Origin of the sequence: Pseudomonas sp. AD21, assembly GCF_002878485.1 — a bacterium.
In the GTDB taxonomy this organism is placed as follows: domain Bacteria; phylum Pseudomonadota; class Gammaproteobacteria; order Pseudomonadales; family Pseudomonadaceae; genus Aquipseudomonas.
The window spans coordinates 1-54,136 of record NZ_NQYG01000038.1; the positions used below are offsets into that span (position 1 = coordinate 1).

Genomic DNA, 54,136 nt, shown 5'->3' on the forward strand with positions numbered 1-54,136 from the left:
GACAGGGTAATCAAGGGAGCCAAAACGAAAAGACCTTGAAAGGGATGGCCCTTAGTGCGAATAGCGTTCTCGATTGCCCTGTAAGCGATTGGGGTCAGCTCGTCACTGATCAAGCAGGGTAGGGATGTTATGGGCTCCAAAAACAGCACGTACTGGTCCAGTGCCTCAATACGTTCGTTAGGATCGACCTGTCTTTCCACAACCTGACAATAAAGGTCCCACGGCCAATCCGTCGGAGGTTCGGCAACATGCGACCAAGCCTCTTGTTCGGTGGAGCGCATCCAATCAGCTAAGGCGCTCAGGGCTTTTACTGCGCATGCCATGACGTAGGCTGCATATGCCTCGCGTTCCGATGCTGAATGACACTTGCTGTATTGGCGAACCCAATGAGCGAGACGGTTTTTTTTGTCGGTTGAGGCGTACTGAAAAATAGCCTCCTCATGCATCGTTGTCTGGATGCACATGCTGCTCATGTCGCTGCTAATGTCGCCGGTCTGGATGCGAATGCAGCACTGATTGATCAGCTCGCACACGTCAGTGATCTGTTCATTGCAGAACTCGTAGAGTGGCTGCTCTGAGAGATATTGGATCAGGCAAGCGGTTAGCGCCGAGTGCAAGATCGGGTGGGTATCAATCATGCGAATGGCTCTCGGCGTGCAACGCGCTGTCCCGCGCCCTGCGGGTTGGAAGCGTAGCCAGCGAGCTTTGCGCCATGGGCAAGTGTAAGGGAGTGTCGGCCCGCAGCAGGCAAGGGGCCTGATGTAGCGTTACACAATCGGCGTGCGTTACATCGAGTGTACGGAATGGCGTGCTGGAGTGTAACGGGGTTGAAAGCCAATGAATCCGGATGTTTGGCCGGCACTGTTACACGAGTAACACTCGTAACATGGATTTTGGAGGTGGTATGGATAGGTGCATTCATACCGCTTTTCCAAATTGCCCCTTGATCACCTTTGCGCACGCCAACGCGTCAAGGTGATCTGCATACCACTGCATCATCTTCACCCTGTGCTCTAGGTATTGAGCCTTGTTATATACCCCGGATATTCCCTCTTCTTTGTGAGCAAGTTGCGCTTCAACATGCTCTTTTGGCCAGCCGTGTTCCCTGAGCAACGTGCTGGCTGTGTGACGAGTCCCATGACCAACCAAGCGGCCTTTGTAACCAACTGTCGCGAAGACTTTATTGATCGTGTTTTCACTAATCGTCGGATTCTTCGCGCCCACTCCGGGGAAGAGCCAGCGACTGCGACCTGTAAGGCAGTGAAGTTCTTTGAGAGCTGAAAGCGCTTGCTTAGGGAGTGGGCACACAAAGTCCCTGCGCATCTTCATCTTGGCGGCAGGTGTCGTCCATAGCGCTTTATCAAGGTCGAACTCTTTCCATTCAGCTAACCGAACCATGCCCGGTCTAGATGCGGTCCAGATACAGAGCCATGCTGCAGTCCGGGCCGTCAGCCTGCTGGGAGTGTTTTTGAGTGCTTGAAGGAATTCTGCCAACTCAGGCTCAAGCAAATGAGGATGCTGCTGAGTCTTCGGGGCTTGGGCTGCAATATCTCGTAGGCGACTTCCCGGATCGTTTTCCGTGAGGCCCAAACCGATGGCTCGCCCGAATATCTGATTGATCCAAGTGCGACACTTTTCCGCCACGTTGTGTGCGTCCCGGGCTTCGATGGATGCTTGGAGTTCCGCGCAGTCGGTACGGGTGATTTCGTCTAGAGGCTTATCTCCCAGTGCCGGGAGTATGTCTTTGTCGAGGTAGGTGCGGATCTTGTTGAGAGTGGAAGGTGCGAGACCCTTTTCCTCTTTTGCCTTCAGCCAGGCATCAGCGGCAGCTCGAAAGGTTCGGGTCTTGGCCGCATCGATAGCAGCTTTCGCGGATCGCTTCTGTTCAAGGGGATCGGCACCGCTACTCACTACTTTGCGTAGATCGGCAGCTTTGTCCCTGGCCAACGCGCCACTTACTTCCGGGTAACCCCCGAGCCCCATCCAAGCCCAATTGCCCGCCGGACGTTTGTAGCGGAGCTGCCAGGATTTACCACCATCAGGTTTAACCCTGAAATAGAGGCCGTTTCCGTCCAGCTCCCGGTATTCCTTTGATTCCGGCTCCAATCCCGCAAGTGTCGTGTCAGCGAGAGGGCGGCGCTTGATGTCTGCGCGCTTCATCCTTGTATCCCAAAGTTCGGTATTTTTCTCAGGATACAAGCAGGGATACAACGGATAAGGGGAGACAGGGGTAGACAGACAGACACAAAAAAACCGGCCAAGTGGCCGGTTTCTCTGGGTCTGAAAGTCTGGTAGAGACTTTCAGATACTGCTATATGGTGCCCCGAGGGAGACTCGAACTCCCACTCCTTTCGAAAACGGATTTTGAATCCGCCGCGTCTACCAATTCCGCCATCAGGGCTCAATGGCGGCGAAGTATAGAGAGGTGACTACCGTTGGTCAATCACGTTTCATGGTCAATTTTCGATATTTCCGCTAGACTTTCCGGCCCTGCTAGACGAACCCCATCATGCGCGTTGCTGACTTTACCTTCGAGCTTCCTGATTCGCTGATCGCCCGCCACCCTTTGGCCGAGCGTCGCGGTAGTCGCCTGCTGACCCTTGATGGGCCGAGCGGCGCCCTTGCACACCGTCAATTCACTGATTTGCTTGAGCATTTGCGCCCGGGCGATTTGATGGTGTTCAACAATACCCGGGTGATTCCGGCGCGGCTGTTCGGGCAGAAAGCCTCGGGCGGCAAGCTGGAAATCCTCATCGAACGGGTGCTCGATACGCACCGCGTGCTGGCCCATGTGCGCTCCAGCAAGTCGCCGAAGCCGGGTTCGAAGATCCTGATCGACGGCGGTGGTGAAGCCGAGATGCTCGCACGTCACGATGCGCTGTTCGAGTTGGGCTTCGATCAAGAAGTGTTGCCGCTGCTCGATCGCGTCGGGCACATGCCGTTGCCTCCTTATATAGATCGCCCGGATGAAGGTTCGGATCGCGAGCGCTATCAGACCGTTTACGCCGAGCGCTTGGGCGCGGTGGCTGCGCCGACGGCGGGGCTGCATTTCGATCAGCCGCTGATGGAAGCGATTGCCGCCAAGGGCATCGAGACCGCGTTCGTGACCCTGCACGTCGGTGCCGGCACGTTCCAGCCGGTGCGTGTCGATAAGATCGAAGACCACCACATGCACAGCGAGTGGCTGGAAGTTGGCCAGGACGTGGTCGACGCCGTTGCCGCTTGCCGTGAGCGTGGCGGGCGGGGGATTGCCGTGGGCACCACCAGCGTGCGTTCGCTGGAAAGTGCCGCGCGCGATGGCGTGCTCAAGCCGTTCAGTGGCGACACCGATATCTTTATCTACCCGGGCCGGCCGTTCCATGTGGTCGATGCCTTGGTCACCAACTTCCATTTGCCCGAATCCACGCTGTTGATGCTGGTTTCGGCGTTCGCCGGTTATCCCGAAACCATGGCCGCCTATAAAGCCGCCGTCGACAACGGATACCGCTTTTTCAGCTACGGTGATGCGATGTTCATCACCCGTAATCCCGCCCCGACTGCCCCTGAACACACAGGCCCAGAGGAAACAGAATGAGTCGCGAATGTCGCATGTCCTTTGAACTGCTTGCCACCGATGGCAAGGCCCGTCGTGGTCGTCTGACCTTCCCGCGAGGCACCGTCGAGACCCCGGCTTTCATGCCGGTGGGCACCTACGGCACGGTCAAGGGCATGTTGCCGCGTGACATCGTTGCCACTGGCGCAGAAATCATTCTGGGCAACACCTTCCACCTGTGGCTGCGCCCGGGCACCGAGGTGATCAAGGCGCACGGCGACCTGCACGATTTCATGCAGTGGAAAGGCCCGATCCTCACCGACTCCGGCGGCTTCCAGGTGTTCAGCCTGGGCGCGATGCGCAAGATCAAGGAAGAGGGCGTGACTTTCGCCTCTCCGGTCGACGGCTCGAAAGTGTTCATGGGCCCGGAAGAGTCGATGCAGGTGCAGCGCGATCTCGGCTCGGACATCGTGATGATCTTCGACGAATGCACGCCGTACCCGGCCGACGAAGACGTCGCCCGCGTATCCATGGAGCTGTCGCTGCGCTGGGCCCAGCGTTCGAAAAATGCCCACGGTGACAACACCGCGGCGCTGTTCGGCATCGTTCAGGGCGGCATGCATCAGGATCTGCGCATGCGCTCGCTCGAAGGCCTCGACAAGATCGGCTTCGACGGTCTGGCCATTGGCGGTCTGTCGGTGGGCGAACCCAAGCACGAGATGATCAAGGTGCTGGATTATCTGCCGGGCATGATGCCAGCTGACAAACCTCGTTACCTTATGGGCGTTGGCAAACCGGAAGATCTGGTTGAGGGTGTGCGCCGCGGTGTGGACATGTTCGATTGCGTGATGCCAACCCGTAATGCCCGCAATGGGCATCTGTTCATTGATACAGGCGTGCTGAAGATCCGTAACGCGTTCCATCGCCATGATGACTCGCCGCTGGATCCGACCTGCGATTGCTATACCTGCCAGAACTTCTCCCGCGCTTATCTGCATCACCTGGACAAGTGCGGCGAAATGCTGGGAAGCATGCTCAATACCATCCACAACTTGCGCCATTATCAGGTGCTGATGGCTGGTTTGCGCGAGGCTATTCAACAGGGTACATTGGCCGCCTTTGTCGATGCCTTCTACGCCAAACGCGGGCTCCCCGTTCCGCCTTTGGACTGAGTTTTCTGACCCCAAGATTCAACATTTGCAACTGGAGTGCTAAATGAGCTTTTTTATCTCTAACGCCATGGCTGACGCAGCTGCACCGGCTGCTGCAGGCCCAATGGGCGGCGGCTTCGAGTGGATTTTCCTGGTCGGCTTCCTGGTCATCTTCTACCTGATGATCTGGCGTCCACAGGCCAAGCGCGCCAAAGAGCAGAAGAACCTGCTGAGCAGCCTTGCCAAGGGCGACGAAGTGGTCACCACCGGCGGCATCGCCGGCAAGATCACCAAAGTGGCCGATGACTTCGTGGTTCTGGAAGTTTCCGACACCGTGGAAATGAAGTTCCAGAAGGGCGCCATCGCCGCCACGCTGCCAAAAGGCACGCTGAAAGCGATCTAAGGGCAACAACTTCTACTCAATCGACGGGGCGCGCAAGGCGCCCCGCGTCATAACGGGCGGCGTGATGCTGAACAAATATCCTCTGTGGAAATACATTCTGATCCTGGCGGTGCTGGCGATCGGTCTGATTTATTCCGCTCCGAATCTATACCCCGATGACCCGGCCATTCAGATCAGCGGCGCCAGCACGGCTCTGCAGGTCAATCAGGCTGATCTGGATCGCGTCAGCACGGCGCTGCGTGAGTCCGGAATCAACGTCAAGGCTTCGAGCCTGGCGGCCAACGGCAAGGGCGGCCTGATCCGTCTGACCAAGGCTGAAGACCAGCTGCCGGCCAAAGACGTTGTGCGCAAGGCATTGGGTGATGACTACGTTGTCGCGCTGAACCTGGCGCAGACCACCCCGCAATGGCTGCGCAATCTGGGCGCGCACCCGATGAAGCTGGGTCTGGACTTGTCCGGTGGTGTGCACTTCCTGCTCGAAGTGGACATGGACAAAGCCCTCGATGCACGCCTGAAAGTCTACGAAGGCGACGTCAAGAGCCTGCTGCGTAAAGAAAAACTGCGTTATCGCAGCCTGCCGCAACTGGGCGGTGCCATTCAGCTGGGCTTCAGCGATGAAGACTCCCGCGAACAGGCCCGTGCACTGATCCGCAAGAACTTCAACGATTTCGACATTGTTCCGGCCGACCTCAACGGTCTACCGGTGCTGCGTCTGGCGATGACCCCGGCCAAGCTGGCGGAAATCCGTGAATACTCCATCAAGCAGAACTTGACCACGGTACGTAACCGCGTCAACGAGCTGGGTGTTGCCGAACCGATCGTTCAGCGTCAAGGCGCCAACCGCATCGTGGTTGAGCTGCCGGGCGTGCAGGACACTGCCGAAGCCAAGCGTATTCTCGGCAAGACGGCCAACCTTGAGTTCCGTCTGGCTGCAGAGCCGGGTGCTTCGAAAGCCACTTCCGAAACTTTCGAGTTCCGTGAAGGCAAGCGTCCACCGGCGCAGATCGAGCGTGGCTTGATTATCACCGGTGACCAGGTGACTGATGCCAAGGCCGGTTTCGGCGAGCACGGCACTCCTGAAGTGAACATCCGTCTGGATGGTCACGGTGGCGAGCTGATGAGCCGTGCGACCCGTTCCAATGTTGGTCGCAGCATGGCGGTGATCTTCATTGAACAGCGTCCGGTGACCACCTACGTCAAGCAGATGGTTGACGGCGTCGAGAAAGACGTCGCGGTACAGACGTTCAAGGAAGAGAAGAAGATCATCAGCCTGGCGACCATTCAGTCGCCGCTGGGTGCGCAATTCCGTATCACCGGCCTGAACGGCCAGGGCGAATCGTCCGAGCTGGCGCTGCTGTTGCGTGCCGGTGGTCTGGCCGCTCCGATGTACTTCGCTGAAGAGCGCACAATCGGTCCAAGCCTGGGTGCTGACAACATCACCAAGGGTATCGATGCATCGCTGTGGGGGATGTTGTTCGTCTCGCTGTTCATCATCGCCATCTACCGTTTCTTCGGTGTGATCGCCACGGTCGCACTGGCGGTGAACATGGTGCTGCTGCTGGCGCTGATGTCGCTGCTGGGTGCAACGCTGACCCTGCCAGGTATCGCCGGTATCGTGTTGACCATGGGTATGGCGGTCGACGCCAACGTGCTGATCTTCTCGCGGATTCGTGAAGAGATCGCTGCCGGCATGACCGTGCAGCGTGCAATCAACGAAGGCTTCGGCCGGGCATTCACCGCGATTCTCGACGCCAACCTGACTACTCTGCTGGTCGGCGGCATCCTCTTCGCCATGGGCACCGGCCCGGTGAAGGGGTTCGCAGTGACCATGTCCCTCGGGATCTTTACCTCGATGTTCACGGCCATCATGGTGACCCGCGCAATGGTCAACCTGATCTTTGGCGGACGTGACTTCAAGAAGTTGTGGATTTAAGGGGCTGCCATGTTACGTACAATCAACTTCATGGGCGTTCGCAACTTCGCGTTCGGCGTCACAGTGTTTCTCACGTTGCTGGCTATTTTCAGCGTCGTCCACAAGGGCATGAACTGGGGTCTGGACTTCACCGGCGGTACGCTCATCGAGCTGACCTACGAGCGTCCGGCCGATGTCACCAAGGTGCGTGAAGAGCTGGTGACTTCGGGTTACCACGAAGCCATCGTGCAGAGCTTCGGTGCAACCACCGACCTGCTGGTGCGCATGCCGGGCGAAGATCCGCAGTTGGGTCATCAGGTAGCCGAGGCTTTGCAGAAAGTCGGCGGCGACAACCCGGCGACGGTCAAGCGCGTCGAGTTCGTTGGCCCGCAGGTCGGTGAAGAGCTGCGCGACCAGGGCGGCCTCGGCATGCTCCTGGCGCTCGGCGGCATCCTGATCTACCTGGCGTTCCGCTTTCAGTGGAAATTCGCGGTCGGTGCCATCGTTTCGCTGATTCACGACGTGATCGTGACCGTTGGTATCCTGTCGTTCTTCCAGATCACCTTCGACCTGACGGTGCTGGCGGCAGTACTGGCGATCATCGGTTACTCGCTGAACGACACCATCGTCGTGTTCGACCGGGTTCGTGAGAACTTCCGTGTGCTGCGCAAGGCTTCGCTGATCGAGAACATCAACATCTCGACCACCCAGACCCTGCTGCGCACCATGGCGACGTCGATCTCCACCTTGCTGGCGATCGCAGCGCTGCTGTTCTTCGGTGGCGACAACCTGTTCGGCTTCTCGATCGCCCTGTTTATCGGTGTTCTGGCGGGTACCTACTCGTCGATCTACATTGCGAACGTGGTGTTGATCTGGCTGAACCTGAGCACTGAGGATCTGATTCCTCCGGCCAACACCGAGAAGGAAATCGACGACCGTCCATAACGGTCATCGTTTCTCCGGTTGTCAGCCCGAAAAAGGCGCGAGTTGAACTCGCGCCTTTTTTTGTGCTCCAAGGCTGGGAGAAGCGCGGGCGCGTCCCGCATGTGATGGTCAGGAGGTTCATGTGAACAAGTCGTTGCTGGTTGGTGCGGTATTGGGTGCTGTCGGTGTGACTGCCGGGGGTGCTGTTGCCACCTACAGCCTGGTTAAAAGCGGCCCTGAGTATGCGCAAGTGTTGGCCGTTGAACCGGTTAAAACACAGATCAAGACTCCACGTGAAGTGTGCAAGGATGTTGCTGTAACCCGTCAGGCGCCAGTCAAGGATCAGCACCAGATCATGGGTACGGTGCTCGGTGCGGTCGGTGGTGGCCTGCTGGGTAATATGGTCGGCGGCGGTAACGGCAAGAAGATTGCTACCGTTGCTGGTGCGGTCGGTGGCGGTTATGCCGGTAACAAGGTGCAGGAAGGCATGCAGAACCGCGACACCTACACTACCACTCAGACTCGCTGTAACACCGTGAATGACATCAGTGACAAGGTTGTTGGTTACGACGTGCGTTACTCGCTCGATGGCAAGGAAGGCAAAGTGCGGATGGATCGTGATCCGGGCAACCAGATTCCGGTCGACAAGGAAGGCAAGTTGATTCTGTCGCAGAATCAGCCGGGTCAGTAAAGACCGACTGTTTTAAACGAAGCACCCTGCGGGGTGCTTTTTTGTGCCCGCCATTTAAGCAGCACAGCAAATCCCTTGTAGGAGTGAGCCTGCTCGCGATAGCGATTTATCATTCTAAATAGATGGTGGCTGATACACCGCGATCGCGAGCAGGCTCACTCCTGCATTGGTCCCGTGGTGTGGCAGGGGACGAATTTCAGGCATAAAAAAAGCACCCCGAAGGGTGCTTTTTTTGTTTCGCGGGAAGCTTAGCGCTTCAGCGAAGCCGGCAGGTGCGGCTGGATGGCCGTCAGTACTGCCTTGAAGCATTTGGTGTTGCCGGCAACGATGTGGCCTTTTTCAAGGAAGTCGTGACCGCCGGTGAAGTCGCTCACCAGCCCGCCGGCTTCTTGAATCAGCAGGGCGCCAGCAGCCATGTCCCACTCGGACAGGCCCGATTCCCAGAATGCGTCGAAACGACCGGCAGCCACGTAGGCCAGATCCAGGCTGGCGGAACCGGCGCGGCGGATGCCGGCAGTCTGGCCAACCAGGGCGCGGAACATGCCCAGGTAATTGTCGAGGTTGTCCATCTGGTCGTCACGGAACGGGAAGCCAGTGCCGAGCAGGGCGCCGTCGAGGCTGGTGCGACCGCTGACGCGCAGACGGCGACCGTTCAGTTGAGCGCCGCGACCACGGCTGGCAGTGAATTCTTCTTGGCGAACCGGATCCAGAACCACTGCGTGTTCCAGGCGACCACGGTATTTGCAGGCAATGCTGACAGCAAAGTGAGGGATGCCGCGCAGGAAGTTGGTGGTGCCGTCCAGCGGATCGATGATCCACAGGTACTCTTCGCCTTCGATGCCGTTACCGACGTGCATGCCGGTCTCTTCACCCTGGATCGAGTGATTCGGGTAAGCCTTGCGCAGAGCATCGATGATTTTCTGTTCGGCGGCGCGATCCACCTCGGATACATAATCCTTGGCGTCTTTTTCGTCGACCTTGATGGTATCCAGGCGCTCGATGGAGCGGAAGATCAGTTCACTGGCGCTGCGGGCGGCGCGCAGCGCGATATTCAGCATGGGCTGCATGGATGTGTCACCTAAGGTTGTTAAAGAAAGCCGCGCATTCTATCAGAACTTTTCTTCAGGTGAAGGTTGCTGTTCGCTTTCATAGCTTAACGGTAGGCTGTTCTGTAAGATTTGCACCCCTTTCCTGTGTCCGAGAGCGCCTCCCTTGCTGCAGAACATTCGTGTCGTCCTGGTCAATACCAGCCACCCCGGCAACATCGGCGGGGCCGCGCGCGCCATGAAAAACATGGGTCTGTCGCGGCTGGTGCTGGTCGAGCCGCGGCTGTTTCCGCATCACGAAGCCGATGCGCGTGCTTCCGGTGCCGGGGATATCCTTGAAAGCGCGCAGGTCGTCGCCACCCTGGAGGACGCTCTGGTTGGCTGCAATCTGGTGCTTGGCACCAGCGCCCGTGACCGTCGCATTCCCTGGCCTCTGCTCGATCCCCGTGAGTGCGGGAGCAAAGTGGTCGAGGAAGCGGGGCAGGGTGCGGAAATCGCTTTGGTGTTCGGTCGTGAAGACTCCGGCCTGACCAATGACGAGCTGCAGCGATGTCACTTTCACGTGCATATCCCCTCTGACCCTGAGTTCAGCTCGCTGAACCTCGGGGCGGCGGTGCAAGTGTTGAGCTATGAAGTGCGCATGGCCTGGCTGGCCGCTCAGGGGCAGCCGACCAAGATCGAGAAAGAAGAAGTGGCCTCGGTGAAAAGTGCCGAGCTGGCGACCATGGATGAGCTGGAGCGCTTCTATGAGCATCTGGAGCAGACGCTGGTCGCCATCGAGTTTCTCGATCCGGAAAAACCACGGCACCTGATGGCGCGCCTGCGCAGGTTGTATGGACGCAGCTCGGTCAGCCGGGCGGAAATGAATATTTTGCGTGGCATCCTCACGGAAACCCAGAAAGCGGCCCGTGGTGAGCTTCTTAAGCGGAAGGACTGAATGATGTTTGAGCGTTTGCGTGAAGATATCCAGAGCGTATTCCATCGAGACCCGGCGGCGCGTAACGCTTTTGAAGTTCTGACTTGCTACCCCGGCATGCATGCGATCTGGATTCACCGGCTGGCCGGGATGCTCTGGCGCAACGAGCTGAAATGGCTGGCGCGACTGGTGTCCAACTTCGGTCGCTGGTTGACCGGTATCGAGATTCACCCGGGCGCCAAGGTCGGCCGACGCTTCTTCATCGATCACGGCATGGGCATCGTCATTGGTGAAACCGCCGAAATTGGCGATGACGTGACCATCTATCAGGGCGTGACCCTTGGTGGCACCAGTTGGAACAAAGGCAAGCGTCACCCGACGTTGGGTGATGGTGTTGTGGTCGGTGCTGGCGCCAAGGTGCTGGGGCCGTTCACGGTAGGGGCTGGCGCCAAAGTCGGCTCCAACGCTGTGGTAACCAAGGAAGTACCGCCGGGCGCCACTGTGGTGGGGATTCCGGGGCGCATCATCGTCAAGTCCGATGAAGAGCAGGACGCCAAGCGCAAGGCAATGGCCGAGAAGATCGGTTTCGATGCCTATGGCGTCAGCGAAGACATGCCTGACCCGGTGGCGCGCGCCATTGGTCAGTTGCTCGATCACCTGCAAGCGGTGGACGGGCGGCTGGAGGGGATGTGCGGCGCACTGAAGGATCTGGGCAGTAATTATTGTGCGAAAGATCTGCCTGAGCTGCGTGAAGAAGACTTTGCCTGCGTCAAAGGCAAAGATCAGAGTCAGGCCAGCTGAACCGCAGCGCGGCCTTCGCGAGCGAGCTCGCTCCTACATTGGAATATATTGCCCTTGTGGGAGCGAGCTTGCTCGCGAAGAACGATAACGCGGTACCGCTGGCTGCATGCCGCCAGCCTTTGCTATGATGCGCGCGCTCTTTTGCGGGTAAACCCGACTAAAGCACTAGGTCTTATAGTTGACTTAAATGCTCGGGAATTGCATACTCCCGCCCATTCCGAACTCCGTGGTAATTGTCCATGCGACTGACTACAAAAGGCCGATACGCCGTGACCGCCATGCTTGACCTGGCGTTGCACGCGCAGCACGGGCCGGTGTCCCTGGCCGATATCTCCGAGCGCCAAGGCATCTCCCTGTCCTATCTCGAACAGCTTTTCGCCAAGCTGCGCCGCAGTAATCTGGTTTCCAGTGTTCGCGGTCCAGGTGGTGGATACCAGCTGTCGCGCGACATGCAGGGCATCCAGGTGGCTCAGGTGATCGATGCGGTCAACGAATCGGTCGATGCGACCAAATGCCAGGGCCAGGGCGATTGCCATTCCGGTGATACCTGCCTGACTCACCACTTGTGGTGCGACCTGAGCCTGCAGATTCACGAATTTCTAAGTGGTATCAGCTTGGCTGACCTTGTGACTCGCCGTGAGGTGCAAGAAGTAGCCCAGCGTCAGGACCAGCGCCGTTGCAACAGCAAGGCGCCACGCCTGGACAAGATTGAAGCGTCCGCCGTCGAATGACAGCCGAAGAGCTAGCGGAACGCCAGCCCTGATTTAGGAGATAGTCCATGAAATTGCCGATTTACCTTGATTACTCTGCGACCACCCCGGTCGATCCGCGCGTTGCGCAAAAGATGAGTGAATGCCTGCTGGTTGACGGAAACTTCGGTAACCCGGCGTCCCGTTCCCACGTGTTCGGCTGGAAAGCTGAAGAGTCCGTTGAAAACGCCCGTCGTCAGGTGGCCGACCTGGTCAACGCCGATCCGCGTGAAATCGTCTGGACCTCCGGTGCCACCGAATCCGACAACCTGGCTATCAAGGGTGCGGCACATTTCTACGGCTCCAAGGGCAAGCACCTGATCACCTCCAAGATTGAGCACAAGGCTGTCCTCGACACCATGCGCCAACTGGAGCGTGAAGGTTTCGAGGTCACTTACCTCGAGCCGACCGAAGACGGTCTGATCACCCCGGCCATGATTGAAGCTGCATTGCGCGAAGACACCATCCTCGTCTCCGTGATGCATGTGAACAACGAAATCGGCACCGTCAACGACATCGCAGCGATCGGTGAACTGCTCCGCTCCAAGGGCGTTCTGTTCCACGTCGACGCCGCTCAGTCCACTGGTAAGGTCGAGATCGACCTGCAGAAGCTGAAAGTCGACATGATGTCGTTCTCCGCCCACAAGACTTATGGCCCTAAAGGCATCGGCGCGCTGTACGTCAGCCGTAAGCCGCGTGTGCGCATCGAAGCGACCATGCACGGCGGTGGTCACGAGCGTGGCATGCGTTCCGGCACCCTGGCGACCCACCAGATCGTCGGCATGGGCGAAGCTTTCCGTGTAGCCAAGGAAGACATGGCTGCCGAAAACGTGCGCATCAAGGCCCTGAGCGACCGTTTCTTCAAGCAGGTCGAGCACCTCGAAGAGCTGTATGTTAACGGCAGCCTGACCGCCCGCGTTCCGCACAACCTGAACCTGAGCTTCAACTACGTTGAAGGTGAGTCGCTGATCATGGCACTCAAGGATCTGGCGGTATCGTCCGGTTCGGCGTGCACCTCGGCATCCCTGGAGCCTTCGTACGTACTGCGCGCCCTGGGCCGCAACGACGAACTGGCACACAGCTCGATTCGTTTCACCTTCGGCCGTTTCACTACCGAAGAAGAAATCGACTACGCCGCGCAGAAAGTCTGCGAGGCCGTTACCAAGCTGCGCGCTCTGTCGCCGCTGTGGGACATGTACAAAGACGGTGTCGACATTTCGAAAATCGAGTGGGCGGCACACTGATTTCAAGTCGCCGCGAACCAGCCCTGCGAACCTCCGGTTCCGGGGCTTAAAGAGCGACTCTCTGATGAGTGAGGATTAAGCACCATGGCTTACAGCGAAAAGGTCATCGACCACTACGAAAACCCGCGTAACGTCGGCAAGATGGACGCGGAAGATCCGGATGTCGGCACCGGCATGGTCGGCGCTCCGGCGTGCGGCGACGTGATGCGTCTGCAGATCAAGGTCAACGATCAGGGTGTTATCGAAGACGCCAAGTTCAAGACCTACGGCTGCGGTTCGGCAATCGCTTCCAGCTCCCTGGCCACCGAGTGGATGAAGGGCAAGACTCTGGACGAAGCAGAGACCATCAAGAACACTCAGCTGGCCGAAGAACTGGCCCTGCCGCCAGTGAAAATTCACTGCTCGGTACTCGCTGAAGACGCCATCAAGGCGGCCGTTCGCGACTACAAGCAGAAGAAAGGCTTGATCTAAGCATTGCGCGACGAGTAAGGAGTCAACGATGGCTATCAGCATGACAGAAGCGGCTGCTCGGCACGTGCGACGCTCCCTCGACGGGCGCGGCAAAGGTGAAGGGATTCGTCTGGGTGTTCGCACCACGGGCTGTTCCGGCCTTGCCTACGTGCTGGAGTTTGTCGACGAGGTGGTTGCAGAGGATCAGGTGTTCGAAAGTCACGGCGAGAAAGTGATCATCGACCCGAAAAGCCTGGCCTACCTGGACGGCACCGAGCTCGATTTCGTCAAGGAAGGGTTGAACGAAGGCTTCAAGTTCAACAACCCCAACGTACGCGGTGAATGTGGCTGCGGCGAAAGCTTCAACATCTGAGGCTTGTCGTGGGTATTCCTTGTCATTTCGCTTTATTCGAGCTGCAACCGAGCTTCCGTCTGGATCTCGAGCAGTTGGCCACGCGCTACCGTGAGTTGGCGCGCGGTGTTCATCCTGACCGCTTTGCCGACGCTTCCGAGCGTGAGCAACGGGCGGCACTCGAGCAGTCTGCACGGCTCAACGATGCCTACCAGACGCTCAAGAGTCCGGCCCAGCGTGCACGCTACCTGCTGACCATCAGCGGGCATGAAGTGCCGATGGAAGTCACGGTCCATGACCCCGAGTTTCTTCTGCAGCAGATGCAATGGCGCGAAGAACTCGAAGACCTCCAGGACAGCGCCGATCTCGACGGTGTCGCGGTGTTCAAGCGTCGCTTGAAAGTCGCTCAGGAACAATTGAACGAAAGCTTCGCAGCCTGTTGGGATGATGCGGCGCAACGCGAACAGGCTGAACGCCTGATGCGGCGCATGCAGTTCCTCGACAAGCTCACCTACGAAGTGCGCCAGTTAGAAGAGCGCCTCGACGATTAACCCAGTGCCGCTCCGGTCGCACGCCTGATATACAGATAAGTCCTGATCACGATGGCCCTACTGCAGATCGCCGAACCCGGCCAAAGTCCTCAACCGCACCAGCGTCGTCTGGCTGTGGGGATCGACTTGGGCACTACCAATTCGCTGGTCGCTGCGTTGCGCAGTGGTCTTTCCGAGCCGCTGGCCGACGCTGACGGGCAGGTCATCCTGCCGTCCGCCGTGCGTTATCACGCCGATCGCGTCGAGGTTGGCGAGTCGGCCAAACTGGCCGCATCTTCCGATCCCTTGAACACTGTGCTGTCGGTCAAGCGCCTGATGGGGCGTGGTCTGTCCGACGTCAAGCAATTGGGCGAGCAACTGCCGTACCGCTTTGTCGGCGGCGAATCGCACATGCCGTTCATCGACACCGTGCAAGGCCCGAAAAGCCCGGTCGAAGTCTCCGCCGATATCCTCAAGGTGTTGCGTCAGCGTGCTGAAGCGACGTTGGGCGGCGAGTTGGTCGGCGCGGTGATCACCGTTCCGGCGTATTTCGACGATGCTCAGCGCCAAGCCACCAAAGACGCGGCCAAGCTCGCCGGTCTGAACGTGCTGCGTCTGCTCAACGAGCCGACCGCAGCCGCCGTGGCGTATGGTCTGGATCAGCATGCCGAGGGTCTGGTCGCGATTTATGACCTGGGCGGCGGTACTTTCGATATTTCGATTCTGCGTCTGACCGGCGGTGTTTTCGAAGTGCTGGCAACTGGCGGCGACAGCGCGCTGGGCGGCGACGACTTTGATCACGTGATTGCTGGCTGGATCATCGAGAGCGCGGGCCTGTCTGCCGATCTCGACCCGGGCGCACAACGCAATCTGCTGCAAACCGCTTGCGCAGCCAAAGAAGCCCTGACCGATGCGGCCAGCGTCGAAGTCGCCTACGGTGACTGGAAAGCGCCGCTGACTCGCGAAGCCTTCGATGCGCTGATCGAGCCGATGGTTGCGCGCAGCCTGAAAGCCTGTCGCCGTGCGGTACGTGATTCCGGTATCGAACTGGAGGACGTGCACGCTGTGGTCATGGTGGGTGGTTCGACCCGCGTTCCACGTGTTCGCGAAGCCGTTGCCGAAGCCTTCGGTCGTCAGCCGTTGACTGAAATCGACCCGGATCAAGTGGTGGCCATCGGGGCCGCGATCCAGGCTGATACGCTGGCTGGCAACAAGCGCGATGGCGGCGAACTGCTGCTGCTCGACGTGATTCCGCTGTCCCTGGGGCTGGAAACCATGGGCGGCCTGATGGAGAAGGTGATTCCGCGCAACACCACTATCCCCGTCGCTCGCGCACAAGATTTCACTACGTATAAAGACGGCCAGTCGGCCATGGCGATCCACGTGCTGCAGGGCGAGCGCGAGCTGATCAGCGACTGCCGCTCTCTGGCGCGTTTCGAGCTGCGCGGCATTCCGGCGATGGTGGCTGGCGCTGCGAAGATTCGCGTGACCTTCCAGGTCGATGCCGACGGTCTGCTCAGCGTATCTGCCCGTGAACTGGGTTCGGGCGTTGAGGCGAGCATTCAGGTCAAGCCGTCCTACGGTCTGACCGACGGCGAAATCGCCAAGATGCTCAAGGATTCGTTCCAGCACGCCAATGACGACAAGGTCGCTCGGGTTCTGCGTGAACAGCAAGTCGATGCCCAGCGCCTGATCGAAGCGGTACAGGGCGCTCTGGAGGCGGATGGCGAGCGTTTGCTCGACGCCGAAGAGCGCATGGTCATCGACTTGCAGCTGCAGGAACTGGCCGAACTGATGAAAGGCACCGATGGTTATGCCATCGAGCAGCAGACCAAGCGTCTGTCGCAAGTGACCGACGCTTTTGCTGCCCGCCGCATGGATCTGACGGTGAAAGCCGCTCTGTCGGGGCGCAATCTGAATGAAATCGAGGATATTTGATGCCGCAGGTTATTTTTCTGCCTCACGAGAAGTTCTGCCCTGAAGGCATGGTGGTCGAGGCTGCACCCGGCACCTCGATTCTCGATCTGGCTCACGAACACCACATCGAGATGGAAAGTGCCTGTGGCGGCGTTTGCGCCTGCACCACTTGCCACTGCATCATTCGCGAGGGTTTCGACTCGCTGGAAGAGGCTGACGAGCTGGAAGAAGACTTCCTCGATCGTGCCTGGGGCCTGGAAGCGCAATCGCGTCTGGCCTGTCAGGCTATCGTTGGTGAAGAAGACATCACCGTCGAAATTCCGAAATATTCGCTTAACCATGCGGCAGAAGCGCCGCACTGACTGGTAAGACTGTCATGAGCTACGGTTGGAATGATGTTCAACGTATTGCAGAAGAATTGGCCGAGGCCAAGCCGGGTGTAGATCCGTATTCTGTCAATTTCGTCGAGTTGCAGCAGTGGATCAAAGAGCTGCCTGACTTCGACGCTAACTCTGGCCGGGTCGGCGAGAAGGTGTTGGAAGCGGTTCAGCAGCTCTGGAATGATGAATTGGACTGATCGTCCTCGCAGGTTAGGCAATACCCAAGAACCCGCGTATAATTCGCGGGTTTAATTTTTCGCAAATTACCGTTTCTGGAGTTACACCATGGCTGTTCAACGTACTTTCTCCATCATCAAGCCTGACGCAGTTGCAAAAAACGTCATCGGCGAGATCACCACTCGTTTCGAAAAAGCCGGCCTGCGCGTTGTAGCTTCGAAACTGAAGCAACTGTCCAAAGCCGAAGCTGAAGGCTTCTACGCTGAGCACAGCGCTCGTGGTTTCTTCGGCGACCTGGTTGCTTTCATGATCTCCGGTCCTGTTGTTGTTCAGGTTCTGGAAGGCGAAAACGCTATCGCTCTGAACCGTGAGCTGATGGGCGCTACCAACCCTAAAGAAGCTGCTGCCGGCACCATCCGCGCTGACTTCGCTGATTCCATCGACGCCAACGCTGTTCACGGTTCGGACTCCGAAGCCGCAGCTGCTCGTGAAATCTCGTACTTCTTCGCAGCTACTGAAGTAACCACTCGCTAAGCATTGGCTTAAGAGTGAAGGTGAATCCATGACTACATCGACTGTAAAAACCAACCTGCTGGGTCTGACTCAACAGGAAATGGAAAAATTCTTCGACTCAATCGGGGAGAAGCGTTTCCGTGCCGGTCAGGTAATGAAATGGATTCACCACTTTGGTGTCGATGATTTCGACGCCATGACGAACGTCAGCAAGGCCTTGCGCGACAAGCTCAAGGTTATTGCTGAGGTCCGTGGTCCGGAAGTGGTCAGCGAGGACATCTCCACCGACGGCACCCGTAAGTGGGTGGTGCGTGTGGCGTCCGGCAGCTGCGTCGAGACCGTGTACATTCCCCAGGGCAAACGCGGCACTCTGTGCGTTTCGTCCCAGGCAGGCTGTGCCCTGGATTGCAGTTTCTGCTCCACCGGCAAGCAAGGCTTCAATAGCAACCTCACCGCCGCCGAAGTCATCGGTCAGGTGTGGATTGCCAACAAATCTTTCGGCAGCGTCCCGGCAACCGTCGACCGTGCCATCACCAACGTGGTGATGATGGGCATGGGTGAGCCGCTGCTGAACTTCGACAACGTCGTCGCCGCCATGCACCTGATGATGGATGACCTCGGCTACGGGATCTCCAAGCGCCGCGTGACCCTGTCCACCTCGGGCGTGGTGCCGATGATCGATGAGCTGGCCAAGCACATCGACGTGTCCCTGGCGTTGTCCCTGCACGCACCGAATGACGCATTGCGTAACCAATTGGTGCCGATCAACAAGAAATATCCGCTTAAGATGCTGCTCGAGTCGTGCCAGCGCTACATGTCCGCTCTTGGCGAGAAACGTGTGCTGACCATCGAGTACACCTTGCTCAAGGACATCAACGACAAGGTTGAACACGCCGTTGAGATGATCGAGCTGCTGAAGAACATTCCGTGCAAGATCAACCTGATTCCGTTCAACCCGTTCCCGCATTCCGGGTACGAGCGGCCGAGCAACAACGCCATTCGTCGGTTCCAGGATCAGTTGCATCAGGCCGGTTTCAACGTCACTGTCCGCACCACCCGTGGTGAAGACATCGACGCTGCATGCGGTCAATTGGTAGGGCAGGTGCTGGATCGCACCCGTCGCAGCGAACGTTACATCGCCGTGCGCGAGTTGAGCGCCGACAGCGATCTGGCACAGAACGCCGCGAACACTAACTAAGAGAGGATCTCTATGTCCCTGCGCTTTGCGCTGCTGTTGCTGATGGCCAGCCTGTGTGCTGGTTGTGTCCTGTCGGGTGACTACAACCCGATGAAGACCAGCAAGGGCCGCGATGAAGCGCGGGCTGCCTACGTGCAGTTGGGGCTGGGATACTTGCAGCAGGGGATGACCGAGCGGGCCAAGGTGCCATTGAAGAAGGCGCTGGAGCTGGACGGTTCCGATCCTGATGCCAACGCCGCCCTCGGATTGGTGTTCCAGGCCGAAATGGAACCCAAACTGGCCGACGAACACTTTCGCAAAGCCTTGTCCTCCCGTCCCGCCGATGCGCGCATCCTCAACAATTACGGCAGTTTTCTCTACGAAGAACAGCGTTACAAGGAAGCCTACGAGCGTTTTGAACAGGCTGCCGCCGATACGCTGTATCCTGAACGTTCGCGGGTGTTCGAGAACCTCGGCATGACCGCGGCGAAGCTCGGACAGCGAGACCTGGCGCAGCAGCAACTGGAAAAAGCCCTGCGACTGAATCGTCAACAACCGCGTGCTTTGCTGGAAATGGCTGAGTTGTCCTTCGAAGACAGGCATTATGTGCCCGCGCGTGACTATTACGACCGTTTCAGCCTGCTAACCGAGCAAAATGCACGTAGTCTATTGCTCGGCGTTCGGCTGGCAAAAGTGTTTGAAGATCGCGACAAGGCCGCCAGTTACGGCCTGCAATTAAAACGACTCTATCCCGGTACGCCGGAATATCAGCAATACCTGTCGGAGCAATGATGAAAGCGGCGCATCCCGAAGTTGTAGCAGCGACTCGCGTTAATCCCGGTGAGACTTTGCGCCAGGCCCGCGAAAGCAATGGCTGGTCGCTGGCCGAAGTGGCCCTCAAGCTCAACCTCACCGTGACTTCCCTGAGCAATCTTGAAGCTGGCGCTTTCGACAAGCTGCCGGGGCATACTTTTGCTCGCGGTTACATTCGCGCTTATGCCAAATTGCTCGGCATGGACCAGAGCGTTCTGGTTCAGCAATTCGACCAGTCCACCGGCACCGATTCGCACGGCAGCAATGTGCACGCTCTGGGCCGTATCGAAGAGCCTGTTCGGGTTTCTCACACCATTTTGCGCATTGTCAGTCTGTTGCTGCTGATTGCGGTCATCGGCGGCGGTTTTGTCTGGTGGCAGGATCAGACTTCGCTGCGCACCAAGGAAGTGACCAGCCTGGCCCCGGAGCACGTTGAAGTCGAAGGCGCCGATGGCACCACGCAGATTCACCCGATCGACGAGCCGGAAGACCAGGCCGTTGCCGAAGGCCAAGCCGAGGGCGCGACTGCACTGGCGCTGCCACAGGCGGAAACCACCGCTGAATCGACTGGCGCCGAGCCTGCCGCTCCGGCCACTGCTCCAGCCACACCCGCGGTGACGCCAGCCGCACCGGCTCACACCCCGGCCCCGGTTGTCGCCACGCCGGCGACCCCTGCACCGAACGTTCCGGCCACTCCGGCGCCGACCGTTACCGCACCAGTCGTCCCGGCCACCCCTGCGCCAACCGCAGAAGCAGCTGCTCCAGCTGCCGGCGATGGTCAGGTGCAACTGCAGTTCACCGCCGATTGCTGGGCCCAAGTCACCGACGGTCGCGGCAAGGTGCTGTTCAGCGGTCTGAAACATAAAGGCGACAGCGTTTCGGTGTCCGGCAAGCCGCCACTTGCGGTACGCCTGGGTGTCGCCCGCGCCGCACAGGTCAGCTATAACGGCCAGCCGGTCGATATCGCTCCGTTCACCAGTGGCGAGACTGCTCGCCTGAAGTTGGGTCAATAAGTCATGCACGGCGAATCTCCAATCAAACGTCGCGTTTCGCGCAAGATCTGGGTCGGTAACGTGCCTGTTGGCGGCGATGCGCCTATCGCTGTGCAGAGCATGACCAACAGCGACACCAATGATGTGGCTGCCACCGTTGCCCAGATCAATCGTCTGGAAGCTGCCGGCGTCGACATCGTCCGCGTTTCGGTACCGGACATGGACGCCGCCGAGGCGTTCGGCAAGATCAAGCAACTGGTCAAGGTGCCGCTGGTTGCCGACATCCATTTCGACTACAAGATCGCTTTGCGCGTCGCCGAACTGGGGGTGGACTGCCTGCGCATCAACCCGGGCAACATCGGTCGTGAAGACCGTGTGCGCGCCGTGGTCGACGCTGCCCGTGATCGCGGGATCCCGATCCGCATCGGCGTCAACGCCGGCTCCCTGGAAAAGGATCTGCAGAAGAAGTACGGCGAGCCGACGCCGGCCGCGCTGGTCGAATCCGCGCTGCGTCACGTCGAACACCTCGAACGCCTGAATTTCCAGGACTTCAAGGTCAGCGTGAAAGCCTCCGACGTGTTCATGGCCGTCGAAGCCTACCGCTTGCTGGCCAAGGAAATCGTCCAGCCGCTGCACCTGGGCATCACCGAAGCCGGTGGATTGCGTTCGGGCACAGTGAAATCCGCCGTGGGCCTAGGTATGCTGCTCGCCGAAGGGATTGGCGATACTATCCGCATCTCGCTGGCGGCCGACCCGGTCGAGGAAGTGAAGGTCGGTTACGACATTCTCAAGTCTTTGCATCTGCGTTCCCGTGGCATCAACTTCATCGCCTGCCCGAGCTGCTCGCGGCAGAACTTCGATGTGGTCAAGACCATGAACGAGCTGGAAGGGCGCCTTGAAGACCTGCTGGTGCCGCTGGATGTCGCGGTGATCGGTTGTGTGGTCAACGGCCCCGGCGAAGCCAAGGAAGCCCATATCGGCTTGACCGGCGGCACGCCAAACCTGATTTACATCGACGGCAAGCCGTCGCAGAAACTGACGAATGACAATCTGGTGGATGAGCTGGAAAAGCTGATCCGCCAGAAAGCGGCCGAGAAGGTCGAAGCTGACGCAGCGGTTATCGCACGCGGCTGACCTGACTGAAGCGCCGAACGAATTTAAGGATTTAAAGTGAGCAAGTCTCTGCAAGCCATTCGTGGCATGAACGACATCCTGCCCGAACAGACCCCGCTGTGGCGTTATTTCGAGGGCACTGTCGCGCGTCTGCTGGATAACTACGGTTATAAGCAGATCCGTATGCCGATCGTCGAATTCACCGAGCTGTTCAAACGTTCGATCGGTGAAGTGACCGACATCGTCGAAAAAGAGATGTACACCTTCGAAGACCGCAACGGCGACTCCCTGACCCTGCGTCCGGAAGGCACCGCGGCGTGCGTGCGTGCTGTGCTCGAGCATGGCATCACCGGCGGTGGCCAGGTGCAGAAACTCTGGTACATCGGCCCGATGTTCCGTCACGAGCGTCCGCAGAAAGGCCGTTATCGCCAGTTCCACCAGATCGGTCTGGAAGTGTTCAACCTCGACGGTCCGGACATCGACGCCGAGCTGATCATCATGACCTGGCGCCTGTGGGGCGAACTGGGCATCCGTGATGCGGTCAAGCTCGAACTCAACAGCCTGGGCACCAGCGAGTCCCGTGGTCGCTATCGTGAAGCGTTGGTCGAGTACCTCTCGGCGCACCATGACAAGCTCGACGAAGACAGCCAGCGTCGCCTGAAAACCAACCCGCTGCGCGTGCTCGACACCAAAAATGCCGACACTCAGGCGGTATTGGTCGATGCGCCGAAGATGGCCGACTATCTCGACGACGAGTCGCGAGCACACTTCGAAGGCTTGAAATCGCGTCTGGATGCCGTTGGCATTCCTTACGTGCTCAACCCGAAGTTGGTTCGCGGCCTCGATTACTACAGCAAAACCGTTTTCGAATGGGTCACCGACAAGCTCGGTGCCCAGGGCACTGTCTGCGCCGGCGGCCGTTACGATGGTCTGGTCGAGCAGATGGGCGGCAAGCCAACCACTGGCGTGGGTTTCGCCATGGGCATCGAGCGTCTGGTGTTGATGCTCGAAACCCTGGAGCAGATCCCGGAAGAAATCTCCCGTCAGGTCGATGTCTACCTCTGCGCCTTTGGCGAGCAGGCCGAACTGGCCGGTCTGGCCCTGGCCGAGCGTGTGCGTGACCAGCTTCCAAACCTGCGCCTGCAAGTCAATGCCGGCGCTGGCAGCTTCAAAAGCCAGTTCAAGAAAGCCGACAAGAGCGGTGCACTGTACGCACTGATCCTGGGTGACGACGAAATGGCCCAGCAAGTGGTAGGTTTCAAACCCCTGCGTGGCCAGGGCGAACAACAAAGCATTGCCTGGGATGCGCTTGCCGCTCACCTGGCCACCTGCGTCGTGCAGGGTTGAAGCTGTCTAAACAGCCGATTTAGCGATTAAGGAGTATTGGGGTGTCGAGTACCGAAGACGAACAGTTGGCGGATTTGAAGGACTGGTGGACACGCAACGGCAAACCTCTGGTCACCGGCGGCCTGTTGGCGCTGGTCATCGTGTTCGGCTGGCAGGCTTTTCACAAGTATCAGAGCAACCAGTCGCAAGGCGCCTCGGTGCTCTATCAGCAACTGCTGGAAACCACGCTGACCCCGGACGGCAAGCCTGACGCTGCGCGCGTTGCGGATCTGGCCGGCAAGCTCAACAGCGAATTCGGCGGCACCGCGTACGCACAGTACGGCAGCCTGTTCGTGGCCAAAGTGGCGGTCGACAGCGGCAAGCTGGACGACGCGGCGACCGAACTCAAAGCCATTGTTGCCAAACCGGCCAACCCGGCGCTGGGCGAAATCGCCCGTCAGCGTCTGGCACAGGTGCTGGGTGCGCAGAACAAGGCCGATGAAGCCCTGAAGCTGCTCGACGGCGATGCCGACAAGGCGTTCCTGGCCACTCGTGAAGAGCTCAAGGGCGACCTGCTGGTACAGCTGGGCCGTACTGACGAAGCGAACGCGGCGTATCAAAAAGCCAAGGCGGCACTGTCGGATGAAGCGGCAGTCGGCGGCCTTCAAATCAAGCTCGACGACCTGGCCAAAGGGGATGCGTGACGTGATCCGTTGGAAGCATGCAGCATTGCTGGCTCTGGCCATTCTGGCCGCGGGTTGCAGCAGCAACAGCAAAAAAGAACTGCCACCGGCCGAGCTGACCGACTTCAAAGAAGAAGTGGTTCTGCAGAAGCAGTGGAGCCGTTCGATCGGTGACGGTCAGGGCGAAACCTATAACATGCTGGTGCCGGCGATCGACGGTGACACCATCTACGCGGCCGATGTGACCGGCGTGCTGATGGCCATGGATCGCAGCAATGGCGACGTGAAGTGGAAAAAGGATCTTGACCTGCCTGTCTCCGGCGCCGTTGGCGTGGGTTACGGTCTGGTGACGATCGGTACCCTGAAGGGTGAAATTGTTGCCTTCGACGCCATCAACGGCGAGGAGAAGTGGCGCGCCCGGGTGTCCAGCGAAGTCCTCGCGCCACCGGCCAACAACGGTGACGTGGTGGTGGTGCAGACTCAGGACGATCGTCTGATCGGTCTGGACGCGGCTACCGGCAACCGTCGCTGGACCTACGACAGCACCCCGGCGGTACTGACCTTGCGCGGTACCAGTGCTCCTGTCGTGACCAACCGCCTCGCGGTGGCTGGCCTGTCGACTGGTAAAGTAGTCGCCCTGGATATTTCCAACGGCGTGCCGGTCTGGGAACAGCGGGTCGCGATTCCAACCGGTCGTTCGGAATTGGAGCGCGTGGTCGACATCGACGGCGGTCTGCTGCTGTCCGGCGAAACCTTGTACGTCGCCAGCTATCAGGGCCGCGTCGCGGCACTCGATCTGCAAAGCGGCCGTCAACTCTGGCAGCGCGATGCGTCGAGCTATGCCGGTGTTGCCCAAGGTTTCGGCAACGTCTACGTGAGCCTGTCTTCGGGCACCGTTGAAGGCGTCGACGAGCGTTCCACCACCGCGCTGTGGAGCAACGACTCGCTGGCCCGCCGTCAGCTGTCGGCGCCGGAAGTGTTCTCCAGCTACGTAGCCGTTGGTGACCTGGAAGGTTACCTGCACCTGTTGAGTCAGGTGGACGGTCGTTTCGTGGGTCGTGAGCGTATCGACAGCGATGGCCTGCGTGCCCGTCCGCTGGTGGTGGGCAACACGATCTATGTGTATGGCAACAGCGGCAAACTGGAAGCCCTGACCATCAAGTAACAACTATGCTTGGGGTTAACACCCCCAGGCAGCCTCACTTGTGGGAGCGAGCTTGCTCGCGAAGGGCGTCAACGATGACGCGTACAGGCTGAATAAACGCGGTGCTGCTACGGTTTTTCGCGAGCAAGCCCGCTCCCACAGTGTTGCCCCGAGCACCAGCCGCTGCCTCGCAGCGGCTTTTGTATTTTCTGAAATAACGAAGTGGAGAGCCGAATGGTTCCCGTAATCGCCCTGGTGGGCCGACCGAACGTCGGCAAGTCCACCTTGTTCAACCGCCTGACCAGGACTCGCGACGCCATTGTCGGCGACTTGTCCGGTCTGACCCGTGATCGCCAGTACGGTGAGGCCAAGTGGCAAGGGCGTTCCTACATTCTGGTCGACACCGGCGGTATCTCCGGTGACGAGCATGGTATGGACGAAAAAATGGCCGAGCAGTCGCTGCTGGCCATTGAAGAAGCCGATGTCGTTCTGTTCCTGGTAGATGCCAAGGCCGGTTTTACCGCCGCCGACCAGATGATCGCCGAGCATTTGCGCAAACGTAACAAGCGTTCCTACGTGGTTGCCAACAAGGTCGACAACATCGACCCGGAAATGGCCCGCGCCGAATTCGCTCCGTTGGGTATGGGCCACGCGATTCCTATCGCCGGTGCTCACGGCCGTGGCATCACTCAGATGCTGGAAATCGCTCTGGGCGACTTCCCGAGAGATGAAGAAGAGCCGGAAGACGGCGAAGAAGAGATCGTTGCCGAAGGCGAGGAAGCCAAGCGCATTCCTGGCCCGAGCGAAAAAGACGGGATCAAGATCGCCATCATCGGCCGTCCGAACGTCGGCAAGTCGACCCTGGTCAACCGCATGCTCGGTGAAGACCGGGTTATCGTCTACGACCAGCCCGGCACTACTCGCGACAGTATCTACATCCCGTTCGAGCGTAACGACGAGAAGTACACGCTGATCGACACCGCCGGTGTGCGCAAGCGCGGCAAGATCCACGAAGAAGTCGAAAAATTCTCCGTGGTCAAAACCCTGCAGGCGATCAAAGACGCCAACGTCGTGATCTTCGTGATGGACGCCCGCGAAGGCGTGGTCGATCACGACCTCAACCTGCTGGGCTTCGCCCTAGAAGCGGGTCGTGCGCTGGTGATCGCGATCAACAAGTGGGACGGCATGACCCCGAGCGAGCGCGACTACGTGAAGGTCGAGCTGCAACGTCGTCTGTTCTTCGTCGACTTTGCCGACATCCACTTCATCTCGGCACTGCACGGTACTGGCGTGGGCAACCTCTACGCCTCGGTACAGAACTCGTTCAAGTCCGCGGTCACCCGCTGGCCGACCAGCCGTCTGACCCAGATTCTCGAAGACGCGGTCAGCGAGCACCAGCCGCCGATGGTCAACAGCCGCCGGATCAAGCTGCGTTACGCTCACCTGGGTGGTGCGAACCCGCCGATCATCGTGATTCACGGTAACCAGATCGAGAAAGTGCCGAAGTCGTATGTGCGCTATCTGGAGAACACTTACCGCCGTGTGCTGAAGCTGGTCGGTACGCCGATCCGCATCGAGTTCAAGGGCGGCGAGAACCCGTACGAAGGCAACAAGAACACGCTGACCGACCGCCAGGTCAACAAGAAGCGTCGTTTGATGTCGCACAACAAGAAAGCCAGCAAGAAGCGCCGCGACAAGAAGTAAGGTCGCTGACCGTTGATCGTTCCCATGCTCCGCGTGGGAATGTATCCCGTGACGCTCTGCGTCACAAAAGCGGCGGACGCAGAGCGTCTAAGGCTGCATTCCCACGCAGAGCGTGGGAACGATCAACATGAGAGAAGGGTGCCATCCGGCGCCCTTTTTTTATGGGCGCCGGATGGGCTATTCTCGGGCTCTCCCGCGCCGCCGTCAGAGCCGGGTGTAGAGCAGGGAACCCCTCGATGATCACCAGTAAGCTGCCGAATGTCGGCATCACTATTTTCACGCAGATGTCTCAGCTCGCGGCGCAGACCGGAGCGATCAATCTTTCCCAGGGTTTTCCGGATTTCGATGGTCCGCAGTCGCTGCGCGATGCGGTAGGTCGGCATATTGCCAGTGGGCATAACCAGTATTCACCCATGACCGGTTTGCCGGCACTGCGTCAGCAGATCGCGGCCAAGATCGCCCGCAGCTACGGCGCACAGGTGGATGCCGATACCGAAGTGACCGTGACGCCCGGCGCGACCCAGGCGATCTTCTGCGCGATCCAGGCCGTTATCCACAAGGGTGATGAAGTCATCGTTTTCGATCCGGCTTACGACAGCTACGAGCCGGCAGTGGAACTGGCGGGCGGCCGCTGCGTCCACGTGCAGCTTGGACTGAAAGATTTCTCCATCGATTTCGACAAACTCCGTGCAGCCCTGACGCCGTGCACGCGGATGATCATCCTCAATACTCCGCACAACCCGAGCGGCGCACTGATCAGTCGTGCCGAGCTCGATCAGTTGGCAGCATTGATCCGTGATCGCGATATCTATGTGATCAGCGACGAAGTCTATGAGCACCTGGTATTCGACGGCGTGCCGCACGTCAGCATGCTGGCCCACGAAGAGTTGTATCAGCGTGCCTTCGTGGTCAGCTCGTTCGGCAAGACCTATCACGTCACTGGCTGGAAAACCGGCTATGTCGTCGCACCGCCAGCGCTGACCGCCGAGCTGCGCAAGGTGCACCAGTACGTCAGTTTCTGCGGTGTCACGCCGCTGCAGCACGCATTGGCCGATTACATGGCCGAGCATCCGGAGCACGTTGAAGAGCTGCCGGGTTTCTATCAGGCCAAGCGCGACCTGTTCTGCGACTTGTTGGCGGCGTCGCGATTCACCTTCACCCGCGTGACCGGCACCTATTTCCAACTGGTCGATTACTCGCAGATTCGTCCCGACTTGAATGACGTCGACATGGCGATGTGGATGACCCGAGAACACGGTGTGGCGAGCATCCCGGTGTCGGTGTTCTACCAGAATCCACCGCAAGGCCAGCGCCTGGTGCGGCTGTGCTTTGCCAAACGCGAGGAGACGCTGCGCGAAGCGGCGGCAAAACTATGCGTGATCTGAGTGCGTTGCCCGATCTCAATCTGGCGCTGATCCAGACCAGCCTGGCCTGGCACGACCGTCAGGCCAATCTTGAGCACTTCGATGTGCTGTTGGAGCAGGCCCGAGGGGCAGACCTGATTATTTTGCCGGAGATGTTCACCACCGGCTTCTCGATGGAGTCCGAGACCCTCGCAGAAGCCGAGCATGGCCCGACCAGCAAGTGGATGAAGGCGCAAGCGGCGAAGCTCAATGCGGTGATTACCGGCAGCGTGATCATTCAGGCGGCTGACGGCAGTCATCGCAACCGCCTGCTGTGGGCGCGGCCGGACGGTGAAGTCTGGCATTACGACAAACGCCATCTGTTCCGCATGGCCGGGGAGCACAACCATTACACCCCCGGCGAACGCCAGGTGCAGTTCGAACTCAAGGGCTGGCGCATCCGCCCGCTGATTTGCTACGACCTGCGCTTCCCGGTGTGGAGCCGCGACGCCCAGGACACCGACCTGCTGCTGTACACCGCCAACTGGCCGGGTGCGCGGCGTCTGCACTGGAACCGCTTGCTGCCGGCGCGGGCGATTGAAAACCTGTGCTACGTGGCGGCAGTGAATCGCGTCGGCACTGACGGCAAGGGTTTTGCCTATACCGGCGACAGTCAGGTGCTGGATTTCCAGGGCGAGACGTTGCTGGCGGCGGGGGAGGCGGACGGGGTGTTCAAAGCAGTGCTGGAAGCGGCTGAGCTGGCAGCCTATCGCGAACGTTTTCCGGCGAATCTGGATGCGGATACCTTCGAGTTCACCTGAGGCAGCCGATCGTTCCCACGCTCTGCGTGGGAATGCAGCCCGTGACGCTCCGCATCACTGGACGCGGAGCGTCCCTTGAGGCATTCCCACGCGGAGCATGGGAACGATCGCAAAAAAAGGCCCCGGAGTTCAAACTCCGGGGCCTTTTGCATTTCAGCGGTCGCTTACGCCGCTTTCGCTTCCGGCTGGCTCAACGAGCGGTTCAGTGCGCTGAACAGCGCCTTGAAACTGGCGGTGGTGATATTTTCATCGATACCCACGCCGTGCACTGCACGTTCACCGTTCACTCGCAGCTCGATGTAAGCCGCTGCCTTGGCGTTGGTGCCCGCGCCGATCGCGTGTTCGTTGTAGTCCATGATTTCCACCGGGATCGGCAGGCCGGCCACCAAGGCTTCCAGCGCGCCGTTACCCTTGCCGCGCCAGTGCAGGTTGGTTTCGCCCTGACCCTTGCTCGCCACTTCCACTTCGACGGCGCTGTTGCCGTTCTCTTCCTGCAGGCGATGGCTGACCAGCGCATACGGGGTGTTGGCTTGCAGGTATTCGCTGATCAACAGCGAGTGGATCTGCTTGGCAGTCATCTCCAGACCCAGACGGTCGGTTTCACGCTGCACAACCTGGCTGAATTCGATCTGCATGCGACGCGGCAGGCTGATGTCGTATTCCTGTTCCAGCAGGTAAGCGATACCGCCCTTGCCCGACTGGCTGTTGACGCGGATCACCGCCTCGTAGCTACGGCCGATGTCGGCCGGGTCGATCGGCAAGTACGGCACTTCCCACAGAGTGTCCGGTTTCTGCTGGGCGAAGCCCTTGCGGATGGCGTCCTGGTGCGAACCGGAGAATGCGGTGTGGACCAGGTCGCCGACGTACGGGTGACGTGGGTGTACCTGGATCTGATTGCACTCTTCGACGACTTTGCGCACGCCGTCGATGTCGGAGAAGTCCAGCTCAGGGTTGACGCCTTGGGTGTACATGTTCAGCGCTACGGTGACGAGGTCGACGTTACCGGTACGCTCGCCGTTGCCGAACAGGCAGCCTTCGACGCGATCGGCGCCGGCCATCAGGCCCAGCTCGGTGGCGGCGACGCCGGTGCCACGGTCGTTGTGGGTGTGCAGGCTGATGATCACGCTGTCACGACGGTTGATGTTGCGGCCGAACCACTCGATCTGGTCGGCGTAGATGTTCGGCGTTGCGCACTCAACGGTGGCCGGCAGGTTGAGGATCATCTTGTGCTCAGGCGTCGGGTTCCAGACCTCGATCACCGCGTCACAGACTTCCTTGGCGAATTCCAGCTCGGTGGCGCTGAAGGTTTCCGGCGAGTATTCGAACGTCCACTCGGTGTCCGGCTGCATCGCCGCGTATTTGACGAACAGCTTGGCGGCGTTGACCGCGATGGCCTTGATGCCGTCCTTGTCCTGGTTGAAGACGATGCGACGGAAAGACGGCGAGGTGGCGTTGTACAAGTGAACGATGGCTTTCTTCGCCCCACGCAGGGATTCGAAGGTGCGCTCGATCAAGTCTTCACGGCCCTGGGTCAGCACCTGAATGGTGGTGTCGTCCGGGATGTGGCCTTCTTCGATGAGGGTACGCACGAAGTCGAAGTCGGTTTGCGAAGCGGCCGGGAACGAGGCTTCGATTTCCTTCACGCCCACCTGAACCAGGGTTTTCCAGAAGCGCAGCTTCTTCACCGCGTCCATCGGCTCGATCAACGACTGGTTGCCGTCACGCAGGTCGGAGCTGCACCAGATCGGCGCGGCGTCGATGGTTTTCGACGGCCAGGTGCGATCTGGCAGATTGATGACGGGAAACGCGCGGTATTTCGAAGACGGGTCTTTGAGCATGCTCATCGGGAAATTCCTTATTGTCTGGGCCGAAAAGAGGCGGCCTGCCGGTGTTACGAATGTTCGGGGAACAGCTTGGGACGAGGCGCAGCGATTCAGCCCGGCAGTCGTGCGCTGACGAGGCACAGGCTGCGGTGCTGGCGAAGCTGAATAAGGGTGTGAGAGGTTTTCATGCCTTCAACCCTAACCGCGAGGTGAGAGGATGGCAAGCAGTCGAAAAAAATTGAGAGGAATACTCGAAAAGCGGGGTTCTGCGCGATTTTATTGTGCTTTAGGCGGGCGATCTTTGTGATGTTTGCGCGGGGTTTGATTGGGGCGCAATTGAAGCTGCTGGGGTGTCAGCAGTATTTGCGGTGTGGGATGGGCCGCCTTCGCGAGCAAGCCCGCTCCCACAGTTGATGGTGTTCGCAACACAATTTCAATGTGGGAGGGGGCTTGCTCCCGAAGAGGCCAGTGGCCTCAACACCTATTCAAGGTTGGAACGCGCCAATGAAAATCGCCGGATCCACCCGCGCATCATTCAGGCTGACATTCCAGTGCATGTGCGGGCCGGTCGCACGGCCGGTCATGCCAACCTTGCCGACCACCGCGCCACGGGCCAGTTGATCACCGACCTTCACATCAATCTTCGACATATGGCAGAACATGCTGATAAAGCCCTGCCCATGGTCGACAAACACCGTGTTGCCATTGAAAAAGTAATTGCCGGTGAGGATCACCTTGCCCGCCGCCGGGGTCTTGATCGGCGTACCCGCCGGCACGGCGAAGTCGAGGCCAGCGTGAGGATTGCGCTCTTCACCGTTGAAGAAGCGGCGTACACCGAACTTGCTCGACAGCGGCCCGTTGACCGGTTTGTCCAGCAACAGGTTGCTCGGGGTGTTCGGACTGAAGCTGCGGTAAGCCTTGATCTGCTCGGCCAGTTCGCCCTCGATGCGCTTGAGGTTGGCCGGGTTCGGGTTGACCTGCTGGGTGTTCTTCAGGGTGATGTGCTGTTCCGGGTATTTCTTGTTGCCCACCGTGAACGGCAGATTACGCCCGCCGCTGCTGATTTGCTGACTGCCGGGTTTGACTGTCAGCGGCACGCCGACAATCGCCAGCCAGTTGTTCTGTTCCTTGACCACCAGCACCGGTTTGCCTTGATAGGTGGCTTTTGGCGCCTGCGCGGCAGCGCCCAGATCAACCACCGCCACGCCGCCCGGCACCGGTTTGTTCAGCAGACGGGTGATGTAGCTGTCGGCGTGGGCATTGAAGGTGGTCAAACACAGCAACAGTAACGGAGCGAAAAAACGCGGCATGGATCAGTCCAGTAGAGAAAGGGTGACGGGCGTCAGGTGATTGTCCTCGACGCGCACTTGCAGTTCGCCTTCGCCAAGTCTGGCTTTCAGGCGCTGGCCGGTGTGAGTCTGCGCAGCGTTACGGATCGCCTGGCCGCGCTCATCCAGCAGAATGCTGTAGCCACGACCAAGGGTCGCCAGCGGGCTGACCACGTGCAGCGTCTGCATCTGGCTGTGCAGTTGCAGGCGACGACTTTTCAGGCCTTCGCGCATGGCCCGGGGCAGGCGTTCGGCAAGGCTGTCGAGGCGTTGGCGCAACATTGCCAGTTGGCGTCCCGGGTGCTGGCTGGCGAGGCGGGTTTCCAGACGGATCAGGCGTTCGCGACGGGTATTGAGTTGACGCTCGAACGCCCGGCGCATGCGCATGTCCAGGTCATCCAGACGCTGAGCCTGCTGACGTAGACGCTCGCCGGGGTGACGCAAACGGCGGGAGATGCCTTCCAGGCGCAGACGATCGCGCATCAGACGGTCGCGCATGCGCATCACCAGTCGACGATGCAGGCTTTCGACCCGGCGCACCAGGTCACTGGAGTCCGGGGCCAGCAATTCGGCGGCAGCGGAGGGCGTTGGTGCGCGGACGTCGGCGACGAAATCGCTGATCGACACATCGGTTTCATGCCCGACGGCGCTGACGATCGGCGTGACGCAAGCATCTACCGCACGGGCCACGGCCTCTTCGTTGAAGCACCAGAGATCTTCCAGCGAGCCGCCGCCACGAGCGAGGATCAACGCGTCGAAACCACGGGCATCGGCCAGTTTCAGCGCGCGAACAATTTGCGCGGTGGCTTCGCGGCCCTGCACGGCAGTAGGAATCAACGTCAGTTGCACCTGCGGCGCACGACGGCGGAACACGCTGATGATGTCGCGAATCACCGCGCCGGTTGGCGAACTGATGATGCCGATGCGCTGCGGATGCGCCGGCAGCGGCACTTTGCGTTCGGCGCTGAACAGGCCTTCGGCGCTGAGCTTTTCCTTAAGCGCATCGAAGGCCAGGCGCAGCGCGCCGTCACCGGCAGGCTCCACGGTGTCGAGAATCAACTGATAGTCGCCACGCCCTTCGAACAGCGAGACCTTGCCGCGTACTTTTACCGCCAGGCCATCCTTCAACGCCTGACGCACTCGCGCCGCATTGTTGCGGAACAACGCGCAACGCACCTGCGCACCGCTGTCCTTGAGGGTGAAATACACGTGGCCGGACGCCGGGCGAGCGAGGTTGGAGATTTCGCCTTCGACCCAGATGTTGCTGAACACGTCTTCGAGCAACACCCGCGCGCGGCCGTTGAGCTGGCTGACGGTCAGGACTTCACGGTCAAGGCCGAGCCTTGAAAAGGGATCTTTAATCATGGGGCGCAGTTTAAGGGCATTCGCCTGCCAATCACCATGACCCAACACAAAACCCCTTGTGGGAGCGGGCTTGCTCGCGAAGGCGGAGTGTCAGGCAATTCAAGTTTCGACTGACATACCTCCTTCGCGAGCAAGCCCGCTCCCACAGGGTTTTGTGAACATATTGATGAAGTGGTGGACCAGTGGCGTGGGGTTTTGCCGGTAGGCGAGGGCGACCGTGCTTTGGCAATCGGGATCGCTCAGCGCCAGAAATCGTACGCCGCCGGGCGCAATGTCCTGCATCGATTCGGGCAGCAGGGCGATGCCGAATCCAGCCTGGATCAGTTGCAGTTGGGTGGTCTTTCGCGACATCACCCGCGCCGCTTTGGGGAAGAAACCCTGGCGCATGCACAGGTCGGCACACAGATAGCTGAGTCCGCCGCGCTGTGGATGCGGAATCGAAATGAACGGCTCGTCTCTCAGTTGCGCCAGTTCGACCGAGGCTGAATCGGCCAGGCGATGACCGGCCGGCACCGCCAACAACAGGCGCTCGGTGAATAAAGGCTCCACCTGAATGCCTTCACGCTGACGCAATACCGGCAGACGCAACAGACCAATGTCGAGACGACCTTGCGCCAGTTCCTCAAGCTGCGCCTCGGAGGACAGCTTGCCGATGTCCAGCGACACGCCATTCTGCTGATCAAGATATGTGCTGATCCGGCGTAATAAATGTCCGCTGATCGACACGGTGCTGGAATGGCTCAGGCGCAACGTGCCAAGTTGGCCGTTGCCGACTTCGGTCGCCATTGCGCTGGCTTTGCTCAGTTCATTGAGCAGGTTTCTGGCTCGCGGTAAAAACGCCTCGCCTGCGGCCGTGAGCCGAGGCTGGCGCGCGGTGCGTTCGAACAGTGGCGTTTGCAGGCGGGTTTCCATGTCCTTGATCTGCCGGCTCAGGGCCGATTGCGCGATGAACAGGCGTTCAGCGGCAGCACTGAAGCTGCCGCACTCGGCAATTTCCACGAAGTAGCGCAGTTGACGGGTCGAGAGCACCTGATATGCCTTTTCGAGATGAGTAAGTGGCTTTGAGCATATTAGTCGCAACGCTCGGCGCTGGCTAAAGTCATCTCAGGCTTATAAAGGAAGTGAATCGATGAATGTGCTGGGATTGTTGAACGAGTGGTCGTGGGGCGCGGGCGGCTGGGCGGTGATCGGCTTGGGCATCGCGCTGGCCTATGTCGTTTTCGGGATTGCCGGATTCGGTACGGCGCTGGTCGCGGGGCCGATTCTGATTCTGTTCATGCCGTTGTCGAAGATTGTGCCGTTGTTGGTGCTGCTGGATTTCGTCGCGGCGTTCGGCAATCTGCTGCCCTCGCGGCGGGACGTGGCCAAACCCGAGCTGTTGCGGCTGCTGCCCTGCATGGCGGTGGGGTGCACATTGGGGGTGATTTTCCTGCTTAACCTCCAATCCGATCTGTTGTTGCTGTTGATGGGGTTGTTCATCAGCGCTTATGCGGTTTATAGCCTGTGGGTGAAAACCCGGCCGACGCAGTTGTCCGCCGGGTGGGCGCTGCCGATGGGCACGGTGGGCGGGCTATTCGGTGCGCTGTTTGGCAGTGGCGGCTTCTTGTATGCGATCTATCTCAACAGCCGCTTGCCGAAGGACGCGGCCCGGGCCACACAAAGTGCGTTGATCAGTTGCAGCACGGTGGTGCGTTTGAGCCTGTTCGCTATCGCCGGGGTGTATGCCGAGCTACCCTTGTTGATGCTGGCGCTGTGTCTGTTGCCGGCCATGGCGCTGGGGTTGTGGATCGGGCGGCGGCTGACCATGAAGTTGTCGCGCGAGGCGTTTGTGCGACTGGTGACGTGGCTGGTGCTGGCCAGCGGGATTGCGCTGATCGGGCGCTATCTCAGCACTTGACCGGATTTCGTCAGGGATTAAGCTGCCGGCCTTCAGGGCCTCTTCGCGAGCAAGTCGAATCGTCGCACCGTCGCTCCCACATTGGAATACAGTTCCCTGTGGGAGTGAGCTTGCTCGCGAAGGCGTCAGAAGCCATACCGCAGGACTTTCCATGAATTCGCAAAGCATCATCGTCCCGAAAATCTCCACCCTGCCGGTCCACGAACCCCGGGCCCGGGCGATCGTGCGCTGGCTGGTGCGCAAGAACATCATCGAAGAAGAGTTGACCACCTGCGGCCGCACCGGCAACCGCATGGGGCATGCGATTGCCGATGGCGCGCGCGCGGTGGTGCTGCACCCCGAGGCGTTGCCGTTCGGTGAACCGATCAACGGCCTGGAGATCATCGTCAAGCGCTGCATCTATACCCCGGCCAAGGGGTTTCTCGAAGAAGCCGGTTGCGCCGAGTGCCGCCGCGAAGTCGGTGAAGCGTTGTTCGAGAGCCTGGAAGACTGGATGCCCGGGCGCACCGACAACTTCACCTGCCCTGAATGCGGGCATGAAGACGACATCAACGGCTTTCTGTACTTGCAGGAATGTGCGTTTTCCAACCTGGGTTTTATCTTCAACAACTGGCTGGAGGCCGGGTTCAAGCAGAGCTTTATCGATGAGTTTGCTGATTGGCTCGATCAACCTGTCTCGTGGGTCAAGGTAGAGCTGTAGAGGCGGGGATTCCCGTACATCAGTAACATTGATATTAAGCTGAGTTTTACGTTGAACAGCAGGGGGTGTCTGACTATAATGGCGCGCTTCCATTTTCCCGCTCGGGAGCCCCCGCGATGCTGCGTATCAGCCAAGAAGCTCTGACATTCGACGACATTCTCCTAGTGCCTGGTTATTCCGAGGTGCTTCCTAACGAAGTCAGTCTCAAGACCCGCCTTACCCGTGGCATCGAGCTGAATATTCCACTGGTTTCCGCTGCCATGGACACCGTCACTGAAGCCCGTCTGGCAATTGCCATGGCTCAGGAAGGTGGTATCGGTATCATCCACAAGAACATGACCATCGAGCAGCAAGCTGCCGAAGTCCGCAAGGTCAAGAAGTTCGAAGCCGGCGTCGTCAAGGATCCGATCACCATCGAGGCTGACGCCACGGTTCGTGATCTGTTCGACCTGACCCGCATGCACAACATTTCCGGCGTTCCGGTGCTGCACGATGGCGACCTGGTCGGCATCGTCACTTCCCGTGACGTGCGCTTCGAAACCCGCCTGGATGCCACCGTACGTGAAGTGATGACGCCTAAAGAGCGTCTGGTCACCGTACGTGAAGGCGCCAACAAGAACGAAGTCCGCGAACTGCTGCACAAGCACCGCCTGGAAAAAGTTCTGATCGTCGACGACAAGTTTGCCCTCAAAGGCATGATGACCGTCAAAGACATCGAAAAAGCCAAAGCCTACCCGCTGGCCAGCAAGGACGATCAAGGTCGTCTGCGTGTTGGTGCAGCAGTCGGTACCGGTAAAGACACCGGTGACCGCGTTGCCGCTCTGGTCAATGCCGGTGTGGACGTGGTGGTGGTCGACACCGCGCACGGTCACTCCAAAGGCGTGATCGACCGCGTTCGCTGGGTCAAAGAGAATTTTCCTGAAGTGCAGGTGATCGGCGGCAACATCGCCACCGGCGCAGCTGCCAAGGCCCTGGCCGAAGCCGGCGCCGACGCGGTCAAGGTCGGTATCGGCCCTGGCTCGATCTGCACCACCCGTATCGTCGCCGGTGTCGGCGTGCCGCAAATCAGTGCCATCGCCAACGTTGCTGCTGCCCTCGAAGGCACCGGCGTTCCGTTGATCGCCGACGGCGGTATCCGTTTCTCCGGTGACCTGTCCAAGGCCATCGTGGCCGGTGCGTCCTGCGTGATGATGGGCTCGATGTTCGCCGGTACTGAAGAAGCGCCGGGTGAAATCGAACTGTTCCAGGGCCGTTCGTACAAGGCTTATCGCGGCATGGGCTCGCTGGGCGCCATGTCCCAGGCTCAAGGGTCTTCCGATCGTTACTTCCAGGATTCCTCGGCAGGCGCCGAGAAGCTTGTACCTGAAGGGATCGAAGGCCGTGTGCCGTACAAAGGCACCCTGAGCGCGATCATTCACCAGTTGATGGGCGGTCTGCGTTCCTCGATGGGCTACACCGGTAGCGCCAACATCGAAGAAATGCGCACCAAGCCTGAGTTCGTGCGGATCACCGGTGCCGGTATGGCCGAATCCCACGTACACGACGTGCAGATCACCAAAGAAGCGCCAAACTACCGCGTAGGTTAAGCCTTCAAGCAAATCATCAAGCAACCGGGGCTGTTTTATTCAGCCCCGAGTTGTTTCTGAATCACGACTGTTTCTGAATTACTTAAGACGAGACTGAATCATGGCCCTCGACATTCACGCTCACCGCATCCTGATCCTCGACTTCGGTTCGCAATACACCCAACTGATCGCTCGCCGCGTGCGCGAAATCGGTGTGTACTGCGAACTGCACCCGTTCGACATGGACGAAGATGCGATCCGCGAATTCGCACCTAAAGGCGTCATCCTCGCCGGCGGCCCCGAGTCCGTGCACGAAGCCAACAGCCCGCGTTGCCCGCAAGCCGTCTTCGATCTTGGCGTGCCGGTTTTCGGTATCTGCTACGGCATGCAGACCATGGCCGAGCAACTGGGTGGCAAGGTTGAAGGTTCCGAGCTGCGTGAGTTCGGTTACGCCCGCGTTGACGTGGTCGGCAAGAGCCGCCTGCTCGACGGCATCGAAGACCACATCGACGCTGACGGCCTGTTCGGTCTCGACGTATGGATGAGCCACGGTGACAAGGTCACCAAGATGCCGGAAGACTTCCACATCCTGGCCAGCACCCCGAGCTGCCCGATCGCCGGCATGTTCAACGACGATCGCGCTTACTACGGCGTGCAGTTCCACCCGGAAGTGACCCACACCAAGCAGGGTGGTCGCATCCTGTCGCGCTTCGTGCTCGATATCTGTGGCTGTGAAGCCCTGTGGACGCCGTCGAAGATCGCCGAAGACGCCATCGCCAACATCCGCGCACAAGTCGGCACCGACAACGTGCTGCTGGGCCTGTCCGGCGGCGTTGACTCATCGGTGGTTGCGGCGCTGCTGCACAAGGCCATCGGCGATCAACTGACCTGCGTGTTCGTCGACAACGGCCTGCTGCGCCTGCACGAAGGTGAGCAAGTGATGGCCATGTTCGCCGAGAACATGGGCGTCAAGGTGATCCGCGCCAACGCTGAAGATCAGTTCCTGGACAACCTGGCCGGCGAAGCCGACCCGGAGAAGAAGCGCAAGATCATCGGTCGCACCTTCATCGACGTATTCGATGCCCAGTCGAACAAACTGGAAAACATCAAGTACCTCGCTCAGGGCACCATTTACCCGGACGTGATCGAGTCGGCTGGCGCGAAAAGCGGCAAGGCCCACGTGATCAAATCGCACCACAACGTGGGCGGTTTGCCGGAAGAGATGAACCTGAAACTGGTCGAGCCACTGCGCGAACTGTTCAAGGACGAAGTCCGTCGTCTGGGCCTGGAACTGGGCCTGCCGTACGACATGGTCTACCGTCACCCGTTCCCGGGCCCGGGCCTGGGCGTGCGCATCCTCGGTGAAGTGAAAAAGGAATACGCCGACCTGCTGCGTCGCGCTGACCACATCTTCATCGAAGAACTGCGTAAAGCCGACTGGTACCACAAAGTCAGCCAGGCTTTCGTGGTATTCCAGCCAGTGAAATCGGTTGGCGTGGTCGGCGATGGCCGTCGTTACGCCTGGGTCGTTGCCCTGCGTGCCGTGGAAACCATCGACTTCATGACCGCACGTTGGGCGCACCTGCCTTACGAACTGCTGGAAACCGTTTCCGGCCGTATCATCAATGAAATCGAAGGTATCTCGCGCGTCACTTACGACGTGTCGAGCAAGCCGCCGGCGACGATTGAGTGGGAGTGATCCTGCGCAAGCCGTAAAGGCTTGATCGCTGCAACCGAAAGCCGTGTGAAATCCGTTTCACACGGCTTTTCTGTTTTTGCGTTACAGCGGTTTTGACCACCCGCCCAGTTGCATGCCCATGTCATCCAGTGCTTGTAACAGCGCTTTCATGCTGGGGTAACGTTTGCCGCTGACCGAAGGCCAGCTCGGGCGTTCGATGTAGAAGCGTGTCCCGTCATTTTCAATGAGGGTGCGCACCAGTTCTTTACTGCGGCTGCGATGGACGATAAATGTCATGTGGGGTTGTTGCTTCAAGGAATACATGCCGTAGCGAGGCAGCAGCTTTTCGAAATCCGCCATGGTCTGCGCAGTCCAGGGCGTTTCGATTTGCAGGCGCAGATCGCCCCTGACCAGTGCCGAACGATCATTTACGCTACCGCCCAACGGCAGGACTTTCCCGGGGTCGACGTCTATTGCGCGCGAAGTCCCTTCGGGAACATCCTCGACGCGAATGCCGATGGCCTCTTCCAGCTCGCTGACGCCGGCAACCCCCTCGAAGTTGTTGGCGTGCGAGTTGCCCATCAACGCTACCCATTTGTGTGCGCCGCGTGCGGACTGGTCCGCGCGGATCATCAAGCGCGCGAAGTAATTCATCATTTTCTGGCGAGCCGTCTCATCGATGGAAGGCAGGTCCATCCCGTTGAGCCGATAACTCGCCATGCAATCGATGGCTTGCACATGGATTCCCTGCTTTCTGGCTTCCTTGACCAGTTCCAGAAACGTGTAGCGCTCCAGCGGGTCGGTCATATTGCCGACATCGAGCGCCTTGAGATAAGCCTCGAGTTTTTCCGGCATGCTACCGGTCTGAAAGAACTCATCCAGTGCGGCTTGATGGAAGTCCGTCAGCAAATGCTCCATGTACAGACTTTTCACCTGTTTGCTGGCCAGCAACTGCATGTTCTCGATCAACCATTGCTTGCTGCCGATGGCGGTATGGCTCTCGCCGATCACCAGGCCGCGGGCATGCTCGAGGATTTTTTCGATGATCTCTTCGGCTGTCGCATCTTCAGCCAAGGTTGGTACGGGAGGGCGTTCGGGCAGGTGCAAGGTGCTGAAAAAGTCCAGCGCGTCGCGATACAGGCGTTTACGAATGGCCTTGAATTCGCGGTAGGCATCGAAACCGTTCAGGCTGTCGTAATAGTCACGCAATGCCTCATCGTTCAGTCCGGCCGCGCCTTCCTCCAGATGTACTTTGAGGGGGGCAGGTACGTCATATTGCGAGGCGGGCAGGGAGGGCAGCGGGCTACGGCTGCTCGAACCGGCCAGCGCCGAAGGTTTGCCACCGCCGCTGAGTCCTGCGCGGGGCATGGTTTCCCATTCACCCTGCGGATTCAGGCGGACCGGGATCGAGCGAGTGAAGCCTTGGGGTTGCTCGGGATGGATGACAGCCCAGTGTCCTGTTCCGTTGATGTCGGTTTCGTAGCGTACGTAATAGGCGCTGTCATCGATAGAGATGGCGGTCGAAGGATTCGAGTCGAGCAGATAAATGCCCTGGAGTTTGCCTGGCCCGCTCACGGGAGCAATCCCGTCCAGTAATTCGTTGGCCTGCCAGCTCAGCGGAATGACCGGGTGCGCATTGTCTTCCAGCAATGTTGCAGCACTGGTCGCAGGCCAGCCCATCGGCTTCAGGCCTTTTTCGACAAGCGCCTGTTTCAACTCGTCCAGCGTGTCCACGGTCAGCGACTCATGGGCCGGGGCAAGCGGTGTATCCAGATTGAGCCGGCCGCCGGGCGTCATTCTGATCGCGCTGTCGGCCATGTGGCGCTCGGCATTGCGGTAGACCACCAGCAAACTGCTGCGATAGCGCTGAAAAGTGAACATCCCCGGTTCTGGCAAAAGCGCTCGCAGATTCTGCGGGGTGCGGTACGCCCACGGCGTTTCCACTTGCACCTGCCAGTCGCCCTTGATCAGATTCTGAATGCTGTCCGGATCGCTCAGGCCACCGGCAATCTCTTCGACCGGGGAGTCGGGGTAATCGGCATATTCCACCGCCAGGCCAGGGTCGGAGCCGATGGCCTGTGCCTGCCCCGGCGTCACATCATCGATACGTATGCTCAAGGCGTCGGTCTGTTCGCGGATACCCTGATAACCGCGGAAGGTGCTCATGTTTTCCTGATTGACCAGCGCAACCCATTTGCCTGGGCCATTGAGTTCCTGATCAAAGCGGATGACCTCGGCGGCGAAAAAGCTTCTGCTCATCTGCTGATTGGGGAACGGATGCAGCGGATCCTTATTGATGTTGTAGGTGGTGGACAGATCGAGGGACTGTACCCGGATGCGCTCGGCGTTGGCGGTTTTGACCAGGGCCATGAGGTTGAATCTGCCATCCGGGTCGTTGCCGGCCCTGAAGTCGATTCGGGTCAGGTAGCTTTGCAGTTCCTCGGACATCTCTCCGGTGCGGGCGAAAGCATCCAGATCCAGTTGGTTGACGTTGGCCAACAACTCTTGCAGATACAGGGTTTTCACGCCGTTGCGAGCGAGGTTGGGCATGTCTTCAATGAGCAGTTGCTTACTGCCGACGCTGCCCCGGCTTTCGCCGATGACCAACCCGGGTTTCTCCGTCAATGCGGCCTCGAACAGATCGGTCACGGACGCGACGGGCGTTTGTGTAATGACCGGTGGGCGGGGTACGGGCGGGTGCAGTTCGTACCAGGCGTTGGCATCATTGATCAGCGTTGCACGGGGTTGTTCCTGCGCCAGATCGAATTCGCTGAAAGAGACCACCGCGTCGTCTGCGGCGGGCATCAGCGCACTGCCAGCGCCGTTTTCTGGCTGGACTACGCTGTGCATGTCGATGCCGCCCAGCGTCCAGGCTCGGCGAAACTGGCCTTGCAGATCCGGGCCGCCGAGTGCCCAGGCACGCATGGCCGGATCATCGAGGCCGGGAACATGGATGCCCGGCGCCGGTGCCCAGGTTTCGCCGGTGGCTTCGCTTGCTTGACCTGCTCCCGCGATCATTGGCGTATCAACACCGCCGCGAAGCCCCAGCCTGGGCGCAACTTCCCAGGCACCCGCAGCGTTCAACCGTACAGGGATCGAACCGGAGAAGGCTTCGGGGCGGGTCGGATCGATGATTGCCCAAGTGCCACGACCATTGAGATTTTCCTCAAAACGCACGAAGTAGGCGTTATCGCCGAGGGTGATCGCGGACGAGGGATTGGAGGCGAGTCGATGGATGCCACGGAGTTTCCCGGGCTCGCTGATCAATGTGTCCGCGCCCAATGTCTGCTTGATCCTGAAGGACTCCGGTATCTCTGAGCCAGCCGTCTGCGGTGCCGGCAGATCATTCGGGGCGGGTGACGCCTGGATCGTCGGTGGTGCGCTTTCAGATTGATTGCCCTCAATCAGGTCGGCCATCTCCGTCGCTTCGGCCGCATCAATTTCGGGACCGACTTCGACCAACGATCCCGGGCCTTTGAGCACCAGCAGGTTGAACAGCATGTCGATGCCGCTGAGTACGGCACCGAGGATCCCGGCCTTGCGCTCGGCGGCGGTTTTGCCATGGACCGCCTGATCGATGTTCAGCCCCATGTTGGCAATACTGGCGCCGATTACCGGCAATGCGATTGGCCAGCCCACCACCGCCATTGGCCCGAACACCTTGACCCCGGCGCTGAGGTAGCCGATCCACAGGCTCTTGCGCAGATCGCCATTGGAGGTCAGGGAAAGGCTGGCCTCGGCGAACATCGCCGCCTGCGTCGAGTCGCTCAGCCAGGTGAACGCGTCGCCGCTGACCGTGCGGTTGTGCTGATTGATCATGGAATGGTCGTAGCGGCCCCACGTTGCCACCAGACGATTCATCAGATCGCCAAGGTCATCGTTGATCTGCTGCCGGTCACTCAGCGAGAAGTGCGCAAGGAATGTCTCGCGCGCAGCGGGTTTGTTCATCCGTTGCAACATCCGGAAGTGCAGGTCGGTGGCGGTTTCCAGGACCTGGAAGGCATTGCTTTCGCCGGGCAGGTAGAGGATCTGCCGGCCCTTGGGCGCGACGAAACGCAGGACGTTGATAGCCGCGTAACCGGCAAGATCCAGCGTGCGCACGCTGTTCGGGCAACGGTGTTGTGCCTGCAGCATTTGCAGGCTCACTGGCCAGGTCAGCGGGCCGATCACCGCTTGCGTGACGAACAGGAAGTCCTCGTCGCTCAACTGACGTTTGTCCCGCGCCTGTACCGCGTTGATCAGGAAATTGCACTTGGCCAGGGTGCGAAAATCGCCGCCGCTGGTGTTCCAGAAGTCGCGCAGTTGGGCGTCGTACAGCGAGCTGAAGTCGATGCTCCAGAACTCCTTGAGCACGTCGTTGCCGTGCAGGCGCACTTCATTGCTGTCGTCGAAGGTACGGGCGTCGGGACCTGCGCTGTAGAAACCGGCATACACGTCGAGCAGGTCGGCGTTGTCCTGATCGGCGACGCGAAAGCGGTGAGTCACCAGTTGGGTCAGCGTCATGCTCGAGGTGGGTGTGGCGTGTACATGTTCCCAACCGGTGAAGGCTTTCGTGCTGCTTTGCGAGGCGTCGAAACGGTGGAAATACACCTGATCCGGATCGAGTCCGCGGACGCGGTATTTCTTCAGCAAATCGCTGGCGACTTGTCGGGCAGCGTCCTGCAGGCTCGGGCAGGTCTGGATGACGGTGGCGGCAATAGCCTTGAGCGCAGCCTTGTCTGTGGCGTTGGGCAGTGGGTTTGGCATGTGGGTGAACTCTCGGTCCTTGAGAAAACGTGTGGTACAGGGTGACCCGGCTGCTCGATGCATGTGCACTACATAGTTATGTCACCTGGTCAGTCGAAATCGTGTACGCGCGAGGTGCAACTGCGTCCTTGTGCCGCGCCGGCCTTACTGTTTCGCAATTGCAGGTGTATCGTATTTGCCTTTTGCGGGCAGCCAGCCCGATGCATACGAGAGGTAGTTGAGTTCATGTCCTTTACCCGTCGCCAAATCCTCGGTGGCCTGGCCGGTCTTGTTGTCGTTGGTGTCGGGGCGGGAGGCGCGTCGCGCTACTGGCTGGGCAAGATGGCCGACGCTGACGCAGGCCACGACTACGAGCTGATCGCTGCGCCGCTGGACGTGGAACTGGTGCCGGGGCACAAGACCGAGGCCTGGGCGTTCGGCCCTTCGGCACCGGGCACCGAATTGCGCGTGCGTCAGGGTGAATGGCTGCGGGTGCGCTTCATCAACCATCTGCCGGTGGCGACCACCATCCACTGGCACGGCATTCGTCTGCCGCTGGAGATGGACGGCGTGCCGTACGTCTCGCAATTGCCGGTATTGCCCGGCGAATACTTCGATTACAAATTCCGCGTGCCGGATGCCGGCAGCTACTGGTATCACCCGCATGTCAGCAGCAGCGAAGAGCTGGGGCGCGGACTGGTCGGGCCGTTGATCGTCGAAGAGCGCGAACCGACCGGGTTCAAGTACGAAAAGACCCTGAGCCTGAAGAATTGGCACATCGACGATGAAGGTAACTTCGTCGAATTCAGCATCCCCCGGGAAGCGGCGCGTGGCGGCACGGCGGGGCGTCTTTCGACCATCAACGGCGTACCGACGCCGGTGATTGAATTGCCGGCCGGGCAGATCACTCGGGTGCGCCTGCTCAACCTCGACAACACCCTGACTTATCGCATCAACATTCCCGGTGTCGAAGCGATGATCTACGCACTGGACGGCACCCCGGTCGAGCCGCGGCCGCTGGGCAAGGAATACTGGCTGGGCCCGGGCATGCGCATTTGTCTGGCGATCAAGGCCCCGCCGGCCGGTGAAGAGTTGTCGCTGCGTAACGGCCCGGTGCGTTTGGGGACTTTGCGCTCGGTGGCCAATAACGATGCGCCGACCGAGTGGCCGAAAGCCTTGCCCGCGAACCCGGTGGCCGAGCCGGATCTGGCGAATGCCGAGAAACTCAACTTCAATTTCGAATGGGTCGGCTCGGTGTCGGTCAACGTCGACAATGGCAAGCCGCCGAGCCTGTGGCAGATCAACGGCAAGGCCTGGGACATCACCGACAAGACCTGCGCCGATCGGCCGATCGCCAGCCTGAAACTCGGCCAGAGCTACATTTTCGAATTGAAGAACATGACCCAGTACCAACACCCGATCCACCTGCACGGTATGAGTTTCAAGGTGATTGCGTCGAACCGGCACAAAGTCATTCCGTACTTCACCGACACCTATCTGCTGGGCAAGAACGAGCGTGCGCAAGTGGCGCTGGTGGCGGATAACCCGGGGGTGTGGATGTTCCACTGTCACGTGATCGACCATATGGAAACCGGCCTGATGGCCGCCATCGAGGTGAAGTGATGCGCCAGATTCGCCCCGCTGCGATCATCGACCGCAGCCGTGACCGTGACTTCATGCGCGAAGCCCTGGTCCTCGCCGCACAAGGCGCAGCGCTTGGCGAAGTGCCGGTGGGTGCGGTGTTGGTGCAGGACGGCGAGATCATCGGTCGCGGCTTCAACTGTCCGATCAGTGGCAGCGACCCGAGCGCACATGCGGAAATGGTCGCGATTCGTGCGGCCGCCCAAGCGCTAAACAATTATCGGCTGCCGGGCAGCACGCTGTATGTGACGCTGGAACCGTGCAGCATGTGTGCCGGGCTGATCGTGCATTCGCGGGTGGCGCGCGTGGTGTATGGCGCGCTGGAGCCGAAAGCGGGGATTGTGCAGAGTCAGGGGCAGTTTTTCACCCAGGGCTTTTTGAATCACCGGGTGCTGTATGAAGGCGGAGTGCTGGCGCAGGAGTGCGGGGCGGTGTTGACCGAGTTCTTCCGCGCCCGAAGAGCAAAAAGCCCCTCACCCTAACCCTCTCCCAGAGGGAGAGGGGACTGACCGAGCTGGATGGGCTAAGTCCGTCGACCTGAGATACCGAGTCGAACTCAAGTTTTGAAAAGCTCAATGATCAGCTCCCTCTCCTTGGGGAGAGGGCTGGGGTGAGGGGTGGGCTCACCGCGGTGTTTGAGGGATTGGATTACTTCTTCGCGACAATCACCGCGCGCATCGGCGCCGGCAACCCTTCGATGGTTTTGCTGTGATCTTCCGGATCAAGGAAATCACTTAGCGACTGATACTTCATCCATTCAGTGCCGCGTTGTTCTTCAATCGTCGTGGTGCTCACATCCACGCAACGAATATCGCTGAACCCGGCCCGACGCAGCCACAACTCCAGCGCCGGCACCGACGGCAGGAACCACACGTTGCGCATCTGCGCATAACGGTCTTCCGGCACCAGCACCTGATGCTTGTCACCTTCGACCACCAGGGTTTCCAGCACCAGTTCGCCGCCCTTGACCAGGCAGTCCTTGAGCGCCAGTAAATGCTCGATCGGCGAACGGCGGTGGTAGAACACGCCCATCGAGAACACCGTGTCGAAACCTTCGAGGTTCGGCGGCAGGTCTTCGAACGGGAACGGCAGGTGCCAGGCATTCGGTTCGGACAGGTAACGCTGCACCGCCTGGAACTGGCAGAAGAACAGCCAGTTCGGATCGACGCCGATCACGCTGTCAGCGCCGGCACCGAGCATGCGCCACATGTAGTAACCGTTGCCGCAACCGACATCGAGAATGCGTTTGCCTTTCAGATCCAGATGCGGTGCCACTCGCGACCACTTCCAGTCCGAGCGCCATTCGGTGTCGACGTGCACGCCGAACAGGTCGAACGGGCCTTTGCGCCACGGCGACAGGCCCATCAGCGCGGTGCGCATTTGGGTGCGGGTGTCGTCGTCGCACTCGGTGTCGAGTTTCAGGCCATTGAGCAGATCGATTTCACTCGGCTGGATCTTCGGCAGCGCGTCCAGCGCACTTTGCCAGCGCTCGAGATCGCCATGGCCCTTCTCCATTTTCTTGTCGAGTTGCACTTGCAGGGTGTTGGCCCATTCGGCCAGCGGCGTACCGGCCAGACGGCGGGCGAGGGGGGACAGATCAATCATGGCAAGGCAATCAACGAGGCAAAGTTAAGACACTGGAACCACGGCACGACTTTCGAGAACCCGGCGGCCAGCAGGCGTTCCCGGTGTTCTTCGAGGCTGTCGGGCTTCATGACGTTTTCGATGGCGCTGCGCTTCTGGGCAATTTCCAGTTCGCTGTAGCCGTTGGCGCGTTTGAACGCGACGTGCAGATCGGTGAGCAGCGCGTGTTCTTCGGCATCGTTGAAGCGCAGTTTTTCCGAGAGGATCAGCGCGCCACCGGGCAGCAGCGATTGACGGATGCGCGACAGCAGTGCGGTGCGCTGCTCCGGGGCGATGAATTGCAAAGTGAAGTTCAGCGCCACCACCGAGGCTGGTTTGAAGTCGAGCGCGAGGATGTCGCCTTCGATCACTTCGACCGGCAGCAACTCCTGAAACATCGAGTCCTGACCATTGAGGTATTCGCGGCAGCGCTCGACCATCGCTGCGGAGTTATCCACCGCGATCACCCGGCAACCGTCGGTGCGCACGTGGCGACGCAGGGCCTGAGTCACTGCGCCGAGCGAAGCGCCGAGGTCATAGAGCACGCTGTTCGGCTGGGCGAATTGCGCCGCCAGCACACCGAGGTTTTCGACGATGGTCGGGTAACCCGGCACCGAGCGCTTGATCATATCCGGGAACACCCGCACCACGTCCTCGTTGAAGGCGAAGTCGGGTACCTGGGCCAAAGGCTTGGCGAAAATGCGATCGGGTTCTTTGCTCACGGCGGTTCCGGCGGTGTCGGTGGAAAAGGCCGGCATTTTAGCCAAACTGGAGCTGGGATGCTTGGGTTGTCTGATAAAGCGTGAAGCAGATGAGGAAAATGGATGGCCTGGCCCAAGATGAGGCTTGGCCATCCATTAATTAACGCGGATTACTCGAAATCGATTAACACGGTGCAGTCGGATGTGCCCTTGATATTAAGCTCACGATTTCGCTTGTCGACACCTTTGAAATTAAAAGAGAGTTTGTAATTCACTTTATCGAAACTGACTACTGCGCTCTCAATCGTGATGGAGCCACTTTTCGCATCATAGTTGTGAGATCTGATGTCACCTGGGCGGGTACTGGTTTCGAAGTAATAGGCATTAAGGAAAGGAAAGTTCGAATCGGTAACAGTATAGGTGCCAGGTTTGATGTTTTTATCGAATACCAGTACCAGGCCTTTTTTGCATCCTCGTGAGTAGTCCGAAGCATTCGCACGAGTCACCAGCGCGATATTGTCGCTCCCGCAAGGGTCAGGTTCGTACGCAACAATCTGGCTCTCAAATTTTACTCGACCAGAAATTGTGGCAATTGTTTCCGCGCTAACAGTGATGAAAGGATCCGCAGAGTTGGCAGAAATTGCGTTATTGCTTTTAAAGAAAGTCATGGTGGTCTTCCTTGTATGAAAATGGATGGTAAGTAAAGCCATTTGCATATTAGGTAGGCATAAAAAATTAACTACTGTCAGTTCTAACAGTCTCTTATATTGTTTTGGTATGAGGCTCGGCTTGATTTTGTGAGTTTGGCGATTTATTCATCTTTATTGAATGCGGAGGCGGTAATACCCCACTGTCCCAACCAATAACTGATGATGATCACGTAAGGCGCCGCGTGGAATGGCGATACGAAACGATCAATGCCGATCACACTGTCCGAAAACACAAACGCCAGTGCACCCGCCGCCGCCAGCAACGCCGAGCGCTTTGGCACGTCAGTGCCGAGGCGGGCGAGGGCACGCCAGAGCATCGCACTGATCGCCGTGCCATAGACGACCACCGGCACAAGCAACGGCCCCAGGCCACTGGAAATCAAAATTCCCAGCAGCACCGCGCCGACGCCGAGCGCGAGCACCAGCGGCAAGAGCGCCAGCCGTTTGCAGTCGCTGAGGTAAGCCTTGAGGTACGCCAGATGCGCGACCAGAAACGCACCGAGGCCAAACACAAACAAATCCCCCGGCCACGCCAGTAACACGTCACCGAGCAAAGAGAAAATCAGCCCCAGACTGATCCAGCGCCGATAGTCGCTGGGTGGCGCGTCGTGCAGCCAGCCGAGTAGCGCCAGCACCGGTAACGGTTTGACCAACAGGCACAGCAGCGCCGCATGGGTGCTCACACCGTAGAGAAACGTCACCGCGCCCATCAGCGCCAGAATCAGCCAGCCCACGATCAGTTCACCGAGATCGCGCAGTCAAAGGTTTCTGCCGGTTCAACTTCCGGCTCCCATGGCTGCTGCGAAGTCAGGCGCAGGCGGCCAGTACCCGTAGCGAAGGCTTGAAAACGCCAAGTGGAAAAACCGCCTGCGCCGACCATGCCGGAATCTTTCGGGCTGCTGTAAACCTCGGGGCTGAGTGCGTGCAACCCGCCGCCCGCCGAATCCTGAATCGCCCAGCGATAACCGGTGGTGGGATTGCTCGGCAGCATCACGATCAGGTTTTGCCCATTGGTCAGCCGCACGGGGCATTCGCTCTGTTTTTCCACAGTCACGTTCTGTTTTGGCGGCGTGGCGCAGGCGGCCAGCAGAGAGAGGGCGAGGGGGACAAACAGGCGAGTGGGGGACATAAGGTCAGCGGCTCCGACGTTGGCGACGAACGGCGAGCATAACTGAAGATGAGACAAAGTGTGTCTCGAGGATGCCGCTGATGACCAAGGGGAACGGCTTAACCCGTGGTTGACGGGAAAACCGTTCGAGCGCGGCGACGGTCAATCCCAGGCCAGGTAAATATCAAAGTCGGCTTTGATGTACAGGATCGCGCCAGTGGGGGTTCTGGTTTTTATAGATAGTTGCTTCGAGACGTAACGACGTTCATCGATGACTTCAAGCTCCAGTGCGGCTTCAAGGATTTCCAGGTTCCCATATATATATCTATTGCCTACCCTTCGAATTTCACTGTATTGCAGGTGGGTGATCGGACTGAGCGGACCTGGATAATGATAGGTGCCCGAGGTAATTCCTTTTTTCAAATGAATTTCAAGTCCGCGTTCGTCGCTGGTTCTGTCAATATCCTGGAAGCGGGTTCCGCTGCGGCTATGAAAGTTAATGTCAGGTGTCATAAATGACGAGTCATAGCTCAGGCTTGCAGAATGGTAGGGGGCTCTTGCAGTAGACGTTTCGCCAGGATCGGTGAAAAACCTTGCGTTGAATTCTCCCGTTATGTTTTCTGGCATTGCCACTGATGTGTTGTCGTTCCGAAGGGAAGCGGCAGATGCCCCCTGTTGTTCCGCAGAACTGTTGGAAAAGTGCAGTACAACGTCGAAGTTGGAGTTTATTTCCAGGGTTTCTCCGTTAATCAGGACTTCGAATTTTAGAAACCCGGAATAACGTCGTCTGTCCTGCGTGATGCTCAGTTCAAGTTCTGCTTTGGTGGCTGTGTAGGTCTGGGTGTGGTAGCTGGTGCCAACCTTTTGCACTTCACTGTAAGTCACATTGTTTATCGCACTGTCCTCACGGAATATGTAGGTGCCGGGTTCGAGGTCTGATTTAAGAACAATCCGAATGCTTCGATCATCATTGGTTACGGATTGTTGTATCAAGGTTTCACCGGAGTGGCAGTTGAATTCCAGAAATTCTGCTATGTTGCCCAGTGAGCTTCTGATTGTTTGAGAGTGAAAGGGGAACCGCGCTTCGCCCGCAATGGTTTTGCTGGTAAATGTCGCTTTGAATTCTCCGGAGAGATTCTGCAAGACGCCTGCACGAACTACGTTCTGGTTTGCCATCAGGGTGCTCACTGGTAAAAAGCCAATTGAGCATGAAGTATCGTCAGGGTGTATGAGAGAAGATACTGTCAGAGTTGACAGTTCTTTAGGCCGTTATGTGCTATCGGATTCTATTTTAAAAATAAAAATATAAAAACGCTGCGGTTATTGGCCCGCAGCGTTTTTAAGGGGCGGTTAGAACAGTACTTTCGCCACGTCAGCGAATTTCTTCGCGAAGTGCACGGTAATGCCTTCCTTCAAGTAGTCCGGCAATTCCTCGAAATTGCCACGGTTCGGCTCCGGCAAAATCAACTCGAAAATCTTCTGCCTCCGTGCCGCAATCACCTTCTCACGCACCCCGCCAATCGGCAGGACGTGCCCGGTCAGGGTCAATTCGCCGGTCATTGCCACGCCTTTTTTCGGTGGCTGATTGCGCGCGAGCGAGAGCAGGGCGCTGGCCATGGTCACGCCGGCACTTGGCCCGTCTTTCGGGGTCGCGCCTTCCGGCACGTGCAGGTGGACGAAGGCTTCGTCGAAGAACTTCGGATCACCGCCGAATGCCTTCAGGTGCGAGCTGACGTAGCTGTAGGCGATCTCCGCCGACTCTTTCATCACATCGCCCAGTTGCCCGGTGAGTTTGAAGCCGCGATTGAGCGTATGGATCCGCGTCGCTTCGATCGGCAGGGTCGCGCCGCCCATGCTGGTCCACGCCAGACCGGTGATCACGCCGGTGCCGGACAGCACCTGTTCGTTGCGGAATACCGGATGGCCCAGCGAGGCTTCGAGGTCTTTCGGGCCGAGCTTGATCACTGCTTTCGGGTCGTCGATCAGCTTCATCACCGCCTTGCGCACCAGTTTGCCCATCTGTTTTTCCAGCTGGCGCACCCCGGCTTCACGGGCGTAACCGTCGATCAAGGCCTTGAGCGCGCTGTCGCTGATGCTCAGGCTGCCCTTGGACACGCCGGCCTTTTCCAGCAGTTTCGGCCACAGGTGACGCTTGGCGATGGCGACTTTTTCTTCGGTGATGTAGCCCGACAGGCGAATCACTTCCATGCGGTCCAGCAACGGCCCGGGAATCGAATCCAGGGTGTTGGCGGTGCACACGAACAGGACTTTCGACAGGTCCATGCGCAGGTCGAGATAGTGGTCGAGGAATTCGACGTTCTGTTCCGGATCGAGGGTTTCCAGCAGCGCCGAGGCCGGGTCGCCCTGGTAGCTCTGGCCCATCTTGTCGATTTCGTCGAGCATGATCACCGGGTTCATCACTTCGACGTCTTTCAACGCCTGCACCAGTTTGCCCGGTTGCGCGCCGATGTAGGTGCGACGGTGGCCCTTGATCTCGGCTTCGTCGCGCATGCCGCCGAGGCTGAAGCGGTAGAACGGCCGGCCGAGGGATTCGGCGATGGATTTGCCGACGCTGGTTTTACCCACGCCCGGCGGGCCGACCAGCAGCACGATGGAACCGCTGATTTCGCCTTTGTAGGCACCGACCGCGAGGAACTCGAGGATGCGGTCCTTGATGTCGTCCAGGCCCGCGTGGTGTTTGTCGAGCACCTTGCGCGCGTGCTTGAGGTCGAGTTTGTCCTCGCCATACACGCCCCACGGCACCGACGTCGCCCAGTCGAGGTAGTTGCGGGTGACCGCGTACTCCGGCGAACCGGTCTCGAGGATCGACAGCTTGTTCATTTCCTCTTCGAGGCGTTTTTGCACCTGCGCCGGCAGGACTTTGCCTTCGAGGCGCTGTTCGAACTGTTCGAGGTCGGCGCTACGGTCGTCCTTGGTCAGGCCGAGTTCCTGCTGGATGACCTTGAGTTGTTCCTTGAGGAAGAACTCGCGCTGATGCTCGCCGATCTTGCGGTTAACTTCCGCCGAAATCTCTTTTTGCAGGCGTGCGACTTCGACTTCCTTGCGCAGCATCGGCAGGACTTTTTCCATGCGCTTGAGCATCGGCACGCAGTCGAGCACTTCCTGCAGCTCGGGGCCGGTGGCCGAAGTGAGGGCGGCGGCGAAGTCGGTCAGCGGCGACGGGTCGTTGGGGCTGAAGCGGTTGAGGTAGTTCTTCAGCTCTTCGCTGTACAGCGGGTTGAGCGGCAGCAGTTCCTTGATCGCGTTGATCAGCGCCATGCCGTAGGCCTTGACCTCGTCGGTCGGCTCGGTCGGCTGGTGCGGGTATTCGACTTCCACCAGATACGGCGGGCGATGGTGTTTGAGCCAGGTCTTGATGCGCACACGGCTCAGGCCTTGGGCGACGAACTGCAGTTTGCCGTTTTCGCGGCTGGCGTGATGGACTTTGACCAGCGTGCCGTATTCGGGGAGGGCGCCGGTGTTGAAGTGGCGCGGGTCTTCCTGGGGCGTGTCCATGAAGAACAGGGCCAGGGAGTGGTGGTCGGATTTGCTGACCAGATCCAGGGTCTCGGCCCAGGGTTCTTCATTGACGATGACCGGCAGCACTTGGGCCGGGAAGAACGGGCGGTTGTGGATCGGGATGACGTAGACCTTGTCCGGCAGGTTCTGGCCGGGCAGGGCGAGGTCTTTGCCGGAGGAGGTGTGTTCGATGTGTTCGGCTTCGGTGTAGTCGTCTGGGTTGTCCGGGAATTCTTGCTGGTCGCTCATGGGGCACCTGCGCAATGGGGTATGGGTCTTAGATGGGGCAGGGTTTGGGTGGTTTCAATGGGAGGGGATGTTTCTGCTTGTGTGTTCAGGGTTTTGACAGGGTTCACGCTTTTGACTTGGCGGCCTTTGGGCCGACCATGTTCTTGGGGTTTTGGGGGTATATCCGTTGGTTCGGGGGTTGCGGCTGGCGGGTTCGCTTTTACAGCGAGTCACTTTTTCAGACGCCAAAAAGTAACCAAAACGCTGGGCCCCGGCGTACGGCCCTCGCTTAGGCTCGGGTTCCTTCGTTGCGGGGTTCATCCGGGGGCATCGCCTCCGGTTTGCTTCGCTGCACCTCCTCTCGATGTGTTTGGCTTCGCCAAACGGTCGCTGCGCTCCCACCCCCGGATGAATCCCTCCACTCAGCCTGCCGATGGGGCCTGCAGATCAAGAGCTGCAGCCGAGCTTGCGCTCATCCTGTTGAGTGGGGCGGCTGCGCCGCGTGCGATGCACACAGTTCAAAATTGTGGGAGCCAGCCAGCCTGCTGGCGATGGCGGCCTGACAGCCGACCACTCTCCAACTGCCTGCACCCCATCCCACTGTGGGAGCGGGCTTGCTCGCGAAGGCGACCAGACAGCCGACCACTCTCCAACTGCCTGCACCCAATCCCACTGTGGGAGATTCTATGGTTCATGCCTAGCCCCTAAACGGCTTTAGGTG

The 54,136-nt window shown here is 59.3% G+C and carries 48 protein-coding genes and 1 tRNA gene; 33 read left to right on the top strand and 16 right to left on the bottom strand.

What is annotated here, in order from left to right:
- The 3 genes from PseAD21_RS20030 to PseAD21_RS20040 form a co-directional block, all read right to left on the bottom strand.
- The coding region (locus PseAD21_RS20030) for a hypothetical protein (protein WP_102357309.1) at nt 1–638 on the bottom strand (638 nt) is incomplete at its 3' end.
- A 280-nt stretch (nt 639–918) separates the two neighbouring features.
- A complete protein-coding gene (locus tag PseAD21_RS20035) occupies nt 919–2,160 on the bottom strand; it encodes a tyrosine-type recombinase/integrase (protein WP_102357310.1) in 1,242 nt (413 codons plus the stop codon).
- 156 nt (nt 2,161–2,316) lie between these two features.
- Nucleotides 2,317–2,401, bottom strand: a tRNA-Leu gene (locus PseAD21_RS20040).
- A gap of 108 nt (nt 2,402–2,509) precedes the next feature.
- Here PseAD21_RS20040 and queA point away from each other — a divergent pair.
- The 6 genes from queA to PseAD21_RS20070 all read left to right on the top strand — a co-directional run bounded on the left by queA (nt 2,510) and on the right by PseAD21_RS20070 (nt 8,613).
- Nucleotides 2,510–3,574, top strand: coding sequence for a tRNA preQ1(34) S-adenosylmethionine ribosyltransferase-isomerase QueA (gene queA, locus PseAD21_RS20045; protein WP_102357312.1), 1,065 nt, complete (start codon nt 2,510–2,512; stop codon nt 3,572–3,574).
- Nucleotides 3,575–3,588: 14 nt separating this feature from the next.
- Complete coding sequence (tgt, locus tag PseAD21_RS20050; RefSeq protein WP_178082149.1) at nt 3,589–4,704, top strand: tRNA guanosine(34) transglycosylase Tgt; 1,116 nt, start codon at nt 3,589–3,591, stop codon at nt 4,702–4,704.
- Nucleotides 4,705–4,747: 43 nt separating this feature from the next.
- On the top strand, nt 4,748–5,086 hold the full coding sequence (yajC, locus tag PseAD21_RS20055; RefSeq protein WP_003227923.1) for a preprotein translocase subunit YajC: 339 nt from the start codon (nt 4,748–4,750) through the stop codon (nt 5,084–5,086).
- Between the two features lie 64 nt (nt 5,087–5,150).
- The gene (secD, locus tag PseAD21_RS20060) at nt 5,151–7,019 is read left to right on the top strand and encodes a protein translocase subunit SecD (RefSeq protein ID WP_102357315.1); all 1,869 of its coding nucleotides are present in this window, start codon (nt 5,151–5,153) and stop codon (nt 7,017–7,019) included.
- A gap of 9 nt (nt 7,020–7,028) precedes the next feature.
- Nucleotides 7,029–7,943, top strand: a complete 915-nt coding sequence (gene secF, locus PseAD21_RS20065; protein ID WP_102357316.1) for a protein translocase subunit SecF — start codon at nt 7,029–7,031, stop codon at nt 7,941–7,943.
- Between the two features lie 121 nt (nt 7,944–8,064).
- Nucleotides 8,065–8,613: a glycine zipper 2TM domain-containing protein gene (locus PseAD21_RS20070; RefSeq protein ID WP_102357318.1), complete on the top strand. Its 549-nt coding sequence runs from the start codon at nt 8,065–8,067 to the stop codon at nt 8,611–8,613.
- Nucleotides 8,614–8,861: 248 nt separating this feature from the next.
- Here the strand turns inward: PseAD21_RS20070 and suhB are convergent, their stop codons facing one another.
- Nucleotides 8,862–9,680 (bottom strand): inositol-phosphate phosphatase, encoded by an 819-nt coding sequence (gene suhB, locus PseAD21_RS20075; RefSeq protein WP_003227916.1) that lies wholly within the window; start codon nt 9,678–9,680, stop codon nt 8,862–8,864.
- 145 nt (nt 9,681–9,825) lie between these two features.
- On the opposite strand from suhB, the gene trmJ reads away from it, so the two are divergent.
- The 21 genes from trmJ (at nt 9,826) to PseAD21_RS20185 (ending at nt 28,804) form a co-directional block, all read left to right on the top strand.
- Complete coding sequence (gene trmJ, locus PseAD21_RS20080; protein WP_102357319.1) at nt 9,826–10,596, top strand: tRNA (cytosine(32)/uridine(32)-2'-O)-methyltransferase TrmJ; 771 nt, start codon at nt 9,826–9,828, stop codon at nt 10,594–10,596.
- 3 nt (nt 10,597–10,599) lie between these two features.
- Nucleotides 10,600–11,376, top strand: a complete 777-nt coding sequence (gene cysE / locus PseAD21_RS20085; RefSeq protein WP_025109222.1) for a serine O-acetyltransferase — start codon at nt 10,600–10,602, stop codon at nt 11,374–11,376.
- 239 nt (nt 11,377–11,615) lie between these two features.
- Nucleotides 11,616–12,107: a Fe-S cluster assembly transcriptional regulator IscR gene (gene iscR, locus PseAD21_RS20090; protein ID WP_003227911.1), complete on the top strand. Its 492-nt coding sequence runs from the start codon at nt 11,616–11,618 to the stop codon at nt 12,105–12,107.
- Nucleotides 12,108–12,154: 47 nt separating this feature from the next.
- A complete protein-coding gene (locus PseAD21_RS20095; RefSeq protein ID WP_102357321.1) occupies nt 12,155–13,369 on the top strand; it encodes an IscS subfamily cysteine desulfurase in 1,215 nt (404 codons plus the stop codon).
- Between the two features lie 84 nt (nt 13,370–13,453).
- Nucleotides 13,454–13,840 (top strand): Fe-S cluster assembly scaffold IscU, encoded by a 387-nt coding sequence (iscU, locus tag PseAD21_RS20100; protein WP_064589074.1) that lies wholly within the window; start codon nt 13,454–13,456, stop codon nt 13,838–13,840.
- Between the two features lie 28 nt (nt 13,841–13,868).
- Nucleotides 13,869–14,192 (top strand): iron-sulfur cluster assembly protein IscA, encoded by a 324-nt coding sequence (iscA, locus tag PseAD21_RS20105; protein WP_003227904.1) that lies wholly within the window; start codon nt 13,869–13,871, stop codon nt 14,190–14,192.
- 8 nt (nt 14,193–14,200) lie between these two features.
- Complete coding sequence (gene hscB / locus PseAD21_RS20110) at nt 14,201–14,722, top strand: co-chaperone HscB (protein ID WP_102357322.1); 522 nt, start codon at nt 14,201–14,203, stop codon at nt 14,720–14,722.
- A gap of 51 nt (nt 14,723–14,773) precedes the next feature.
- Entirely contained in the window at nt 14,774–16,639 is a 1,866-nt protein-coding gene (gene hscA / locus PseAD21_RS20115; RefSeq protein WP_102357324.1) for a Fe-S protein assembly chaperone HscA, read from the top strand.
- On the top strand, nt 16,639–16,980 hold the full coding sequence (gene fdx / locus PseAD21_RS20120; RefSeq protein WP_102357325.1) for an ISC system 2Fe-2S type ferredoxin: 342 nt from the start codon (nt 16,639–16,641) through the stop codon (nt 16,978–16,980). The genes hscA and fdx overlap by 1 nt, the downstream gene beginning before the upstream one ends.
- Nucleotides 16,981–16,994: 14 nt before the next feature.
- Entirely contained in the window at nt 16,995–17,195 is a 201-nt protein-coding gene (gene iscX / locus PseAD21_RS20125; RefSeq protein ID WP_038362961.1) for a Fe-S cluster assembly protein IscX, read from the top strand.
- Nucleotides 17,196–17,283: 88 nt separating this feature from the next.
- Nucleotides 17,284–17,709, top strand: coding sequence for a nucleoside-diphosphate kinase (gene ndk / locus PseAD21_RS20130; protein WP_007916882.1), 426 nt, complete (start codon nt 17,284–17,286; stop codon nt 17,707–17,709).
- 28 nt (nt 17,710–17,737) lie between these two features.
- Complete coding sequence (rlmN, locus tag PseAD21_RS20135; RefSeq protein ID WP_102357327.1) at nt 17,738–18,886, top strand: 23S rRNA (adenine(2503)-C(2))-methyltransferase RlmN; 1,149 nt, start codon at nt 17,738–17,740, stop codon at nt 18,884–18,886.
- Nucleotides 18,887–18,898: 12 nt separating this feature from the next.
- Nucleotides 18,899–19,657, top strand: coding sequence for a type IV pilus biogenesis/stability protein PilW (pilW, locus tag PseAD21_RS20140; RefSeq protein ID WP_102357328.1), 759 nt, complete (start codon nt 18,899–18,901; stop codon nt 19,655–19,657).
- Nucleotides 19,657–20,691 carry a RodZ family helix-turn-helix domain-containing protein gene (locus tag PseAD21_RS20145; RefSeq protein WP_102357330.1) on the top strand — a complete coding sequence of 345 codons (1,035 nt, stop codon included), beginning with the start codon at nt 19,657–19,659 and terminating at the stop codon, nt 20,689–20,691. The genes pilW and PseAD21_RS20145 overlap by 1 nt, the downstream gene beginning before the upstream one ends.
- Nucleotides 20,692–20,694: 3 nt before the next feature.
- A complete protein-coding gene (gene ispG, locus PseAD21_RS20150; RefSeq protein WP_003227888.1) occupies nt 20,695–21,804 on the top strand; it encodes a flavodoxin-dependent (E)-4-hydroxy-3-methylbut-2-enyl-diphosphate synthase in 1,110 nt (369 codons plus the stop codon).
- 36 nt (nt 21,805–21,840) lie between these two features.
- The gene (hisS, locus tag PseAD21_RS20155; RefSeq protein WP_102357331.1) at nt 21,841–23,130 is read left to right on the top strand and encodes a histidine--tRNA ligase; all 1,290 of its coding nucleotides are present in this window, start codon (nt 21,841–21,843) and stop codon (nt 23,128–23,130) included.
- 41 nt (nt 23,131–23,171) lie between these two features.
- Nucleotides 23,172–23,813, top strand: a complete 642-nt coding sequence (locus tag PseAD21_RS20160) for a tetratricopeptide repeat protein (protein WP_102357333.1) — start codon at nt 23,172–23,174, stop codon at nt 23,811–23,813.
- Nucleotides 23,806–24,957, top strand: coding sequence for an outer membrane protein assembly factor BamB (gene bamB, locus PseAD21_RS20165; RefSeq protein ID WP_102357334.1), 1,152 nt, complete (start codon nt 23,806–23,808; stop codon nt 24,955–24,957). Before PseAD21_RS20160 ends, bamB begins: the two co-directional genes overlap by 8 nt.
- Before the next feature lie 213 nt (nt 24,958–25,170).
- On the top strand, nt 25,171–26,640 hold the full coding sequence (gene der, locus PseAD21_RS20170; RefSeq protein WP_102357336.1) for a ribosome biogenesis GTPase Der: 1,470 nt from the start codon (nt 25,171–25,173) through the stop codon (nt 26,638–26,640).
- 236 nt (nt 26,641–26,876) lie between these two features.
- Nucleotides 26,877–28,025, top strand: a complete 1,149-nt coding sequence (locus tag PseAD21_RS20180; RefSeq protein ID WP_102357338.1) for a pyridoxal phosphate-dependent aminotransferase — start codon at nt 26,877–26,879, stop codon at nt 28,023–28,025.
- Entirely contained in the window at nt 28,013–28,804 is a 792-nt protein-coding gene (locus PseAD21_RS20185) for an amidohydrolase (protein ID WP_102357360.1), read from the top strand. The genes PseAD21_RS20180 and PseAD21_RS20185 overlap by 13 nt, the downstream gene beginning before the upstream one ends.
- A 164-nt stretch (nt 28,805–28,968) precedes the next feature.
- On the opposite strand, the gene leuA is transcribed toward PseAD21_RS20185, so the two are convergent.
- The 4 genes from leuA to PseAD21_RS20210 form a co-directional block, all read right to left on the bottom strand.
- Nucleotides 28,969–30,648 carry a 2-isopropylmalate synthase gene (leuA, locus tag PseAD21_RS20190; protein WP_102357339.1) on the bottom strand — a complete coding sequence of 560 codons (1,680 nt, stop codon included), beginning with the start codon at nt 30,646–30,648 and terminating at the stop codon, nt 28,969–28,971.
- A gap of 464 nt (nt 30,649–31,112) precedes the next feature.
- Complete coding sequence (locus PseAD21_RS20200; RefSeq protein WP_102357340.1) at nt 31,113–31,937, bottom strand: peptidoglycan DD-metalloendopeptidase family protein; 825 nt, start codon at nt 31,935–31,937, stop codon at nt 31,113–31,115.
- Nucleotides 31,938–31,940: 3 nt separating this feature from the next.
- A complete protein-coding gene (gene xseA, locus PseAD21_RS20205) occupies nt 31,941–33,320 on the bottom strand; it encodes an exodeoxyribonuclease VII large subunit (protein ID WP_102357341.1) in 1,380 nt (459 codons plus the stop codon).
- A gap of 99 nt (nt 33,321–33,419) precedes the next feature.
- Nucleotides 33,420–34,349 carry a LysR family transcriptional regulator gene (locus PseAD21_RS20210; RefSeq protein WP_102357342.1) on the bottom strand — a complete coding sequence of 310 codons (930 nt, stop codon included), beginning with the start codon at nt 34,347–34,349 and terminating at the stop codon, nt 33,420–33,422.
- Between the two features lie 100 nt (nt 34,350–34,449).
- Between PseAD21_RS20210 and PseAD21_RS20215 the strand changes: the two genes are divergently transcribed.
- The 4 genes from PseAD21_RS20215 (at nt 34,450) to guaA (ending at nt 39,181) form a co-directional block, all read left to right on the top strand.
- Nucleotides 34,450–35,217, top strand: a complete 768-nt coding sequence (locus PseAD21_RS20215) for a sulfite exporter TauE/SafE family protein (RefSeq protein WP_102357343.1) — start codon at nt 34,450–34,452, stop codon at nt 35,215–35,217.
- Nucleotides 35,218–35,368: 151 nt separating this feature from the next.
- Nucleotides 35,369–35,917 carry a hypothetical protein gene (locus PseAD21_RS20220; protein WP_025109205.1) on the top strand — a complete coding sequence of 183 codons (549 nt, stop codon included), beginning with the start codon at nt 35,369–35,371 and terminating at the stop codon, nt 35,915–35,917.
- A gap of 116 nt (nt 35,918–36,033) precedes the next feature.
- Nucleotides 36,034–37,503, top strand: a complete 1,470-nt coding sequence (guaB, locus tag PseAD21_RS20225) for an IMP dehydrogenase (protein WP_025109204.1) — start codon at nt 36,034–36,036, stop codon at nt 37,501–37,503.
- A gap of 100 nt (nt 37,504–37,603) precedes the next feature.
- Nucleotides 37,604–39,181, top strand: a complete 1,578-nt coding sequence (gene guaA / locus PseAD21_RS20230; RefSeq protein WP_102357344.1) for a glutamine-hydrolyzing GMP synthase — start codon at nt 37,604–37,606, stop codon at nt 39,179–39,181.
- 81 nt (nt 39,182–39,262) lie between these two features.
- On the opposite strand, the gene PseAD21_RS20235 is transcribed toward guaA, so the two are convergent.
- A complete protein-coding gene (locus PseAD21_RS20235) occupies nt 39,263–43,906 on the bottom strand; it encodes a membrane-targeted effector domain-containing toxin (protein WP_102357346.1) in 4,644 nt (1,547 codons plus the stop codon).
- Nucleotides 43,907–44,131: 225 nt separating this feature from the next.
- Between PseAD21_RS20235 and PseAD21_RS20240 the strand changes: the two genes are divergently transcribed.
- Nucleotides 44,132–45,508 (top strand): multicopper oxidase family protein, encoded by a 1,377-nt coding sequence (locus tag PseAD21_RS20240; RefSeq protein WP_102357347.1) that lies wholly within the window; start codon nt 44,132–44,134, stop codon nt 45,506–45,508.
- Complete coding sequence (gene tadA, locus PseAD21_RS20245; protein ID WP_102357349.1) at nt 45,508–46,008, top strand: tRNA adenosine(34) deaminase TadA; 501 nt, start codon at nt 45,508–45,510, stop codon at nt 46,006–46,008. Before PseAD21_RS20240 ends, tadA begins: the two co-directional genes overlap by 1 nt.
- A gap of 166 nt (nt 46,009–46,174) precedes the next feature.
- On the opposite strand, the gene cmoB is transcribed toward tadA, so the two are convergent.
- From cmoB to lon, 7 genes are all read right to left on the bottom strand, one after another.
- Complete coding sequence (gene cmoB / locus PseAD21_RS20250; protein ID WP_102357350.1) at nt 46,175–47,131, bottom strand: tRNA 5-methoxyuridine(34)/uridine 5-oxyacetic acid(34) synthase CmoB; 957 nt, start codon at nt 47,129–47,131, stop codon at nt 46,175–46,177.
- A complete protein-coding gene (gene cmoA, locus PseAD21_RS20255) occupies nt 47,128–47,907 on the bottom strand; it encodes a carboxy-S-adenosyl-L-methionine synthase CmoA (protein ID WP_178082147.1) in 780 nt (259 codons plus the stop codon). Before cmoA ends, cmoB begins: the two co-directional genes overlap by 4 nt.
- A 113-nt stretch (nt 47,908–48,020) precedes the next feature.
- Nucleotides 48,021–48,518 carry a hypothetical protein gene (locus tag PseAD21_RS20260; protein ID WP_102357352.1) on the bottom strand — a complete coding sequence of 166 codons (498 nt, stop codon included), beginning with the start codon at nt 48,516–48,518 and terminating at the stop codon, nt 48,021–48,023.
- A gap of 143 nt (nt 48,519–48,661) precedes the next feature.
- Nucleotides 48,662–49,294, bottom strand: coding sequence for a lysoplasmalogenase (locus tag PseAD21_RS20265; RefSeq protein ID WP_178082148.1), 633 nt, complete (start codon nt 49,292–49,294; stop codon nt 48,662–48,664).
- Nucleotides 49,295–49,296: 2 nt separating this feature from the next.
- Nucleotides 49,297–49,689, bottom strand: coding sequence for a protease inhibitor I42 family protein (locus PseAD21_RS20270; protein WP_102357355.1), 393 nt, complete (start codon nt 49,687–49,689; stop codon nt 49,297–49,299).
- Nucleotides 49,690–49,830: 141 nt separating this feature from the next.
- Nucleotides 49,831–50,844, bottom strand: coding sequence for a hypothetical protein (locus PseAD21_RS20275; RefSeq protein WP_102357357.1), 1,014 nt, complete (start codon nt 50,842–50,844; stop codon nt 49,831–49,833).
- A 174-nt stretch (nt 50,845–51,018) separates the two neighbouring features.
- Nucleotides 51,019–53,436: an endopeptidase La gene (lon, locus tag PseAD21_RS20280; RefSeq protein WP_102357358.1), complete on the bottom strand. Its 2,418-nt coding sequence runs from the start codon at nt 53,434–53,436 to the stop codon at nt 51,019–51,021.
- Nucleotides 53,437–54,136 lie beyond the last annotated feature (700 nt).

Coding starts and splice junctions, on each gene's coding strand:
- PseAD21_RS20035 (WP_102357310.1), bottom strand. CDS start 2,160: ATGAAGCGCGCAGACATCAAGCGCCGCCCTCTCGCTGACACGACACTT.
- queA (WP_102357312.1), top strand. CDS start 2,510: ATGCGCGTTGCTGACTTTACCTTCGAGCTTCCTGATTCGCTGATCGCC.
- tgt (WP_178082149.1), top strand. CDS start 3,589: ATGTCCTTTGAACTGCTTGCCACCGATGGCAAGGCCCGTCGTGGTCGT.
- yajC (WP_003227923.1), top strand. CDS start 4,748: ATGAGCTTTTTTATCTCTAACGCCATGGCTGACGCAGCTGCACCGGCT.
- secD (WP_102357315.1), top strand. CDS start 5,151: ATGCTGAACAAATATCCTCTGTGGAAATACATTCTGATCCTGGCGGTG.
- secF (WP_102357316.1), top strand. CDS start 7,029: ATGTTACGTACAATCAACTTCATGGGCGTTCGCAACTTCGCGTTCGGC.
- suhB (WP_003227916.1), bottom strand. CDS start 9,680: ATGCAGCCCATGCTGAATATCGCGCTGCGCGCCGCCCGCAGCGCCAGT.
- cysE (WP_025109222.1), top strand. CDS start 10,600: ATGTTTGAGCGTTTGCGTGAAGATATCCAGAGCGTATTCCATCGAGAC.
- iscR (WP_003227911.1), top strand. CDS start 11,616: ATGCGACTGACTACAAAAGGCCGATACGCCGTGACCGCCATGCTTGAC.
- PseAD21_RS20095 (WP_102357321.1), top strand. CDS start 12,155: ATGAAATTGCCGATTTACCTTGATTACTCTGCGACCACCCCGGTCGAT.
- iscU (WP_064589074.1), top strand. CDS start 13,454: ATGGCTTACAGCGAAAAGGTCATCGACCACTACGAAAACCCGCGTAAC.
- iscA (WP_003227904.1), top strand. CDS start 13,869: ATGGCTATCAGCATGACAGAAGCGGCTGCTCGGCACGTGCGACGCTCC.
- hscA (WP_102357324.1), top strand. CDS start 14,774: ATGGCCCTACTGCAGATCGCCGAACCCGGCCAAAGTCCTCAACCGCAC.
- fdx (WP_102357325.1), top strand. CDS start 16,639: ATGCCGCAGGTTATTTTTCTGCCTCACGAGAAGTTCTGCCCTGAAGGC.
- iscX (WP_038362961.1), top strand. CDS start 16,995: ATGAGCTACGGTTGGAATGATGTTCAACGTATTGCAGAAGAATTGGCC.
- ndk (WP_007916882.1), top strand. CDS start 17,284: ATGGCTGTTCAACGTACTTTCTCCATCATCAAGCCTGACGCAGTTGCA.
- rlmN (WP_102357327.1), top strand. CDS start 17,738: ATGACTACATCGACTGTAAAAACCAACCTGCTGGGTCTGACTCAACAG.
- pilW (WP_102357328.1), top strand. CDS start 18,899: ATGTCCCTGCGCTTTGCGCTGCTGTTGCTGATGGCCAGCCTGTGTGCT.
- PseAD21_RS20145 (WP_102357330.1), top strand. CDS start 19,657: ATGAAAGCGGCGCATCCCGAAGTTGTAGCAGCGACTCGCGTTAATCCC.
- ispG (WP_003227888.1), top strand. CDS start 20,695: ATGCACGGCGAATCTCCAATCAAACGTCGCGTTTCGCGCAAGATCTGG.
- bamB (WP_102357334.1), top strand. CDS start 23,806: ATGCGTGACGTGATCCGTTGGAAGCATGCAGCATTGCTGGCTCTGGCC.
- der (WP_102357336.1), top strand. CDS start 25,171: ATGGTTCCCGTAATCGCCCTGGTGGGCCGACCGAACGTCGGCAAGTCC.
- PseAD21_RS20180 (WP_102357338.1), top strand. CDS start 26,877: ATGATCACCAGTAAGCTGCCGAATGTCGGCATCACTATTTTCACGCAG.
- PseAD21_RS20185 (WP_102357360.1), top strand. CDS start 28,013: ATGCGTGATCTGAGTGCGTTGCCCGATCTCAATCTGGCGCTGATCCAG.
- leuA (WP_102357339.1), bottom strand. CDS start 30,648: ATGAGCATGCTCAAAGACCCGTCTTCGAAATACCGCGCGTTTCCCGTC.
- PseAD21_RS20200 (WP_102357340.1), bottom strand. CDS start 31,937: ATGCCGCGTTTTTTCGCTCCGTTACTGTTGCTGTGTTTGACCACCTTC.
- xseA (WP_102357341.1), bottom strand. CDS start 33,320: ATGATTAAAGATCCCTTTTCAAGGCTCGGCCTTGACCGTGAAGTCCTG.
- PseAD21_RS20215 (WP_102357343.1), top strand. CDS start 34,450: ATGAATGTGCTGGGATTGTTGAACGAGTGGTCGTGGGGCGCGGGCGGC.
- PseAD21_RS20220 (WP_025109205.1), top strand. CDS start 35,369: ATGAATTCGCAAAGCATCATCGTCCCGAAAATCTCCACCCTGCCGGTC.
- guaB (WP_025109204.1), top strand. CDS start 36,034: ATGCTGCGTATCAGCCAAGAAGCTCTGACATTCGACGACATTCTCCTA.
- guaA (WP_102357344.1), top strand. CDS start 37,604: ATGGCCCTCGACATTCACGCTCACCGCATCCTGATCCTCGACTTCGGT.
- PseAD21_RS20235 (WP_102357346.1), bottom strand. CDS start 43,906: ATGCCAAACCCACTGCCCAACGCCACAGACAAGGCTGCGCTCAAGGCT.
- PseAD21_RS20240 (WP_102357347.1), top strand. CDS start 44,132: ATGTCCTTTACCCGTCGCCAAATCCTCGGTGGCCTGGCCGGTCTTGTT.
- tadA (WP_102357349.1), top strand. CDS start 45,508: ATGCGCCAGATTCGCCCCGCTGCGATCATCGACCGCAGCCGTGACCGT.
- cmoB (WP_102357350.1), bottom strand. CDS start 47,131: ATGATTGATCTGTCCCCCCTCGCCCGCCGTCTGGCCGGTACGCCGCTG.
- cmoA (WP_178082147.1), bottom strand. CDS start 47,907: ATGCCGGCCTTTTCCACCGACACCGCCGGAACCGCCGTGAGCAAAGAA.
- PseAD21_RS20260 (WP_102357352.1), bottom strand. CDS start 48,518: ATGACTTTCTTTAAAAGCAATAACGCAATTTCTGCCAACTCTGCGGAT.
- PseAD21_RS20270 (WP_102357355.1), bottom strand. CDS start 49,689: ATGTCCCCCACTCGCCTGTTTGTCCCCCTCGCCCTCTCTCTGCTGGCC.
- PseAD21_RS20275 (WP_102357357.1), bottom strand. CDS start 50,844: ATGGCAAACCAGAACGTAGTTCGTGCAGGCGTCTTGCAGAATCTCTCC.
- lon (WP_102357358.1), bottom strand. CDS start 53,436: ATGAGCGACCAGCAAGAATTCCCGGACAACCCAGACGACTACACCGAA.